Origin of the sequence: Enterobacter cloacae complex sp. ECC445 (genome assembly GCF_021892025.1) — a bacterium.
Lineage (GTDB): Bacteria > Pseudomonadota > Gammaproteobacteria > Enterobacterales > Enterobacteriaceae > Enterobacter > Enterobacter chengduensis.
In genome coordinates this window covers 1-56,537 of record NZ_JAKLRZ010000030.1, presented here as the reverse complement: position 1 = coordinate 56,537, position 56,537 = coordinate 1, and the positions used below count along the sequence as shown (strand labels likewise).

Here is a 56,537-nt window from a genome sequence, read left to right as displayed (position 1 = left end):
CGGTTATCGCCGCGCTTTGCCCAATTTCCGTGCTCGCACAAGAATTCACCCAGGAGCAAATTGACGCCATTGTGGCCAAAGCGGTGGACAAAGCGCTGGCCGAGCGTCAGGCCAAAATGGATGAGGCGGTCGCGAAAAAGGCGGACGTGGTGACCGAGCCGCAAAGCGCGGCGCAATCCCCGGATATGGCGATCCCGTTTGGGATTAAGTTTACCGGCTACGCCCGCTACGGCGCGCACTTCCAGGCCGCCGATCAGAAATACGTGGCGGTGGATGGCTCCTACAACGGCGCGTCCGCCATTGGTCGTCTGGGTAACGAGGGCAACGGCGGGGAATTCCAGCTCTCCAAGGCCTTCAAGGGTGAAAACGGCGCCATCTGGGACATCAACGTGATGATCGACCACTGGGGCGACGAAGTTAACCTGAAAAAAGCCTACGCCGGGGTGACCAACATTATGGCGTCTAACCCGAACGCCTATTTCTGGGCCGGTCGTGACTTCCACCAGCGTCCGCAGCAGGGCATCAACGATTACTTCTGGATGAACCACGACGGCCAGGGCGCGGGGGTGAAGAACTTCGACATCGGCGGCGTGCAGTTCGACGTGGCCGCCGTGGCGGCAGTGGAATCCTGTAGCCCGGAAGTGATGGAGGATGAGGCCAACCCATCGCGCATCACCTGTACCGGCGGTTCCGGCACGGGCGACAAAGGCAACTACGCCGCGACGTCAAAGATCCACGGCATGAAGCTTGGCCCGATCGACCTGGAGCTGTACGCCAACTACGGCTTTGATTCGAAAGCGGTGGAGAGCGACGAGCGTCTGAACGCCTGGCAGGGCGGCGTGGTGTTGAGCCACACCAACGACAGCGGCGTGAATAAGGTGATCGCGCGCTACTCCGATAACTCGGACAACAGCGTATTCAACAAAACCGAAGATCTGACCACGGTCTACGCCAGTTTCGAAGGGCTGTACAAATTCACCCAGGCCACGCAGGTGGAGTACATTCTCGCCTTCCACGACTACGACAACAGCCGCGATAAGACCGACAACCGCAAGAACTACAACGCCATCGTGCGTCCGATGCACTGGTGGAACGACGTTCACTCCACCTGGCTGGAAGCGGGCTGGCAGCACGTTGATTATGACAACGGCGGCGATAACAAGGGCTGGAAGCTGACCCTCTCGCAGAATATGTCTATCGCCATGGGGCCGGAGTTCCGTCCGATGCTGCGCTTCTACGTGACCGGCGGCAAGGTGGATAACGAACGCACCGCGCGCGTGAACGGCACCAAAGACGAGACGCTCGACGACTTCAACGTCGGCGCGATGTGGGAGGCGTGGTTCTAGCAAGGTAAACGCAAAACGGCAACGCAACGTTGCCGTTTTTCGTGTTTTCTCCCTCTCCCTGTGGGAGAGGGCCGGGGTGAGGGTATCAGGCCGCACGAACATGCTATGCTGTGGGCTCATTCACGACAACATCGCAGGGGAGAACATGGGTTCCACACGTAAAGGAATGCTAAACGTCCTGATCGCCGCCGTTTTATGGGGCAGTTCAGGGGTTTGCGCGCAGTACATCATGGAGAAAAGCCACATCTCTTCACCTTACCTGACCATGGTTCGCCTGCTGTTTACCGGCGTGATCCTGCTGACGCTGTCGTTCGTTCACGGCGACAAGATTTTCTCGGTCGTCAAGCATCGTAAAGATGCCCTCAGCCTGCTGTTCTTCTCGCTGGTTGGCGCGCTTACCGTGCAGCTCACCTTCCTGCTGACGATTGAAAAATCCAACGCTGCGACCGCTACCGTGCTGCAGTTCCTCTCACCGACCATTATAGTGGCCTGGTTTGCGCTGGCGCGGAAAAAGCGTCCCGGCGCGTTTGTCCTGTCAGCGATTTTTACGTCGTTGATCGGTACCTTTCTGCTGGTGACTCACGGCGACCCAACCTCGCTCTCCATCTCCCCTGCCGCGCTGTTCTTCGGCATCGCCTCGGCCTTTGCCGCCGCGTTTTATACAACGTACCCGTCAACGCTGATCGCCCGCTACGGCACGCTGCCGATTGTCGGCTGGAGTATGTTGATTGCCGGGCTAATGCTGACGCCGTTCTACGCCGGACGCGGCACCACCTTTGCGATCGACGGCGGCCTGCTGCTGGCGTTTTTCTACCTGGTGGTGATCGGTACGGCGCTGACGTTCAGCCTGTATCTGAAAGGCGCACAGATGATTGGCGGGCCGAAGGCGAGCATTTTGAGCTGCGCCGAACCCTTGAGCAGCGCGCTGCTGTCGGTGGTTTTGCTGGGCGTGGCGTTCACCCTGCCGGACTGGCTGGGGACGCTGCTGATTGTGTCGTCGGTGGTGTTGATTTCGATGGATTCGCGCAGAAGGGTTAAGGCATCGGCGTAGCGAATGTCCCCTCACCCCGGCCCTCTCCCCAAAGGGGCGAGGGGGAAAAGACAGCACCCAGCAGTCCCCTCTCCCCTATGGGGAGAGGGTTAGGGTGAGGGGAAAATTGACTATTTCGCCTTAACCTTCCCCGCCACCAGCAGCGCGGTCAGCAGCATCAGCGTGCCGGAAATCACCAGCGGTGACGTCAGCCCAAGGTGGTCGAGCGCCACGCCGCCCACCGCCGCGCCGCAGGTGTTCGCCAGCTGGATCACCGCCACCTGAATCGACCCGGCTTTTTCCGCCTGATCGGCAAGCGAGCGGGTGATCCACGTTGACCAGCCCACCGGCACCAGCGCAAAGGCAAAGCCCCAGACAATCGCAATGGCTGACGCAACCCACTTGTCGCTGCCCCACAGCACCAGTACCGTAGCGCTCGCCGCCAGCACCAGCGGTGCCCCCGCCAGCGCCACCTTCAGAGAGCGTTTCAGAAACTGTGACGAAAGTGAGGTGCCGACAAAGCTGGCGATACCGAAACTCAGCAGCACCAGCGTCAGGCCATCCACGTCAAAGCCCGCCATGGTCATATACACCGGGCGAATGTAGGTAAAGAAGGCAAACTGTCCGGCGAAGGACATGAAAATAGCGGTCATCCCTGCCAGCACGCCGGGGCGCTTCAGCAATGCGAACATGTTCTGTTTATGGTGCGCCGCTTCGCCCGGCAGCGACGGCAGCGCTTTCCACACCCAAATGATGCAGAGCAGGCCCATCACCGCCGCCGCGTTGAAGACGTTACGCCAGCCGATAATCCCCCCGAGGAAGCTGCCCAGCGGCGCGGCAATCACCAGCGCGATAGAGACCGCACCGAAGATAACTGACAGCGCTTTCGGCACCGTACGGGCGGGTACCAGACGCATGGTCAGCGAGGCGGACATCGCCCAGAAGCCGCCTAACCCTAGCCCCAGACAGGCGCGCCCGAGCAGCAGCAGGGTAAAGCTTTCCGCGAAGGAGACCAGCAGGCAGGAGAGCGTCAGCAGCGCGCTGAACAGAATGACCACTTTGCGGCGGTCGATAGTGCCAATCACCTGGGTGATAAACAGGCTGGCGAACATTGCCACAAAAGCGGTGACTGTCACAGACTGCCCCGCCACGCCTTCGGAAATACCGAGATCCTGCGCCATCGGCGTCAGCAGGCTGACCGGCAGAAACTCAACGGTAATCAGGCAAGCGACGCAGAACGCCACGGCGAAAACGGCCGACCAGTTGGGGCGTGAAACCTCGTTGGTCTGCGGTCTGGTCGTGGGCTGGATATGTTCTGTCATGGCGTCACCTGAAGATAAAAACGTGCGGAAAAGTCGCGCAGTTTATCATCAAAAGTGTGACGAATTTAACGATTTGACAACTTTTGTCGTTTTTACAGGGGATCAGTGCAGGTAAAACACGCCCTCTTCCGGCAGGAAAAGCTGGTTGTAGCGCAGCTGGAAGGCGTTAAGCTCCTGTGGGTCAGGCTCCATCTCGCGCATAAAGCCGAGTGCGAGGCGGATTTGCGCATCGGTGATCGGTGCAGCAAGGCGCGCTTTACGCAGCATGCGGTGCCAGGTATGCAGATTCTCTTCGCTGGCGTCGACGATGCAGACCTGCCAGATCAGCAGCACCTGGGCAGCGTTCTGCAGATGCGCCTCGTCGGGGCGTTCAAGGTAGCGGATAAACTCATTACCCGGCGTTTTACCGAACTGGTCAATCATCGACTCGACCGGCATCGGGGTGATCCCCAACCGCTCGCTTAAGCGTTTGATGGCGCGGCGGGAATCTGAGGTCAGGACGCGAAATCCAACCACAAACACCACGGCAAGCGTTGCCAGCATTATCCAGACCATGTGTTCTCCTTAGACTAGCCGCTCATCATAGCGGGAAACGCAGCGCGTCAACAGCGAGCAGCGCCATAATAGTAAACGGAAAAGAGGTGGAAAAACGTCATGAAAGCGGATCTGCGCACGCTGGATCTTAACCTGCTGAAAACGCTGGATGCCCTGCTGGACGAACGCAGCGTCACCCGCGCGGCGGCGCGCCTTGCGCTCACCCAGCCCGCGGTAAGCGGCATGCTCAGCCGCCTGCGGGATTACTTTGAAGACCCGCTGTTTATCCGCGCGCCGCACGGCATCGTGCCTACCACCCGGGCAGAAGAACTGGCGACACCGATAAAACGCATTCTGGCGGATATCAACGTACTGTTGCAGCCCGTCGCTTTTGATCCGCTTACGGCGAACCTGACCTTCACGATTGCCACCACCGACTACGCATTACGCGCGGTGATCGTGCCGTTTATCGCCGCGCTAAAGGTGCAGGCTCCCGGCATTCGCGTGCGCGTAGTGCCGGTCGAGCCCGATCGTCTGGTAAACCAGCTCGAACAGGGCAACATTGACCTCGCCCTGCTGACGCAGCACACCACGCCGCAGGCGCTTCACAGCCGCGCGCTTTATGATGAACGGTACGTTTGCATGATGCGCGCCAATCACCCGGAGGCCGCAAAACCGCTGACCCTCGACCGTTTCTGCGCGCTTGAGCATGTGCTGGTTTCCTACGAGGGAGAGGGTTTTCACGGCGTGACCGACGAGGCGCTGGCAAAAATTGGCCGCACGCGTCACGTAGGCCTGTCGGTGAGCAGCTTTTTGGTGCTGCTGGGGGCGAGTGGGCGGAAAGGGTAAATTACCCCCTGCCGCCACATAACGTTTCGACTACTTTGGCTCCATCCAGCGCACCGAAAAATAGCCGTCATTAATACCTTCCGTGCGCTGTACATCATGCACAAACCACGCATACAGCACGGATGCATCCACGCACCATCTTACGGGAGGTGCAGTGCCATCATGCCCCGCTGCGCCACACGCCAGGAAAGTCTCAGCGCGCAAGCGCGCCGGTTCAAGAATATTTTCCAGATATAACTGCGGGGGATAATGGAACTGTTGGGTGAGCAAAAGGTTCGCCGCATTCGCCACATCCGACAGCCAGCCCCAGTGCTTTTTCAACGCCACGATATTATCCGTTACCCTTCCCACTTCCTGATGTGCCTGCGAAGACAAGCCCAGCAGCCCTGCTACAGAAGATGTTGACGTCACAATCCCGCTACGGATCCCCTCCAGGCGGCGCAGTTCACTCTTGTATTCGTAAAACTGACGCCCCAGCCACTCAAAATACCCGTCGAGATGGCGATTCAGCGCCCGGTAGCTCAGGGCATTCGCATTTACCGCCTGCTGATACGTCTTCACCCATTGGTCAACAGTCTGGCTTTCGACGCTGTCCTGTATGTTCATATAAGACCAGACGATACGGTCAGTATTATATAGAGCATTTAAATCAGGGAAGGGAACACCGGCCTTCATGGCCTCCTGATACATTTTGCGTAGCGGAACCCGGCTGAGTTCTGCACTCGGTTTCTGCTGATCTGACTTTAATCCACCCCCAATATCATCGCTGCATCCCGGCATCAGCATCTCCTGATGCTCATATCCTTCTCGCCCCGTACGGTATACGCAGCGCCAGCGACGGCGCTCATGTGCCGCCACCAGATGTAGCGAATGTCTGACGGCCTTAGGAAGCGGCGACTGATGGCCAAGGTATTTACGCCCGAAAAGACTGACAATTTTCCCAGCCATTTCCGAATATTTTCCCGGGGTCCACTCCATCACGCTGCTGGCATAGTCCAGGCCGTTGTCGCTGCTCATCGGCGTGTCCCGAGAGCAGTCGAATAGCCCGGCAAACACAATATCAACCGGGATTCCCTTAAAAATTGTTTTTCCATCAATGCGTTGTTCACATAAATCTTCCAGCAACAGATCAATAAACTGCCGGGCCAGCGTTCCGCCCATATCGAAGCCAAACACCGACAACGAAATCAGACGAACGGGTACTTCCCCTTGCTTCTGTGCATCCTCAACGGCGCGCTCAAAACGTATCTTGACACTGTTCAACCGGGTATCAGCGCCGCTCACAGTGCTATAGGCAAAAAATTCGCTATCCCGCAGCCAAGGGGTGGCCTCAATATCTGCCTTTATAGCCCCCTTCAGGGTGGTTTCGACCATAAGCTTGCGCAGACCTTTAGGCGTCAGCAGCTTTTGCCTAAGCTCATTGAGAGCATCAGGCGTACTGGCACCGCCCGCTTTTGATTTAAAAATATCTTTAAGCACATCGGTGGGCTGGTCTTTCAGGGCGTCCTGCACCGAATTAATCGTTCCGTCCATAAACTGCTGGAGAGCTTCGCCCTCCCTTTCCAGGAACGGGGTTCCCAGCCCTGGAATATAAAATTTCGAGTATGTTGTACCTGGTAGGCTGTCTTCTGGGGTAGGAAATGCCCTAAATAGGCGTGAAATATTACTCAGCCTATTTTCTGGTGCATCCTGTTCAATATTGCGCCCCACGCCGTCAAAAAAGAACCCGATATGAAGTGTACGTGAGCAATTCCCCAACCCGTATTCACTGGCTTGGGATGCCCTGTTCGCCGCCGCAATGCAGGCATTCAGATCAAATGCCATTTTCATTTTCCTTCAAGAAGCGGTGAGGGGGTATAGTTCGGGCTACGCGGATCGTACGGAGAGAACGCGTTATCGCTCCACCCCAGCAGCACCTTGTCTCCCGGTAAGAAATAGACATGCAGGTCATTCTCACCCCGCTTACGCTCAGGTAACTGTATTACCACCCGCCGTTGCTCAGGACGCATCCCTCTTTCATACTGTGGCCCAGTGACGCTGAGCGTCCAGATCACCTCCGCTGTCCTTCCCTTAATCACGCCGCAGCAGGTTGCTGCCACCCCACCGTATGTTCCGCGTTTATTGGGGTTATGTGCCGATGAGTTTGGACCAGCCACTCCGTTCACACTGAATCCCAGAATCGGTCGGTTAATTCGGGTATGAATTATCAGCGCAACACCTCCCATCGGAGGCGCCCAGAACATCACCCAGACCATCCAGCCCAGGACAAACACCACCGGCAGCGCAACAGCGCTCCACAGCCAAACTTTTTTCCTGGCGTAAAAGCGCGTCACTGCCCCATCCACCTCTTTAAGCCGTTTAAAAAAGCCCATCCGTTAAAACTCCCTTAAGATGAGATGCCAGAAATCACCTGGCTTAAGCTGATTTGACCATTCAGGATCCGGGGTAACGCGGCGCTAAAGCGTTCGGATTCCAGCATATTTTTTGCGCCATTGAGATAGCAAATCGCATAAAGCATTCGGTCTACAGGCTTCTCCAGCCCCACCTTATCCGCTTTATTCAGCGCCTTTATCACCAGCAATCTCTGGGCGCAGGGTGATATGCCCTTGCTGGCCGGCATCGTCTGCCATTCTTTCAGAACAGAGGTTATTTCGGGCTTGTCGGAAATCCGCTGCCAGGTGGCGTTATCCAGTCGGATGACATGATCAGCAGAGTTTTCATTACAGGAGGCTGAAATACTGAGCAGCTGCCACTGCGCTTCTGCCGGTATCCACCATTGCGAAATGCCCCTAAACAGGGAAACGTGCCAATCATGCGCTGCACAGTTAGCAAGAACCTGAATGACGTGGCTGGCATAAAAGCGAACCAGCACCGCCGTACCTTCCGGGGGCACGATGGTGCATCCGCGCGATAACTGCACGGCCAGCGATGGGGGATAACGGGTTGAGATAATGACGGCAACGCAGCCCGGTATTGTTTCCAGATACGCCTTAAGCTGCTCTTTATCATCTACCTCCAGCAGCCAGGGGCCGTAGTTCTGAAGTTCCGTCAGCTGCGGGTGGATATAAAGTGAATGCAGTCTGCTTTCGTGGCTGGCCTTAAACGCGAGAAACGCCTCTTCCGGCTGCGCGCCTGCTTCAAACAGGAGGCAAATATTCTCATCCGATTTGACGGGCAAAGCGGCTAGTAACGCTGTCTTATCCATCGTTATGCTCCCTGCACAATGACGTCGTTGTCCTGAATCGCTTTTAGCAGACACGGGATACAGATTTTGTCCATCATCGCCGGGTTAATCTCCGGGAATTCCACGGGCTGCGATGCAGGCCCCGTCAGATGCGTCCGCCTAATCTTGCGCGTGTACGTCATGTCCGTCACGTACTCTATTTTCCCGCCCCCGATGAGGATCACCTTCTTCTTTCCCGCAAACAGCATGTCGACCGCCGATATCAGGCTCACCCTCTGCTCCGCGATGAGGTGCATTTCCCCGTTCTGCGCCTGTATCTGCACCGGCCCTTCGCTGGCGTTCAGCGTCAGGGCAGCGCTTCTCGCAAACAGCCCCAGGCTTTCCCCCGCAAGCACTGCCGTGTGGCTCAGCGACCCGCTGCTGATATCCCCGCCCGCGTTCACGGCGACGTTTTGCGCGGCCGTCAGCTGAATATGCTCCCCGCAGGTGAACGCCACGCCCTGCGGCCCGTGGAAGTGCAGCATCCCGTTCAGCGGCGCCAGCCGCCGGGCGAACATCGCCTGCTGGCCGTCAGCGGTGATGAACAGCCCCTTCGCCACCCGAATGACCCCGTATTCGTCGGTCCGGAGCTCAAACCCCGTCCCGCGCGGCTGGTCCTGCGCGTCCACGAGATACCCCTGGCCGAGCTGCGTGCTGCCGTAAGGCGTGGTCAGGGCGATGTGCTCCTGCCCGCGCCGGTTCTCCATCCGCAGCTCGTTGTCTGCCGCCGTGCACAGGATGTTCTGGCTGCGGTTATCCCGGGTGACGATGTCCCGGTGCGCCGAGTCGTGGAACGCGTGGGCGATGTACGGGCGGTCAATGTCGCCCCGTCGTACGCAATCCCCACCTCCGTCCCGTCGGCAAGCGGCGTGTGCCAGCCGTACGTGTCGCCGGAATACGGCTTCGCCTGGCGTATCCACAGGTAGCTGTAGCCCGGCTGAAGTCCAGCTTCACACTGTAGCGCCCCTCGCGGTCCTGGTGCACGTAGATATCGCCCTTCTCCCGGCTCTCAATACGCGCCGGCAGCGTGCCGTGCACCTGCGGGCGCGGCTGTCGTTTATCTCAAGCGAGTAACGGGTCTGCCCGTCAAAGAGCGCCTGCAAGTTATCCATAACATAACCCTACAAAAAATAGTACAAAGGGCTTATAGTGACATGCGCAGGATAAAAGTTAAACAACTGAAAAATAGAAAAATTCTGAAAAGTACTCAGCGCGCCTGAAGCCCTTTCAGCAGCGCCTCGTGGAAGCGGGCAGGATCCTGCATCTGCGGCGCGTGGCCCATGTCGTTAAATTCAACCAGCGTCGCGTGCGGGATGCGCTTCGCCGTCTCTTTGCCCAGCACCGCGTAATTGCCGAGCGTCTTGCGGATCTCCGGTGGGGCGAGATCTTTCCCGATGGCGGTGTTGTCCTTCGTGCCGATCATCAATAATACCGGCATCTTCAGTTCACTAAATTCGTAGATCACCGGCTGGGTGTAGATCATGTCGTAAAGCAGCGCCGAGTTCCACGCCACGCGCGCTTTGCCCGGCCCGTTGTTTAACCCGGCAAGCATGGTGACCCAGCGCTCGTACTCCGGCTTCCACTCCCCGGCGTAGTAGGTGTTTTTCTCGTACTGACGGATACCCTCGGCGCTGACCTTTAGCTCGCGCTGGTACCACTGGTCGACCGTAATATGCGGCACGCCGCGCGCTTTCCAGTCTTCAAGCCCTATTGGGTTCACCATCACCAGCTGCTCCACCTGCTGCGGCCACATCAGCGCGTAGCGGGTCGCCAGCATGCCGCCGGTCGAATGGCCGATAACCGTGACGCGATCGACGCCCAGCGTTTTCAGCAGCGCGTGGGTGTTATCCGCCAGCTGCTGGAAGGTGTACTGATAATGCTCCGGCTTGGTGGATTTGCAGAAGCCGATCTGGTCGGGTGCGATCACGCGATACCCGCTGGCTGAAAGCGCGCGGATCGTGCCGTCCCAGGTGCCAGCACAGAAGTTTTTGCCGTGCATCAGCACCACGGTGCGGCCGTTGGGTTTTTCCGGCTTCACGTCCAGGTAAGCCATATCCAGAGGCTGGTTCTGCGAGGTAAAGGTAAAGTGTTTTACCGGCCAGCCGTAGTCAAAACCTTCCAGCTTCTCGCCGTAGGTAGGGGCATTCGCGGCCATTGCGGGGGATGCCAGCGCCATCAGCAGCGCCAGGCAGGATAATCGTCGGGTCAACATGCAAGCTCTCCGTTAGCAAAAGGGGCTAAGGCTGCACGAAAGGCGGCAGCAAAAAAACTGTAGAGCATGGAGAGGGGCAGGTATGTAAAGCGGGGTAAAGGTAGTCCGTGCAAAATAAAAAAAGCCCGACGGTCAGCCGGGCAAAGAAGTTACCTGCACACTCAGGCTGCTTTCAATTTCTGCACTCGCCTTTCGCGGCGAATCTTACGTTCTTCCAGCACCGCAACCATCGCCATCAGGACGATACAGCCGATCGCTGCCGCATCCAGCGCCGCGAAGGTGCCTGCCCAGCCGGTGAGGCCGAAAATCGGCGTTCCGTCGGCGATCATCCCCAGACCCAGCTTGGCGAAGCTGTCGCCGATCAGGTAGGCGAAGGTGCCCTTAATCCCATCGGCGGCGCCGATCGCTTTTTTCGGGACAAAGCCAACCGCCGCCACGCCGATCAGCAGCTGCGGACCAAACACCAGGAAGCCGAGCGCGAACAGGGACGCCAGGTAAACGTACTGGTTGCTGGCGTGCTGGTAGACGCCGAGGGTGGCGATAATCAGCGCCAGCGCGACGCAGGCCACCAGCGCGCGACGGCCGTTGGCGAGATCGGAGAGCCAGCCCCACAGCAGCGTACCGACCAGCGCGCCCACTTCGAACAGGGTGAAGCCCTGAATCGCCACCTCTTTAGAGAGCTTCAGCTCCTGGAAGGCGTACACGGTGGACCACTGGTCGATGCCGATACGCACGACGTAGAGGAAGATGTTCGAGAAGCACAGCAGCCAGATCACTTTGTTTTTCAGCACGTACTCAACAAAGATCTGCCATTTGGTCATTTCGTTTTCTTCGGTCTCTTTATCCTCTTCGCTGATCTCCTCGCCGAACAGCTCTTCGGCTTTGCCGAGGCCGTAAGATTCCGGGGAGTCGCTGCCGTAGCGCAGGCCGATAAAGCCAACAATCAGGGCGATAATCGACGGGAAGATGAACATGCCGATCACGTGACCGTCGAACAGGACGTTTGCACCGAACAGCGCCACGCCTGCCGCACCCGCCCCGCCGAGGTTATGCGAGATGTTCCACATGCCGAGGTACGAACCGCGCTTGCGGCGCGGGGTCCATTTGGTGATGGTCGAGTAGCTGCACGAACCGCCGGTACTCTGGAAGAAACCGCTCAGGGCGTAGAAGGCGATCATCAGGAACAGGCTGACGGAGCCCGCGCCCATGCTGGCGCTGAAGCCGAGCATACAGATGGCGGAGAGGATCAGCATAAACGGCAGGAACTGCTTGGTGTTTTTACCGTCCGCATAGTAGGAAACAACGGTTTTCCCCACGCCGTAGGTGATGGAGAAGCCCAGGCCAATCATCCCCAGCTGCGTCATGCTCAGCCCGTAGGTTGAGATCATGTCGTTCTGCGCAATGTTAAAGTTTTTGCGGATCAGGTACATGGTCAGATAGCCGATGAAGACCACCAGATAGGACTGCATGAACGGTTTGAACCACATCTTGCGCCGCACGTCGAGCGGCAGATCCAGGGTCGGCTTGCGCACCTGGTTTAAGAAGGCCAGCATGGTTGGTTTACTCCTGAGCTGATTTTTGCAGCATTGTAAAAATCAGCCGGGAGAGATGCCTGAGACAGCGTCCAGGTAAAACCGGGAAAATTTCTTAGTTTTAGGCCACTCGGGGCGAAAAGGTGAGACGCATCACATCACGCTGGCCTCGCGCGGGGCCTGCGCATGCAGAAATGGCAGCAGCAGCAGGGCGGAGATCCCCGCCGCGATGGCGATGACCGCGAAGAAACCACTCCAGTGCCAGGCGTCGATCACCCGCGCCAGCGGCCAGCCGGAGAGCGATGCGCCAAGGTAGGCAAACAGCCCGACAAAGCCCGTCGCCGCGCCCGCCGCCTCTTTGTGCGAGCACTCCGCCGCCGCCATGCCGATCAGCATCTGCGGGCCAAACACGAAGAAGCCGGTGGTGAAGAAGCATGCCGCCTGCATCACGTAGCTGGCGAACGGCATCAGCCACAGCGAGCCGACGGAGAGCAATATTCCGGCGGCGAAGATCAGGTTCATCGGGCCGCGGTTGCCGTTAAACAGCTTGTCCGAGCCCCAGCCCGCCACCAGCGCGCCGATAAATCCGCCCAGCTCGAACATCGTCACCGCCGAGTTGGCCGTAACCAGATCCACGCCGAGCGTCTCGGACATGTACAGGTTGCCCCAGTCGTTGATGGCCGCCCGGACCACGTAGACCAGCACGTAGCAGAGCGACAGCAGCCAGATGTAGGGATTTTTCAGCACGTACTTGGTCAGGATCTCTTTGCGGGTCAGCCCCGCCCCTTCCTGCTGCTGGGCGATCTCCATCTCGTCGTGCCGCCAGTCGCCCACCGCCGGCAGGCCAACGGTTTGCGGCCTGTCGCGCAGGCGCCAGCAGAGGAACAGCCCGGCGACAATTGCGAGGCCACCGGCAATCATCATCCCGGCACGCCAGCCGTAGTGGAGCGCTGCGGCGCCCACCACGATAGGGATCAGCGCCCCGCCGACGTTATGCGCGGTGTTCCAGATTGCCCACCAGCCGCCGCGCTCGTTGCGCGAGTACCAGGCGGTGAGCAGGCGGGCGCAGACCGGCGCGCCCCAGCCCTGGAAAAAGGCGTTCAGCGCCCACAGCAGGGCAAAGGCCCACAGGGAAGTTGAAAAGCCAAATAAAATGTTCACCACGCCGGTCGCCATCAGCCCAGCGCCCATAAAATAGCGCGCGTTGGAGCGGTCGCTGACGATGCCGGAGAAGAACTTCGACAGGCCGTAGGTGATGTAAAACAGCGTCGCCAGCAGGCCGATATCGGTACGCGTCATCACGCCGCTGGCGAGGATTTCCGGGGCGGCGGCGTTGAAGCTTTTGCGGGTGAAGTAAAACAGCGCGTAGCCGAGCCAGATGGTCATCAGGATATGGCGACGCCAGTAGCGGTAGCGAGCGTCGATCTCCGCTTTATCGCCAATCGGCGCGGCGTTCGCGGGGGTTTTAAACATGGTGGCTCCTTAGCGGCAGGCTGACGCTGACGCGCGTCCCGTGGGTGCAGGAGAGGTTCAGCGTGCCACCCAGCGCCTTGACGCGCTCGCGCATCCCCGCCAGGCCAAAGCCCTGCTGGCCGGATCCCGGCGGCAGGCCGCAGCCGTCGTCTTCAATCACCAGCATCAGGCGCTCGTCCTGCTGCCAGCCCTGGATCGTCACCGCGCTGGCGCTGGCGTGCTTAACGATATTGTTCAACCCCTCCTGACAGACGCGAAACAGGGTCACGCGCTGGCCTTCGCTCAGCGCCCGTTCATCAATACGCCAGTCGAGATGGCTGACGATGCCGCGGCTTTCCAGCTCCATCTCGCGCATCAGGGAACGCACCGCCTGCTCCAGCGACAGATCGTCCAGCTGGCGCGGGCGCAGCCGTCCCAGCAACCGGCGAACGGAATCATAGACACCCAGCGAAAGCTGTTCGATATGCGCCCCGCCCTGCTTCACGCCCGCGTTTTCCGCCGCCAGGCGCTGGACAATGCCCGCCTGGGTGCGGATGGCGGTGATGGTCTGGCCGATATCGTCGTGCAGCTCGCGCGCCACCTCCTGCCGCACGCTCTCTTCGGTCTCCAGCAGACGCTCCGCCAGACGGCGGTTGCGCGCCAGCTCGGTTTGCAGAGACTGGTTCAGCTCGCGCAGGCGCTGGATCCCCGCCCCCAGCAGCAGCCCGGTCAGGCTTTGGGCCAGCAGGGAAAGCAGCAGATCGACGGGGTGATCGTGCCAGGTCTGGCTGGCAATGAGCGCGATGGCGTTCATCAGCGTGGCGATCAGCGCCCCCTGCCAGCCGTAGTGCCAGGCCAGGGCGATAATCGGCAGCGCCAGGCAAAACGGCGTGAAGCGTGAAAGCTCTGCGGGCAGGCCGAGCTGTAGCCACAGGCTCACCACAAACAGCAGCAGATACCAGATGAGATGCCGGGCGCGCCAGTTGACGGGCTGGGAGACCAGCGCAGGACCGAGCGGCTGCCAGACGGTGCTAGTGAGATAGTGCCAGATGACAAGGCAGGTCGGGGCCAGCGTCAGGCCGCCGGTGAGGGTCAGCAGCAGGGCGTTAAGCATCTCCTTCTCGCCAATCCACGGCAGGGACTGCAGCAGCGCGGCGGCGATCAGCGCCGCCCCCTGGCGCAGCAGGGTGCGCCAGTCGCGCTGGTGGCGGTAGCGCGAAATGAGGGCAACCGGGAGAAGCGTGAGCAGGCTTCCGATCATCAATAAGGGCAGATGTGCGAGAGCCACTTCCTGCGCCAGCCAGACCAGCATCAGCCACTCGGCCCCCAGCAAAACGGGCCAGTAGCCGCGCGGGCACTGGAGCATTAACCCCAGACGCAGGCCAAAGGGGAACAGCAGCACCGCCAGCTCCGGGCGCTCCACCAGATGCAGGCTAATGCTCCACAGGCAGAACCAGGCGGCGGAGAAGATAAAAAAGCTGGCAACAACGGCGATCAGCCGTGAAAACGCGGAGCTCATTGCCAGCCGTCGAACATGCGGCGCGCCAGCTCGACGTCGTTACTGACGTTGAGTTTTTCCATCAGGTTGGCGCGGTGGACGTGAACGGTTTTTGGCGACAGGTCCAGCTCTACGGCAATCTCTTTCACCGACATCCCCTGGGCGAGCTTCTCGGCGACCTGACGCTCGCGTCTGGTGAGCGGATCCTGACGCCCGGCCGCCAGCTTGATGGCGATATCCGGTGTTAAATAGCAGCCGCCGGTGGAGACGGTGCGCACGGCGGCGATCAGCTCGTCCGGGCTACAGCGTTTTGAGAGGAACCCGCGTGCGCCCGCGTTGAGCGCCTGCTCGACCAGCGCCGGGCTGTCGTGGACCGAGAGCATGATCGTGGCCATCCCTTTCGGCAGCTGGCTTAGCAGCTCCAGACCGGAGAGATCCGGCATTGAGATATCGCAGATGCAGACCTGCACCCCACGCCCCGGCAGGCCCGCCAGCGCCTCGCGACCGGAGCCAAACTCGGCCACGACCTGAAAATCGGGTTCGAGGTTGAGAAGCTGGGCAAAGCCGGAGCGGACGATAAGGTGGTCGTCGATAAGCGCGATGGTGGTCATGGTGTGATCCTGATGCGTGAACGCGCCGGATGGCGGCGTAAACGCCTTATCCGGCCTACAAACACCTTGCCCGTAGGCCGGATAAGCGCAGCGCCATCCGGCAAAAGCTGCTTACCTTAAGCGATCTACTCGAAAAACACCGCAATTTTGTTAAACATGGTGGGATCGGACTGGTTGCGCGCCACGTTGGTAACGTCTTCCAGCTTGTCGATCTGCGCCATCATCTGCTCCAGACGCTGGTCGTCGTTCACCAGGAGCCAGATGCGGCTGTGCTCGCTGCCCTGAATCGGCAGGCAGAGGATGCCTTCCACGTTAAACGCCCGTCGGGCAAACAGCCCGCAGACGTGGGTCATGACGCCAGGGTGGTTGCGGACGGTGAGTTCCAGAATGACGTTATCATGTTGTTTCTGCATGGCTTATTCTCCCACCATCTCAGTATTTGCCGCACCCGGCGGCACCATCGGATACACTTTTTGTTCAGGGTCGATACGCACGTGGATCAGCGCCGGGCCCGGGCGCGAAATCGCCGCCTGCAGCGCCGCGTGGGCATCCTCTTCGGCGTTCAGATCGCAGGTATGCAGGCCAAAACCGGCGGCAATCTGCATAAAGTTAATCATCCCCGGATAGGTCGCGGCAAATACCCCCTGCTTGTAGAACAGGCTCTGCTGCTGGTGCACCAGCCCCAGCGCCTCGTTGTTCATCAGGATGATTTTCACGTCCAGCTGGTTTTCGGCCGCGGTCGCCATCTCCTGAATGTTCATCATCAGGCTGCCGTCGCCGGAGAAGCAGATCACCTTGCGGTCCGGATTCGCCAGCGCCGCGCCCACGGCCGCAGGCAGACCAAAGCCCATGGTGCCGAGGCCGCCGGAGGTCAGCCACTGGCGCGGACGGTTCAGCGGGTAGGCCTGGGCGGTCCACATCTGATGCTGGCCAACGTCGGTGGTAATGATCGCGCTGTCGTCCACGCAGGCGGCCACGGCGTTGATCAAGCCGTAGTGGCTCAGCGGGTCGCCTTCGGTTGGGATGGCGCCCGGGAACTCGCGCTGCAGATCGGCCACCAGCTGGCGCCAGTCGGCGCGGTCGGTCGCGTCCGTCTGCGGGATCAGCTGCGCCAGCACTTCAGCCACGTCGCCCTGAATCGCCACGTGCGGCTGCTTGATTTTACCCAGCTCGGCGCGGTCGATGTCCACGTGAATGATTTTGGCGTTCGGGCAGAACTGCTCGGTTTTGCCAATCGCCCGGTCATCAAAACGCGCGCCCATCACAATCAGCAAATCCGCTTCTTGCAGGATGTAGTTGGTGCTGCGCGCGCCGTGCATGCCCAGCATGCCGAGCGAGAGCGGGTGCGCTTTGGGCAGCATGCCGAGCGCCATCAGGGTCATGGTGGTGGGCAGGCTGGCTTTTTCAGCGAACTGGCGGATTTCATCTGCGGCGTTAATCGCCCCACCGCCCAGATAGAGCACCGGACGTTTGGCGGCGTTAATCATAGCGGCCGCGTCGCGCACGCTCTCCGCGCTGAATTCCGGCGCGGGTGCACGGTCTCCGGGCTCCGGCAGCACGTCAATCTCGATCTCTGCGGTCTGGATATCCTTAGGAATGTCTATCCACACCGGGCCCGGGCGGCCGGACTGCGCAATGCGGAACGCATCGCTGATAACCTGAGGCAGCTCGGCGATGTCGCGAACTAAATAGTTATGCTTGGTGATGGGGATAGAGATGCCGTAGGTATCCACTTCCTGGAACGCATCGGTGCCGATCATCGAGGACGGCACCTGGCCGGTAATGCAGATCAGCGGAATGGAGTCGAGGCGCGCGTCGGCGATGGCGGTCACCAGGTTGGTTGCGCCCGGGCCGCTGCAGGCCATACAGACCGCCGGTTTGCCCTGGGTACGCGCCATGCCCTGCGCGATAAAGCCCGCACCCTGCTCGTGGCGCGCCAGCACGTGGCGGATTTTTGTGCTTTGGCTTAACGCGTCGTACAGCGGCAGCACCGTGCCGCCCGGGATGCCCGCGACGATGGTGATGCCCTGTCGTTCCAGCAAATGAACGATCAGCTGCGCGCCGGTAAAACGCGTCTTGGTGGATGTTGTGCCCGAACTTGCCATGCTCCAGTCCTTTTCTTCTGGGCCAGCTTTACGCGTCGTATTTCAGGTTGCAGATGCGTTGGCTGCGTTCCCTCACCCCAGTCACGTACCTATGTACGCTCCTGGGGATTCGCTCACTTGCCGCCTTCCTGCAACCCGAACTACTTAGCGTATCCGGGAGGGGTCCTAAACGAAAAACCCCGCCCGGTTTGCGCCGGCGGGGTTTTGGATTCGTGTGTTGATCCAGTCCCTACGGCGCATTGCCGACGACCACCACCACACGCACGACGACCACTGCGGCTGGTTGCGCAGTTTTTAGTAGGGTCGAAGTGAAGATGGATGAAGTCATTGGGGACCTGTGTTTGGAATCATTGATTGAATTTATACAAACACAGGTTTTCGGGCGTGACAATGGAAATATTTTCATCTGCGCAAAAATGCGTCGGAGATCACGTTTCGTTTGTTGGGTGATGAAAACAAAAAACCCCGCCGGAGCGAGGTTTTTATCAGGGTTTTGCGGTTGGTCGCCGCAGAACACACTGTGTTACGTCAACGCAAAAAGTATACGCGATCGAGGACGAACGCGCAATTCCGGCACGGATTTTGACGTTTTTGAGTATGGATCGCCTTTCGATTTTTGTCCAAAAAATACTGTTCATGCATACAGTATTTATCTATACTGAGGGTGTTCGCAGTGAGCGAGGGGGCCGCAGTTTTACCGGCGCAACGAAGTCCTGGCTGAAACGGGTGGTGCCGTCAGTGCCTTAACCCCTGAAGTGAGCACACTGTGTTACGTCAATCCAGGTGCTGGCAACAGGCGGCGGAAAGGTACGCCAGCATCGTGCTCCTTTTTACCAAAAGGAGACGCGTATGAGCATCGTGGATATGGTGATACTTATCCTCAAACTCATTGTTGCTGTACTGCAACTGCTTGATGCTGTCCTGAAATTCCTTCGGTAATTCAGGTTCAAGTCGCACCTGAGAGGGGCGGGCAACCGCCCCTCTTTAATAACGAGGGAATGCTATGTCGCGTCTGTTAATTGAGCCTGTTACGCCCGATGAACCGGGCTATATCGCCCTGAAGGCGGAAAGTATCGCATTGAATTTCAACATGCTGCGCAGGCTGGAAGAGAACTGGCAGCGGGGTGAAAACCGCTTTAACGCGCCGGGTGAAAAGCTGCTGGGGGCGTTTCTTAACGGCAAGCTGGTCGGCGTTTGCGGCCTCAACCGCGATCCGTTCAGCCAGCAGCCGCGCGCCGGGCGCATTCGCCATCTTTACGTCAGCGAGAAGTGTCGCGGGCTGGGCATCGGCAAACAGCTTTTAACCGTGGTGATGGCCGATGCCAGCATCTGGTTTGATTTCCTGAATACCCACGCGCCGGATACCGCGTATGGGTTCTACAGCCGGGCGGGTTTCACGCTGGTCTCAGACGAACCGCGGGTGACGCACCGCCTTTTTTGTGCGGTGTAACCGGCTGGCAGCATCAGGACGTGAATGTTACAGTTGAGTGACAATTCACCACCCGATACGCCATGACCATCACCGTATTCTGCATTTTGCTGTTTGCCGCGCTGCTGCATGCCGGCTGGAACGCTATCGTTAAGGCCGGAACGGACAAGCTCTATGCCGCGATAAGCGTCAGCGGCTCCGCCACGCTGATTGCGCTGGTGTTGCTCCCCTTCTCTCCGCAGCCTTCTGCCGCAAGCTGGCCGTTTTTGATCGTCTCCTGTGCCCTACAGGTGGTGTACACCGTGCTGGTGGCGAAGACCTATCAGGTTTCCGATATGAGTCAGACCTACCCGCTGATGCGCGGCACCGCGCCGCTGCTGGTGGCGCTGATCAGCGTCCTGGCGCTTGGCGATCGTCTCTCCTGGCTCGCCTGGTCAGGCATCGGGGTCATTTGCCTGTCGATTCTGGCGATGGCGATGAACGGGCGCATGCAGTCCCGAAAAGGGATCTGGCTGGCGCTGCTGAACGCCTGTTTTATCGCCGGGTATACGCTGGTGGACGGCACCGGGGTGCGGCTCTCGGACACCGCGCTGGGCTACACGCTGTGGACCTTCTTTATGAACGGTTTTTGCCTGCTCGGCTGGGCGATGGTGGCGCGTCGGCGAGAAGCATCCGGCTACCTGCGTCTGCACTGGAAAAAGGGGCTGCTCGGCGGCGTCGGTACCATGGGCTCTTACGGTCTGGCACTGTGGGCGATGACGCAGGCACCGTTGGCCGTAGTCGCGGCGCTGCGTGAAACCTCAATTCTTTTCGGGGCGCTGATTGCCTTTGTGCTTTTAAAAGAGAAGGTTGCGGGCCTGCGCATCGCTGCGGCGCTGGGGATTGCCGGCGGCGCTATTCTCCTGCGCCTCGCATAAATCACTGGCAACATTAGTTGCCGTTTTTGTTTACAAATCCTGCCTTTCGTCGTCCATCCATTCACCACCGCAATGCTTAAATTGTCATCTCACTGTGGTAGATTCCTCGCGCATTTATGGGAATGCGTAGTTACTTATTCTTCATTTCTCTCTTTTGGCAAAAGTATTCAGCGACATGAAAAAACAAAGGAACGTTAACTTATTGTTGATGCTGGTGTTACTGGTGGCCGTCGGTCAGATGGCGCAAACCATCTACATTCCGGCGATTGCCGACATGGCAAAGGAATTAAACGTCCGCGAGGGCGCAGTACAAAGCGTAATGGCCGCCTACCTGCTGACCTACGGCGTTTCACAGCTCTTCTACGGCCCGCTCTCCGACCGCGTCGGGCGTCGCCCGGTGATCCTGGTCGGCATGAGCATATTCATGGTGGCGACGGTAATTGCCATCACCACCCATAGCCTGACCGTATTGATTGCCGCCAGCGCCCTGCAGGGCGTCGGAACCGGCGTCGGCGGGGTGATGGCGCGAACCTTACCGCGCGATATGTACCAGGGCACCCAGCTTCGTCATGCCAATAGCCTGTTGAACATGGGGATTCTGGTCAGCCCGCTGCTGGCACCGCTGATTGGCGGCCTGCTGGACACCATGTGGTCCTGGCGCGCCTGTTACGCCTTCCTGCTGGTGCTGTGCATCATTGTCACCTTCAGCATGGCGCGCTGGATGCCGGAAACGCGCCCGCAGGACGCGCCGCGCACGAAGCTTATCGCCAGCTACAAAACGCTGTTCGGCAACGGCGCGTTTACCTGTTACCTGCTGATGCTGATCGGCGGCCTGGCGGGCATTGCGGTGTTTGAAGCCTGCTCCGGCGTGCTGCTGGGCGCTGGGCTTGGCCTGAGCAGCATGGTGGTGAGTATTCTGTTTATTCTGCCTATCCCGGCGGCGTTCTTCGGCGCCTGGTTTGCCGGACGTCAGAACAAGCGTTTCTCCACCCTGATGTGGCAGGCAGTGATTAGCTGCCTGCTGGCGGGGCTGATGATGTGGATCCCGGGGCTGTTTGGCGTGATGACCGTCTGGACGCTGCTCATCCCGGCTGCGCTGTTCTTTTTCGGCGCGGGAATGCTGTTCCCGCTGGCGACCAGCGGCGCGATGGAGCCGTTCCCGTTCCTCGCGGGCACGGCGGGCGCGCTGGTGGGCGGTCTGCAGAACATCGGCTCCGGCGCGCTGGCCTGGCTCTCGGCCATGATGCCGCAGACCGGGCAGGCTAGTTTGGGTTTGCTGATGACGCTGATGGGGCTGCTGATTTTGCTGTGCTGGCTGCCTCTGGCGTCGCGTGTTCCGCATCACGAGCAGCCGGTTTAACGGCATGATGGCCCGGCTTCTCGCCGGGCTTTTCGCAAACGGGCGTCATCATAGCCTGCAATAGCGGCTCCGGCGCAGGCCGCCAGGCCCCCTCTTCCCCATCGTAAAACTGGAAATCTGCGTTAAGCGCATACGGGATTTTCGCCTTTTGCAGCTCGCAGGCCATAAAGGTGGCGAAGGCTATTTGCGAGGCGGTTGGCGTGACGCGGCTTGATTCACCTACGCCCCAGCCCCCGACCCAGCTAACGTGCCCGGTTTTTTGCTGCCAGCGCAGCGCGGTATTGATGCGGTTATGGATAGCCGCTTTCTCCGCCGCCGTGCCGGACGTCCACGGGTATTTGCCGCCATTTTTCAGCGGCCCCCACGGGAAAATATGCCACTCCGCCAGCAGGTAGTTCTGGCTGTGCGCGGGCAGCTTCAGGCTGGATAAATCTTCCGGCGCGGCGCGCAGGCGTGGAGCAATGAAGATCATCCGCTGCGGGTCGATGTCGTGGATTGCCTTAATGGTTTTTTCGTACACGCGGTTTAACGACGCCAGGTTGTGGTTAAGCCTGTCGGCCGGCTCATAAATGAGATCAAAACCCAACAGCGGATAGCTCTGACCGAAATAGTGCGCAACGGCAATCCACCAGTTGATCGTCTCTTTTTCGTTGTCGGCTTTTGGGTCGTTTTTATATTCATCAGCCTGATAAGCGATTATCGGGATCACGCCATACTGCTCGCAGGCTTCCACCAGCTTGCGCAGGTGAATCAGCCGCGCTTCCGTCGGCTCATCGGCCACGCGGATGCGCACGTGAGTAATGCCTTTTGCACGAAAATCGCGAACCACCAGCGGGTCGAATTCGCGTATGCCGCGCTCGGTACGCGCCCAGTCTACATCCATCCCCACACCCAACTGCTGAGCATAGCGGGCAGCCGTCATCGGCGGCTCGGCGGCAATCGCCCAGCCGGAAGAGATCAGTAATGCAGAGACAACAAAAGGCTTTAACACGGTTTACCCTGGATAAATCGAAAGCATTACCTGTATTTAGCACGCTTTTTCACATTTGGTGTAGAGCGAAAGCGTAATAATTCTTCAACCTGCCAGCTCTCTCAGCCAGCCAATAAAGGCGTCTATTTTCGGCCACTGGCGGCCAGAAAGCGTCGAAATATAGTAGTGCTGATGGCATTTCAGGGTCTTGTCACCAAACGGGGCGATCAGCTCACCCCGCTCGAGCCGTTTCTGCACCAGCCGCTTTCTGCCCATCGCCACGCCGACGTGGTTGATGGCCGCAATTATCGCTAAATCTGAACGATCGAAGCCAATGCCCGACGATGGCGGCATATTTACCGCAAAATGCTGCGCCCAGCTCAGCCACTCATCCGTGCCGGAATCATTGCTCCAGGCCTGACGGTCATGCAGCAGGGTACAGTGGCCAAGGTTATCGGGGTTTTTCAGCAGATCGTGCTCGCGGGCATACTGCGGTGAACAGACGGGCAAAATCGCCTCGTCCATCAGGAAATGATGAGAAAGATGATTAGGCGGCGTATCGTCAAAATAGAGCGCCAGATCGACGCCCGTTCGCTGCATATTGACATAATCATTGCCGGTCAGGACGGTGAGCGAAATGGACGGGTAGCGGCGGGTAAAGTCGCCCAGCATGGGTACCAGCCAGCACTGGGCGATGGACGGCCGGGAATAAATCGTGAGCGTACCGGAGAGCGCCTGGTTTTTAATATCCAGGATCTCCTGATTCAGGGTGTCCAGCGACGATTTAAGCGTCCAGTAAACGCGCTTTCCCTCCTGCGTCAGCTCAACTTTACGGTGCGAGCGAACAAACAGCTGAATGCCGAGCTCCTCCTCCAGCAGGTTGATGCGGTGGCTCACCGCGCTGGGGCTGAGCGACAGTTCCTCCGCCGCCAGCGCGAAGGACTCATGCCGGGCGGCCACTTCAAAGGTGTACATTTTCGACAGCTGCCAGCCGTTTAACAGCCGGTTTCTGGCTTCATTTGCATCGGTCATCACAATTCTCGCACGTGGTTTCTGCGCTCAGCATACCGTTTAAGGGTGAATTTATGTGAACCTAACGCGGATTAAGTGCACTTTTTAGAGCACAGTCACTCAGTTGATCCAATCTGGCTCATCTGAACGCCAATTTATATCGTTTGTCAGCCCACGCCGTTTTTTCGTCCAATACCCACAGATGACATAAGGGTGAGGTGAGATATGGGATCTCAGGTCTGGGTTGTGGCAACGCTGCTGGTCAGCATTGTGTTAATTGTTTTAACCATCGTTAAGCTGAAGTTTCACCCGTTCCTCGCGCTGCTGCTGGCGAGCTTTTTCGTCGGCGCGATGATGGGAATGAGCCCGCTGGATATGGTGAACGCCATTGAGAGCGGGATTGGCGGCACGCTGGGCTTCCTGGCGGCGGTGATTGGTCTGGGCACCATTCTCGGCAAGATGATGGAGGTTTCCGGCGCGGCAGAGCGCATCGGGATTACGCTCCAGCGCTGCCGCTGGCTGTCAGCGGACGTGATTATGGTGCTGGTGGGCCTGATCTGCGGCATTACGCTGTTCGTGGAGGTGGGCGTTGTGCTGCTGATCCCGCTGGCGTTTTCCATTGCCAAAAAGACCCACACGTCGCTGCTCAAGCTGGCCATTCCGCTCTGTACCGCGCTGATGGCGGTGCACTGCGTGGTGCCTCCGCACCCGGCCGCGCTGTTTGTGACCAATAAGTTAGGCGCGGACGTTGGAACGGTGATCGTCTACGGTTTGATGGTAGGCCTGATGGCATCTCTGGTCGGCGGCCCGCTGTTCCTGAAACTGCTCGGCAATCGCCTGCCGTTTAAACCGGTTCCGGCGGAATTTTCGGACCTCAAGGTGCGAGAAGAGCACACCCTGCCGTCGCTGGGCGCCACGCTGTTCACGGTGCTGCTGCCGATTGCCCTGATGCTGGTGAAGACCATCGCCGAGCTGAATATGGCAAAAGAAGGGTCGCTGTATACGCTGCTGGAGTTTATCGGCAACCCGATCACCGCGATGTTTATCGCCGTGTTTGTCGCCTACTACCTGCTGGGGATCCGCCAGCATATGGGCATGGGGGCGATGCTCACGCACACCGAGCACGGCTTTGGCTCTATTGCGAACATTTTGCTGATCATCGGCGCGGGCGGGGCGTTCAACGCCATCCTCAAAACCAGCGGACTGGCGGACTCTCTGGCGCATATTCTTTCGAACCTGCACATGCACCCTATCCTGCTCGCCTGGCTGGTGGCGCTGGTGCTGCATGCCGCCGTGGGTTCGGCGACGGTCGCGATGATGGGCGCCACGGCGATAGTCGCGCCGATGCTGCCGCTCTACCCGAACGTTAGCCCGGAGATCATCACCATTGCCATCGGTTCCGGCGCCATTGGCTGCACGATCGTGACCGATTCTCTCTTCTGGCTGGTGAAGCAATACTGCGGCGCGACCCTGAATGAGACCTTCAAATACTATACGACGGCGACGTTTATCGCCTCGGTGCTTGCACTTGGCGGCACATTCCTGCTTTCTTTCATTATCTGAGCGCGAAGAGACGTACTATGGAAAACCCAACTATCACCACTTTAACCGCACGGTTTCCTCTGGTTGAGGATCTGATTGCCCTGAAAGAAACCACCTGGCGTAACCCGCGTACCACGACGCTGGCGGAAGGCTTGCCTTACGTCGGGCTGACCAAATCCGACGTGGACGACGCGCACGCGCGCCTCAACCGCTTCGCGCCGTATCTGGCGAAAGCCTTTCCGGAAACGGCAGCAAAGGGCGGGATTATTGAATCCGAACTGGTCGCCATTCCGGCCATGCAGGTGCGGCTGGAGAAAGAATCCGGCAAGGTTATTCCCGGCACCCTGCTGCTGAAAAAAGACAGCCATCTGCCGATCTCCGGCTCGATTAAGGCGCGCGGCGGCATCTACGAGGTGTTGACCCACGCGGAGAAACTGGCGCTGGAGGCCGGGTTGCTGAGCACCGAAGACGACTACAGCATTCTGCTGGAGCCGCGCTTTAAGGACTTCTTCAGCCAGTACAGCATTGCGGTAGGCTCAACCGGCAACCTGGGGATGTCCATCGGCATCATGAGCGCACGCATCGGCTTTAAGGTGACGGTGCATATGTCCGCCGACGCCCGCGAGTGGAAGAAAGCGAAGCTCCGCAGCCACGGCGTCATCGTTGTGGAGTATGAGCAGGACTACGGCGTGGCGGTGGAACAGGGGCGCAAGGCGGCAGAAAGCGATCCGAACTGCTTCTTCATTGACGATGAAGACTCCCGCACCCTGTTCCTGGGCTACGCGGTGGCAGGCGAGCGGCTGAAGGCGCAGTTTGCAGAGCAGGGCCGCGTGGTGGATGCGGAACACCCGCTGTACGTCTACCTGCCGTGCGGCGTCGGCGGCGGCCCTGGCGGCGTGGCGTTTGGCCTGAAGCTGGCCTTTGGCGATAACGTCCACTGTTTCTTCGCGGAACCCACGCACTCGCCGTGCATGCTGCTGGGCGTCTACACCGGCCTGCACGATGAGATTGCGGTGCAGGATCTGGGCATTGATAACGTGACGGCAGCGGACGGGCTGGCGGTCGGGCGCGCGTCCGGCTTCGTGGGCCGCGCGATGGAGCGCCTGCTGGACGGGTTCTATACGCTTTCCGATCGGAGCATGTACGACATGCTCGGCTGGCTGGCGCAGGAGGAAGGCATTCGGCTGGAACCGTCCGCGCTGGCGGGCATGGCCGGGCCGCTGCGTGTGGATTCAGATGCCAGCGTCACCCACCTGGTATGGGCAACCGGCGGCGGCATGGTGCCGGAAGACGAGATGGCGAAGTATCTGGCGAAAGGGAAGTAATTATGCCGGGTGGCGGCTGCGCCTTACCCGGCCTACGGTTCGCGGCAGTTGTAGGCCCGGTAAGGCGTAGCCGCCACCGGGCTTTAAAAGCTCACAATTTGCTGAATGTGGGTCATCGCAAACAGCAGTGAGAGAGACAGCACGGCCAGGGCGATCAGGAACTTATCCCGCACCGCTTTCGGCTGCACAAAATCATCCTGCGCCACGTCCATCAGGTTACGGCTGCGGGTATAGCGCCATAAAACGATCGCCACCAGCGCCAGCACAACAATCGAGATCCAGAACGGCGCCCCCGTGCGGTGCCAGTTGTGCTTAATCGCCAGGGCAATCAGCGCGCCATACCCCAGCAGCGTGCGCAGCCAGGCGAGCGACGTCCGCTCCGGCTGCAGGCCGGGGTCCGCTTCGCGTCGCGCTTTGCGGCTATCCGCCATAGAACACCAGCACCATCACCACGCCCGCCACCGCCAGCAGGATCGCGCTGATGATGAGCAACCCGCGCGTGTAGGGCAGATCCTGCTTCAGGCGCATTGCCTTCTCGTTGCGCAGCCAGCGCAGGTAGCCGTAAATCGCCAGCACGCCCGCGAACAGGCACAGCAGCAGCGCCAGCACCTCGCGAATCAGCGGCGTGGCGAAATCAGGCGCGAGCTGATCGAGCCCCACCCCGGCGGCAAGAAAGCCCAGCGCGGTGCGGATCCACGCTAAAAACGTGCGTTCATTAGCCAGAGAGAAGCGGTAGTCCGGCGCTTCGCCGAGGCGGGAAATTTTCATGGAGGTTCCTTGTCGTGCTGCAGGCAGGCTTCAGCATAGCGTAAATCGACAAGGACAAGGAGACCGGCATCGGGCGATGCCGGTCAGGAAGGTTAGTGCAGTTCCGGCCAGTAGTCCTTGTTGGCCTCGATCAGGTCATCCAGAATCGCTTTCGCGACGGACGCGCTCGGCACGGTTTTCGACAGGGTAATCGCCTGCCAGAGTTTCTGGTACGAGCGCTGCTCCCAGGCATCCACAACCAGTTTTTCCACCGCCACCTGCTGGCTCATCAGCCCTTTCTGGAAGTGCGGAATATCGCCCACCGTGAGCGGCTCCGGTCCGTTATGGCCCACCAGGCACGGAATTTCCACCATCGCATCGGCATCAAAGTTATGAATGGCCCCGTTATTTGGCACGATCAGCAGCATCCGTTCCTGGGTATTGAAGGCAATCGCGGTCGCCAGATCGACGATGTACGACGCATGTTCGTCGATTTCCAGTTCCCCGGCTGAGGATTTTCCCGCCTCGATAATCGCCCGGCAGGAACTGAACACGTTCTTCTCACGGTGATCCATGACTTCATTGGCGCGGGTGCGTTCCGGGTTGGAATGCGCGACCACGTAGTCCGGGAACAGGTAGTATTTCAGGTAGGTGTTCGGCATGGTGTCCGGATCCAGCGCCTGCACGTCTTTTGCTTTAGCGAACGTATCGTTCCAGCTCGCTTCGGTATGGGCGTCTTCCGAAGGCGGAACATAGCCTTTTTTCGCCACGTATTCGCGCAATTTCGGCATCATATCGTTGCCGTTCAGGTCTTCAATCGAGGTCCACCAGCCGAAGTGGTTCAGGCCGTAGTAGCGCACGCGCATCTCTTTGCGGCTGTTCAGGCCGACAATCTGCGCCATGCGCCCTTCAATGCCGATCGGCATATCGCAGATGTTGAGGATTTTGGCGTTCGGGCGCAGACGGCGCGTGGCTTCTGCGACAATCGCCGCCGGGTTGGAGTAGTTCAGCATCCACGCGTTCGGGGAGTACTGCTCCATGTAATCCACCAGCTCCAGCACGCCGCCGATAGAGCGCATGCCGTAGGAGATGCCGCCCGGCCCGCAGGTTTCCTGACCCAGCACGCCGTGGCGCAGCGGGATTTTTTCATCCTTTTCACGCATCGGGTATTTGCCCACGCGGATATGCGCCATCACGAAGTCGACATCGGTAAACGCCGCTTTCGGATCGGTGGTGTAGCTGAACGCAATCTCCGGGGCCTGCTCCTTAAGGATGATTTTGCACGCTTCGGCGATGGTCTCCTGACGCGCGCCGTCGTTGTCAAAGAACTTCAGGGCGCGCAGCGGGAAACGGTCACGGTTGGCTAACAGCATCAGGACGATACCAGGCGTAAAGGTGCTGCCGCCGCCGGCAATGACAACTGAGAATTTTTTCATGATATAGCCTCTGTCAGGGTGGTTTGTTCATTCGATAAAGGGGTTTTCATCAGCGATTCCAGCTGGTCGCGCACCTGAGGAACGTGCAGGCCAACTATCACCTGAATGCCGTTGCCGCGTCGCACCACGCCGTGGGCGCCGAGGGCTTTGAAGACGTCATCGCTTTGCGTTTTGGCCATATCGACCAGGGCGATACGCAGGCGGGTAGCACAGTTGTTGATGCTTTCGATGTTGGCCGCGCCGCCGAGCGCCTGCAGGAATCCGGCGGCCTGTCCGACCTGCTGGCTGGCCGCCGCCGGGGCAGTGGTTTGCCCGCGCGCCGCCTTATAGTCGGCCTTGCTGTAGAGCTTGATTTCGCTCTCCTCCCGGCCCGGCGTTTTGAGGTTCAGACGCACGATCAGCGTTTTGAAGACCACGAAGTAGATGCCGGTAAAGCAGATGCCGATGCCGATTTGGGTAAAGACCGTCGCGGCGTGGTTGTGGAACATCGGGATCCAGTTTTGCGGCAGGAACTGGTCCAGCAGGCCGCCGCCCATGTTCCCGACCACGCCGAAGGCGTACATCACCGTTGCCATGGTGGCCGCCAGCACGGCGTGAACGGCAAACAGCAGCGGTGAGATAAACAGGAAGGTGAATTCAAGCGGTTCAGTAATGCCCACCAGCACCGCGGTGAGCGTGGCCGGTATCAGCAGGCCCGCCACCTTGACGCGGTTTTCCGCTGAGGCGGTGTACCAGATCGCCAGCGCAATCCCGACCGAGCCAAACACTTTGGAGTTGCCGTGCAGGGCGAAGCCGCCTTCCGGGAAGAGCGTTTTCAGCGGCAGGGTGCTCTGGCTGAATTCCTGCAGATGCTGCGCCCAGTAGACCTGAATTCCGCCCTCAACCGCCGCCGGGCCGAAGATGAACGGGCCGTAGACGAAGTGGTGCAATCCGGTTGGGATCAGAATGCGTTCCAGGAAGGTATACACCCACACGCCCAGCGCCCCGGCGGAGCGCAGGAACGCCTGCAGGGACTCAATGCCCATCTGCACTTTCGGCCAGCCCAGCAGCGTCAGCCAGGCGCAGGGGATCATGACGAAAAACGCGAGGATAACAACGAAGGAGCTTCCCTGGAAAATCCCCAGGAAAACCGGCAGCGGCTTGTCGAAATAGCGGTTGTGGATGGCGGTCACGATGCCCGAAATCACGATGGCGCCGATGATGCTGGTATCAAGCGTTTTGATGCCGGCAATCATCGCCAGCCCGCTTCCCGCCGTCGGTTCGGCGGAGAAGTCGACGCCAAAGAAGTGGCCCCAGGTCATCCCCATCGCGTTGATGAAGTAGTTCCAGGTCAGAAAGCTAATCAGCACCGCCAGACAGGCGCGGCCCTGCGCCTGCTTCGCCAGGCCAATCGGCAGGCCCACGGCAAAAATCAGCGGCATATTGCGAAACACCGCCCAGCCGCCCTCTTCAATGATGTGAACGATCTGCGCGAAAAGATGATCGGGGGCCGTTAAGGCTTCGCCGACAAACAGCGGATTGCGAAGCATGATGGCGATTCCCACCACGATCCCGGCGAAGGGGAACAGCAACACCGGGGTAAACATGGCACCGCCGAAACGTTGTATTTGACTGAGCATTTTTAAATCCTCATGAAACAACCTGTAGGGGTAGAGGCCTTTATGGTTTTTTGCTGGCCTGAGGTGAGCATAAGAACTTACTGATGCGCGAACATGGCGTGCCGCTGCGATTCGTGATCGCATTCATGGTTTTATTTTGACCAATCAGGTCTACTTTTCGTTGTAAATATGGACATGTGAAGACGTAACCGACGCCATAATGGGGGCAGAGAGGTCTACTGGTGATCTACAAATCTATCGCCGACAGATTGCGGCTGCGGCTGAATTCGTCGGACTACAACATCGGCAGCCCGCTGCCCGGTGAGAAGGCTTTGGCACAGGAGTTCGGCGTGGCGCGCATGACCATTCGCAAGGCGCTGGATCTCCTCGTGGGCTGGGGGCTGGTTGAACGGCGGCACGGGAGCGGAACGTTTGTGTCACGCAAAGACGTTCACCACGAAACCACCAACCTGACCGGGCTGGTGGAGGTGCTGCGCCAGCAGGGAAAAGAGGTGCAGAGCAAGGTGCTGCAGTTCGAAGTGATGCCCGCCCCGCCCGCCATCGCCAGCCAGCTGCGGATTCAGGTGGATGAGCGGATCTACTTTTCCCGACGGGTGCGCTACGTGGACGGAAAGCCGCTGATGCTGGAGGACAGCTTTATGCCCGTGAAGCTGTTTCGCAATCTGTCGCTGGCGCATCTGGAAGGGTCGAAGTTTGATTACATCGAGAAGGAGTGCGAGATCACCATCAGCGGCAACTATGAGAGCCTGACGCCCGTGCTGGCCGATAAACAGCTGGCGGGTTATATGAACCTGCCGGAACAGACGCCGCTGCTGCGTATCACCTCCCTTTCCTACAGCGACAGCGGCGAGTTCCTCAATTATTCCGTGATGTTCCGAAATACCAGCGATTATCAGGTGGACTACCATCTGCGGCGCATCCACCCGGACGACCTGCTAGCCCATCCCCCAGAACAGCACCGCCAGTAGCTGCGGCGTAATGATGCGCAGGAACATCACCAGCGGGTAGACGGTAGCATAGGAGAGCGCCGCCGCGCCGCTGGTGGCGTGCAGATTGTTGGCAAAGGCCAGCGCGGGCGGATCGGTCATGGAGCCCGCCAGCATCCCGCACAGCGTCAGGTAGTTCATTTTGGCGAACATCCGCGCCAGAATGCCCACCGTCAGCAGAGGAATCGCCGTGATAAAGATGCCGTAGCCGACCCAGCTCAACCCTTCGCCTTTGACCAGCGTATCGACAAAATCCCCGCCGGATTTCAGCCCGACCACTGCCAGGAACAGCACGATGCCCAGCTCGCGCAGCGCCAGGTTGGCGCTCGGCGGCATAAACCAGTAGAGCTTACCGATGCAGCCGATGCGCCCGAGGATCAGCGCCATAATCAGCGGCCCGCCCGCCAGGCCCAGCTTGAGCGCCACCGGGAAGCCCGGCACGTACAGCGGAATAGAGCCGAGCAGCACGCCGAGCCCGATGCCGATAAACACGGGCAGCATCTGCACCTGCTGCAGTTTTTGCTGGGCGTTACCCACCATATCCGCCACGGCGTCGATGGACGACGGGCGGCCAACCAGGTTGAGGATATCCCCGAACTGCAGGCTGGCCTCCGGGCTGGCGACCAGCTCGACACCCGCACGGTTGAGGCGGGAGATCACCACGTCATAGCGCTCTTTTACCTGCAAATCGCGTATTTTCTTGCCCAGCACGTGCTCGTTCGTCACCACAACGCGCTCAACGCGCATATCGGTGCCGCGGGTTGAGAGCGAAGTATCCACTTCCTGGCCAATCACCAGCCGCGCGTTGTTTAAGTCCCCGGGCTGGCCGACCAGGTGCAGCAGATCGCCCTGCTGAATAACGGTGCCGGGCGCGGGCACCATCAGCATATCGTCACGCTTGAGGCGGGAGCAGATGATATTGGCGCTGTTCAGGATCGGCACGTCCTGAATCGCCATATTGTTCAGGTTAGGGTTATCGACCCGAATGTTGATGGTTTTGATCGGCATATGGCCGTTGGTAAGCGTGGTTTCATGGTCCTTCGCCTCTTTATCGACGCTGATGCGAAACAGGACGCGTACCAGCCACATGGAGAGGAGAATGCCGCAAATCCCAAACGGATAGGCCATGGCGTAGCTCATCCCCATCTGGTCGACAATGCCGGGTTCGATGCCCAAATCGCGCAGGATTTGCTGCCCGGCACCGAGCGCGGGCGTGTTGGTGACCGCCCCGGAGAAAATGCCCAGCACCACGGGCAGCGGGATATCGAAGATTTTATGCAAAATGGCGGTGACCAGCCCGCCCATCACCACGATGCCGAGAGCAAACAGGTTAAGCCGTAATCCGGAGACACGAAGAGAGGCGAAAAACCCCGGGCCAACCTGAATACCGATGGTATAAACGAAGAGGATCAGGCCGAACTCCTGCGTAAAGTGCAGCATTTCGGCGCTGAGGACCAGCCCGAGCTTGTCGGCAAAGTGCCCGACAAAAATGCCGCCAAACAGCACCCCGCCTATCCCAAACCCGACGCCGCGGATTTTGATATTTCCTATCCACAGGCCAACAACAGCGACCAGGGCCAACACGCTGACGGTTAACGCGATATCACTCATGATCCACTTCCTTGGCATAACCTTAGTTATGCTAAGGATTCTCTCAGAGCCGTGGGCGGTTGTATGGGCGATGGCGCACAAAAAAGCCCTGCCGGGGCAGGGCCTTGTGCGGTCTGTGAGCGGTGTCGGGTGGCGGCTACGCCTTACCCGACCTACAGGTTCGGCGGACTTGTTAACTGTTTAATGCCGGCCGGTCGCTAATGGCGATACGCTGCGGCGCGATGGCTTCCGGCACGTTACGGGTCAGGTCAATATGCAGCAGCCCGTTGGTAAAGGTTGCGCCGGAGACGTCCATATGGTCTGCCAGGGTAAAGCTCAGGCTAAACGGCTGGTTAACCAGCCCCTGGTGCAGCCATTTGGTTTCGGTCTCTTGTTTTTCCGGCGTACCTTTCACGGTCAGACGCGTGCCTTCAAGCTGGATATCCAGATCCTCCTGGCGGAAGCCGGCCAGCGCGAGGGTGATGCAATAGTGGTTATCGTCGCTTTTTTCGATGTTGTACGGCGGAAACGTCTGTTGCTCGGTGGTGCTTTGCAGGGCGTTAGCCAGTTTGTCAAAACCAATCCACTGACGCAGCAGGGGGGATAAATCGTAGTTACGCATACTAAATCTCCTTCTGAGAAGCGAGTTCGGCACAGTTTAATTTTGTGCGCAGTTGTTCCTGCAAATCCGGATGGATTCGCATATGCTCCCGTTACGGCAAGCAAGTCTGTGTGGGCCGCGTTTGCGACCCGCATAATTAGTTAATTTCGATACGGCGCGGTTTTTTCTCTTCCGGAATCACGCGTTCCAGTTCGATAAACAGCAGGCCGTTAACCAGGTTCGCGCCCTTGACGTGAATGTTCTCGGCTAACTGGAACTTGCGTTCAAAGTTGCGCTCGGCGATGCCCTGGTAGAGGTAGGTACGTTCTTTCTGCTCGGCCGTATGGGAACCTTTCACCACCAGCAGGTTGTCCTGCGCGGTGATCTCCAGTTCGTTTTCTGCAAAACCGGCGACGGCAATGGCGATGCGGTAGTGGTTTTCGTCAACCAGCTCAACATTGTATGGAGGGTAGCCGTTGCTCTGGCTTTGGTTATTTTCTAAATGGTTAAACAGGCGGTCAAAACCAATTGCAGAACGGTATAGCGGAGAAAGATCGAAGTTACGCATAAATAAAACTCCTGAAATCAGCGAGAAATTGCAGCCTTCCACCATGGACAGGCCTTGCGACCCCGAAAACCCATCAGGCGAGTTCGTTATCGGGTCGTATTCTTAAAATGGGTCTGCAACCGCGCTTTTCAAGGCCATTTATGTGAGATTTTTTTGCACTTTGCTGGTTGTCGCATAGACTCTGGGACAACAGCACAAAGGGTTAAATTGCGATGGCTGCCACAGTGCGGGGTTATCGGGCTATCCATTTGGGATAAGGCTCGCTATAACCCTGAGTTGCAGGTCTATGCAGTGCCATTAACGATGACTGAGTGATGATGAAAAATGTTCTGATAAAGCTGACGACGTTCAGCGGGGTAGTTTTACTTTGCGGGTGTTCGAGCGTGATGTCTCACACCGGCGGTAAAGAAGGAACATATCCGGGGACGCGCGCCAGCGCGGCGATGATCTCCGATGACGATACAAACTGGGGCACCAAATCCCTGGTTATCCTGGATATGCCCTTTACGGCCGTGGCGGATACGGTTCTGCTGCCGTGGGATATGTTTCGTAAGGACAGCTCCGTGCGCTCACGGGTAGAGAAAAGCGAGCAGGAAAATCTGGCGACAAACGCCGTCATCCCGCCCGCAAACCTGCCTCCACGCTAGTTCTGTGCGGTTTCCGTTACCCAAAGCTGACGGAAACCGCTCGTCTCTTCCATCCACGCAATAAAGCGCCCGTCCGGGGAAAACACGACCGCATCCGCAGACGGCGGATTGCCGCGATCGGACGTCAAAAACGTCACCTCTCCGCTCTGCGCATCACAGCAGGCGATCCGGTTTTCAAGCACAAACCCCAGACGGTCGCCGGATGGGTGCCAGTTAAACGCTGACTGGATGTCGCGTTCAGCATGGGTGAGCTGGCGCGGCTCGCCGCCATCAGGCGAGATCAGCCACAGCTGCACAATGCCGTTATCATCACGCATGAGAAACGCGATCTGCGTGCCCTGCGGATTGCTGCGAACCCAGTGACGCGGCACGTTCACCAGGCCCGGATAGCGATTGTGATGCGTGAAGGTTAACCGACGCTGCATCACGCCCGCTGGCGGCGCAGGCAGCGTTTCTGGCGTGCCCTGTAGCGGCGCATCGCCCGCACGCTTCCAGCCCTGTTCGTCTTCAGGCAGGTCCACGATAAACAGTTCCGGTATTTTTTCGCCCTTCGCAGAGAGAGTATCCCCGATAAACGCCAGCCTGCTGTTGCCCACCCAGCCCTCTTCGTAGGCGCGGTTAATCTCGTCGCTGCCCGGCTCTGGCGTTGGCGTTGTGCGGCTGACCAGCACGCTCCAGTAAGCCCCCGGATATTCGCGGGGATGGCTCCCCTGCGGGTTCACCGGGCCGAAAGGCGCCGCCACGCCAACGTTGCGTAAATCGAGCTTTGGATCGCGCGCGTGCAGCACATGGTCGTTATAGGTAAAGCTGACGAGCTGCCCGTTCGGGCTGAAGACATGGACGTGGCTGCCGCCGCGCAGCGCGCCTGCGGTGTAAGGTGCGGTAATATCCATCGCGTCCAGGTTGCTCACCTGGCCTTGATGCACAATTACCCCCTGGCGATGGTGAAAATCGTAGCGCCAGTCCGCATCCGGATTTTTGGGGCCGTGGATAAAAACGTATTTCTCTTGTGCAGGATGAACGGTCACCACGCCAACGTGCGCACCGTCGGTGGCGCGATAAATCACCTCAACCTCCCCCGTACCGACGTTCACCCGTTCGATGGTTTCTCCGGTGAACGACGCCCCTGACGGACGCACGTCGTAGACCAGCCAACGGCTGTCCGGCGTCCAGGTGTTGATGTTGGTTAGCTGGTGGTTGCGGGAAGCGAAGGTGATTTGTTTCATGAGGATACCCTGATGCGCAGTTATCGCATCAGGGTAAAACATCAGCGGGATTTAACCTACTCGTTTCACGTCGCCCACCAGCAGAATGTAGGAGAGCGCACCGATCAGTGCAACCGCCGAGATATAGACCAGTGCCGGGCCGAAGCCGTAGTCCTGCGCAAGGTAACCGATGACCAGCGGCACGGTGATGCCGCCCAGCCCGCCAACGAAGTTAAATACGCCGCCGGTCAGGCCAATCAGCCGCATCGGTGCAAGAGACGACACCAGCGACCAGGTAATCGAGGCGAAACCATTACCAAAGAACGCAACTGCCATCAGGGTCATTATCCACACCGGATCGTTGGTATAGTTGGCGCCCATGATGCAGGTGGAGATCAGCAATCCACAGATAATCGGCGTTTTACGCGCCACACCCAGGGAGTAGCCTTTTTTCACCAGCTTATCGGCCAGCCAGCCGGAAAGCAGTACGCCAAAGAAGGCCGCCAGGAACGGTACGGTCGTCATAAAGCCCGCCTTCAGGGCGGTGATTCCCTTCTCCTGAGTCAGGTAGTTCGGGAACCAGGTCAGGAAGAACCACAGCGTCGAGGTAACCGCAAACTGGCCCAGATACACGCCCACCAGCTTACGGTGGAAGACCAGCTTCCAGTCCGCTTTGCTCAGCGGCTGACGCGCCTCTTTTTTCACCGGCGCATCGCCATCCACCAGGCCACCGCCGTCGCGGATGTAGTCCAGCTCGGCTTTGCTGATGCTTTTGGTCAGCCGTGGCGGCTGATAGACCTTAAACCAAATTAGCGACCAGATAATGCCAATCCCGCCGGTGACGATGAACACCCAGTGCCAGCTGAGCAGTTCCTGGATCCAGATCAGCAGTGGCGTCAGGAACGCCAGGCCGACAAACTGCCCGGAGGTGTAAAAGCCGACCGCCGAGGCGCGCTCGTGTTCCGGAAACCAGCTGGTCACCATGCGGTTGTTGGTTGGAAAAGCGGGCGCTTCGAAAACCCCGGTGATGGCGCGCAGGCCAATCAGCGACATCAGCCCGGTCGCGAAGCCCTGGAACAGGGTCGCCACGGACCAGCCGAAAATAGCGATAAAGTAGGTCAGACGTGAACCCACGCGGTCAAGGAACCAGCCGCCGGGGATCTGGCAGAGCGTATACAGCCAGGCAAACGCCGAGAAGACATAACCCATTTCCGCTTTAGTGATACCAAACTCTTCCTGAATATGGGCCGATGCCACGGCAAGATTGGCGCGGTCGACATAGCAAATGACCACGGTAATAAAGATCATTAACAGCGTCAGGTAGCGGCGACGCCCGGTTTTTGCAGCAGTAACTGGAATATCCATCGCAATCTGTCTCCAGATTTTGGGCATAGCGAAGCCGCTCACCATGCCCTGTAGTTTCAGAGGGTGTAATTATTTTTTATTTAAAAACGTAGCCAGAATGCGCTAAATAATTCGTGCTGGGGGAAGGCGGCAAGTTTTCGCATCCCCGGGATGCATACAAAAGTATGTGACCGGAGTAAGAAAGCGCAGCCAACGCATCACCAGCGCGAAGTATGACGCGCATTTACCACTCGGCGACGGAACCGTCTTCATGCCGCCATAACGGGTTACGCCAGTCCGGCGCATGTTTACTCAGCTCAATAACTTTGGCTTCGTCAATTTCAACGCCCAGACCCGGTTTCGTTAACGGTTTAAAGAAGCCGCCTTCCATGCTGAAGTCTTCTTTGTTTTTCACAAAATCGAGCAGTTCCGCGCCTTTGTTATAGTGAATCCCCATGCTTTGTTCCTGGAACACTGCATTACGGGAGACAAAATCGACATGCAGACAAGCCGCCAGCGCGATTGGCCCGAGCGGACAGTGCGGAGCCAGCGCCACGTCGTAGGCTTCTGCCATGCCGGCAATTTTGTAGCATTCGGTGATGCCCCCCGCGTGGGAGAGATCCGGCTGCAGAATCGCAATGCCGCCCGCTTCCAGCACGCGCTTGAACTCGAAGCGCGAGAACATCCGTTCGCCCGCCGCGATAGGAATATGGGTCTGTTCTGCCAGCTTCGGATAGTACTCCGCCTGTTCGGCCAGCACCGGCTCTTCGATAAACAGCGGGCGATACGGCTCCAGCTCTTTAATGAGCACTTTCGCCATCGGCGCGCTGACGCGTCCGTGAAAATCCAGGCCGAACTCAATCTCGTTGCCGAAGGCTTCACGGATTTGCGCCACGGTATTTACCGCCCGGTCTACCGCGCGCGAGTTGTCGATGAGGCCCATCTCTTCGCAGCCGTTGAGCTTGAAGGTGTCAAAACCAATGTTGCGCAGCTGCGTGATGCCGTCGATCACTTCCGCAGGACGGTCGCCGCCCACCCAGCTGTAGGCTTTGATTTTGTCGCGCACCAGGCCGCCCATTAGCTGCCAGACCGGGGCGTTCAGCACTTTGCCTTTGATATCCCACAGCGCCTGGTCGATACCGGCGATTGCGCTCATGAGAATCGGGCCACCGCGGTAGAAACCCGCGCGATACATCACCTGCCAAAGGTCGTTAATGCGCGCCGGATCCTGACCAATCAGGTACTCGCCCAGCTCATGCACCGCGGCTTCAACGGTGCGGGCTCGCCCTTCAATCACCGGCTCGCCCCAGCCCACAACACCTTCATCGGTTTCGATTTTCAGGAACATCCAGCGCGGGGGTAAACGGTACGTGGTGAGTTTGGTTATTTTCATTTCACTGCCTCTCGATACGCTTTCACAAATGCTGCCGCCTGCTGCGCGGTGCGTTCCACGGGCTGTCCGGCGCGATAGAGATCGCTGCCCAGCCCCGCGCCCACGCAGCCAGCGCTTATCCACTGGCCCAGGTTTTCTGGCGTAACGCCACCCACGGCAAAGACCGGCACGCTGGCGGGTAAGACCGCCTTCAGCGCTTTGATGTAATCCGGACCAAAAGCCGAGGACGGGAAAATTTTCAGCGACTGCGCGCCCGCGTCGAGGGCAGTAAACGCTTCTGTGGCCGTCGCGCATCCCGGGCAAACGGTCATGTCGTAACCCACCGCACGGCGGATCACCTCAGGATGGATGTTCGGGGTGACGATGAGCTTGCAGCCCATCTTTGCCAACTGGTCCACCTGCTCCGGTTGTAAGACGGTTCCCGCGCCAATCAGCGCTTTATCACCAAACGCATCCACCACGGCCGGAATGCTCTCCTCCCATTGTGGGGAGTTGAGCGGAATCTCCACCGCGTCGAACCCGGCGTCTATAACTGCGCCGACGTGCGCTAACGCCTCATCGGGCGTGATACCGCGCAAAATCGCGATAAGGGGAAGGTCAGTTTGCCACTGCATGAGCGATGCTCCTTATTCCTGCCTGAAATGCCGTGTCGCCGGGTACCGTTGAAACGGTAAGCCCAACAGCGCGAAACGCCTGTTCGTAGCGTGACGTTAGCGATGCGCCAGCGACAATCGTGATAGCCTGCTCGTGCGCGATGAAGTCACGCATGCTGGCGACCTCAGCGCCAATCAGCAGGCCCGAGAGAAATTCACTGACCTGCTCGCGCGGGAGATTTCCCAGCACGTGCGAGGCGCGAACCTCAAAAAGCTGCGGCAAAACGGCAGGGGAAGCGATCCCACGTTCAAGCCCGGCAGCAAACGCCTCTGACGAGGCTTTTTGCTCCGGCAAACCGGCTCCCACCAGTGAATGGTTGAGCAGCAAATGGTGCAGCTCGCCGGTCATCACGGTGCGAAAGTCGTGGATTTGCTCAGCATCAGCCTGGACCCACTTGCAGTGCGTTCCGGGCATGACGTAGACAGAAGAAGGAGATAGCGTGCGCGCGCCAAGCAGCTGCGTCTCTTCACCGCGCATCACGTTGTGGTTATCGTCGCGAGAAACGCACAAACCGGGAATAATCCAGATATTGTCGCCTACGGACGTTAACCGATCGCCAATAGCGGAGAAATGAGCGGGAACAGGCAGATAAGGCGCGGTTTTCCAGCCTACGTTACTGCCTACCATACCCGCCATGACTACCGGCGTGGCGCTATCGCGCCACTTTTGTGTGACCTCTGCTAACACCGCCTCAGGGGGTTTACCGTTCAGGCGCGTTACGCCTGCTTCTGATTGCCTGCTCTCCAGGCACTGCTCGTCCTGATAAAGCCAGGCGCGCAGATTGGTCGAACCCCAGTCAATTGCGATGTAGCGAGATGTCATGTGATTTCCTTCAACCTTCGTGTCGAGCTGGCAATCATGGTAAGCGCCGCCTGCTCTGCCGCATCGCCATCCTGATGCCGTATCGCATCGAACAGCGCTTTATGTTCCTGGAGCGTTTTTGGCATGTTGGCCTCATCGCCCATCCAGGTACGTTCAAATACTGCTCGCTGTAGCGAGCTGATCGCCACGCTAAGCTGCTGTAATACCGGGTTATGTACCGACTGCAACACCGCTTCGTGATAGCGAATGTCCGCCTCATTGAACGCTTCCCGGTTCTGGTTATTGGCAATCATGTCGTTTAAAGCCGACTCGATTTGTGCCAGGTCGCCGGACGTTGCGCGTTCCGCCGCCCAACGTGCGATTGCCGGTTCCACCAGATTTCGTACTTCACTCATCGCGCCGATCAGCCGAGGGTCGTAGTCGTTTTCCAGTAACCACTGCAATACGTCGGTATCGAGGTAGTTCCACTGGTTGCGCGGGGCAACAAACGCACCGCGATACCGTTTCATTTCAATCAGCCGCTTCGCCATCAGCGAGCGGAACACTTCCCGGATGATGTTGCGCGAGGTTTCAAACTCCTCACACAGTTCAGCCTCTGCTGGCAGTGGCGAACCGGGAACGTATTTCCCGCCCACAATCTGAGTGCCCAGCGTAATGACGATGCGATCGGTTTTATTGAGAGTCATAGAGAGTCCTTGTGCTCTTTGTGTGCATGACTACTTTACCGCGACCGCTGAATTTCGCCTCACTTTTGCAGTACAAACGTGAGGGATTTCGTCTTTGCCGTGGCGACAATGTAGTACAATCAAACAATGTTGTACTACAATCGAGATCACAAAAAGAACAATTCAATAAATTAAACCCAAAAAAAAGCCCCGGTTGATAACCGAGGCCAATGATTGAAAATCATCGTTACTGCAGCACAAACTTCTCGATGGCGTACGCCACGCCGTCTTCCAGATTGGATTTGGTGACGAAGTTTGCCACGTCTTTCACCGATGGGATCGCGTTATCCATCGCCACGCCCATGCCGGCGAATTCTATCATCGCGATGTCGTTCTCCTGGTCGCCCAGCGCCATGATCTCCTCAGGTTTAATACCCAGCGCGTCGGCCAGCGATTTCACGCCCGTGCCTTTATTGACGCGTTTATCGAGGATTTCGAGGAAGTACGGCGCGCTTTTCAGCACGGTGTACTTCTCTTTGACCTCTGCCGGAATGCGCGCGATGGCTTTATCCAGGATCTCCGGCTCGTCGATCATCATCACTTTCAGGAACTGCGTCGCCGGGTCCATTTTCTCCGCTTCACAGAACACCAGCGGAATGGTCGCCACGTAGGATTCATGTACCGTGTAGTAGCTGATATCGCGGTTGGCGGTGTAGAGCGTATTGCGATCGAGCGCGTGGAAGTGGGAACCCACTTCACGGGACAGCTTTTCCAGGAACAGATAGTCATCGTAGCTCAGCGCGGTTTGCGCAACCGTACTGCCATCCGCGGCTTTCTGCACCAGCGCGCCGTTATAGGTGATGCAGTAGTCGCCAGGCTGGTTCATGTGCAGCTCTTTCAGGTAGCTGTGCACGCCCGCATACGGACGTCCGGTGGTCAGCACCACATTCACGCCCTTAGCGCGTGCCGCGGCGATCGCGTTCTTTACGGCTGGAGAGATAGTGTGGTCTGGCAGCAGCAGCGTGCCGTCCATGTCGATTGCAATGAGTTTGATAGCCATGAGTTCCCCGGGATAAATGAGTGCTGTCTCATGCTAACGCGATTAAGCACACAAAAATAGAGCTACATTGCGCAACAGAAGTGCCCCTTTTACTCGCATCCCGGGGAATAATGACTTAGGCGCGGGTGAGAACGATTTTACCGAACGCGCCGCGATCCAGATGTTCGAGCGCCTGCTTAAGTTCATCAAAGCGGTAGCGACGATCGATCACCGGCTTCAGCCCCGTCACGTCCACGGCGCGGACGAAATCTTCCAGTGCCCGGCGGTGCCCCACACCAATCCCCTGAATGACCGGCGATTTCAGCAACAGTTCGCCAGCAGGCAGCGAAATGTCCGTCCCGGCCAGCACGCCAATGACCGAGATACGTCCGTGAACGGCAACGGCGCGCAGAGAATGCTTCAGGTTATCGCCCCCCACGGTTTCGATTATATGGTCGATGCCGCGATCCTGCGTGAGTGCCAGCGTATTTTCAGCCCAGTCGCCTTTCAGGCGGTTGATGCCCCGGCTGGCGCCCAGCTTTTTGGCCAGCGCCAGTTTTTCATCGCTCCCCGAGGTGACAAACACCTCTGCGCCGTGCGCTTTTGCGATTTGCAGGGCGAATATCGCCACGCCGCCCGTGCCCTGCACCAGCACCGATTGCCCGGCGCGCAGCTGGCCGCGTTCCACCAGAGCAAACCAGGCGGTAAGCCCCGCGCAGGGTAAGGTGCTGGCCTCGGCGTCATCCAGGGTTTCCGGAGAGGCCACCAGCGCGTCCTCCTTCACAACCACATACTCGGCCAGCATTCCCTGGAAATAGCCGCCGGACGTTCTATAGGGCAAATTGCGCGCGTCCGCCTGCGGCCTGCCGTCGATCCACTCCGGAAAGAAGGTTGAGATAACGCGCGCGCCGGGCTGGAAACGCGTGACGCCTTCACCAATGCTGTCCACCACGCCCGCCATGTCGGACGCCGGGGTAAACGGGAAGGAGAGCGGGATCGGCATCGTGCCTTCAATCACCATTTTATCGCTATAGTTGAGCGCAACGGCATTCACCCTTACGCGCACTTCACCCGGGCCGGGCACGGGAACAGGCTCCTGAACGAGCCTGAGACTCTCGCGCCCGAGAGCGTCCATGGACCAGCGCTGCATTGTTTCTGTCATTTTATTTCTCCTGACATCAGATGAGCTTTAGTCCTGACAGTCTACCGTTGACTCAACGTCACCAGTGGCGATAGTTTTTCTCTATATTGACGCCCTAATAGATACAATCCATGACCGATACGCTGAAGGATATTCCTGTTTTCGTCGCCGCCGTTGAGGCGGGAAGTTTTGCTCAGGCCGCCATTCGCCTGCATTTATCACGCTCGGCGGTGGGTAAAAATATCGCTCGCCTTGAACAACGGCTAGGGGTCCGTCTGTTTCAGCGCACCACCCGCAGCCAGAGGCTGACCGATAGCGGCGCCCTTTTTTATGAACGCTGCCTGCGCGCGCTGGAGGAGATTCGGGGCGCAGAGTCGCTGCTTGAAACGGGGAAACAGCAGGTCAGCGGCCGCCTGCGCGTTGCCATGCCGGTGCTGTTTGGTCGCCAGTGCGTCGCCCCGCTGTTGATTGAACTGGCGCAGGAACACCCCGGACTTGATCTGGAAATGTCATTCAGCGACCGCGTGGTGGATCTCGTCGAGGAGGGATTTGATATGGCGGTGCGTAACGGCACGCTGCAGGACAGCAGCGTGCTGGTCGCCAGAAGGCTGGGAGAACACCGCATGGTGCTTTGCGCCGCGCCGGAGTATTTGCTCAAGAAAGGTCAGCCGCAAAGCGTGGCTGACCTAACCCAGCATACGGCCATTAACTATCTCCGTGCAGGCAGAGTGTTATCCTGGCAGCTGATGGATAACGCCGGGACGTCGCACACTTTTACTCCCCGTTCATCGCTCAATATGGATGACTTACAGGCGATCTGCGACGCCGCGCTGGCCGGACACGGCATTGCATGGCTGCCCTGCTGGATGGTCAGCAAAGAGATTCATCAGGGAAAGCTCGTCCCGCTGTTAAAGCAGGCGCCGGAAGTGCGTTTCGACGTTCATGCTGTCTGGCAGCAGACGCCGCATCTGCCGCTGAGGGTAAGAATGGCGATAGATACGCTCGCCAGCCGTTTACCGTCCGTGATGTCGCTGGATATGCCTGCGCCCATAAAAAAGCCGCGCTAAACGCGCGGCCGGTTTTCGTGCGGCATAACGACAATTAAATGTCGATATTCGCCGCTTTCAGGGCGTTCTCTTCGATGAAGGCACGACGTGGTTCAACCGCATCGCCCATCAGGGTGGTGAACAGCTGGTCCGCAGCAATCGCATCCTTAACGGTGACGCGCAGCATGCGGCGGCTTTCCGGATCCATGGTGGTTTCCCACAGCTGATCCGGGTTCATTTCGCCCAGACCTTTATAGCGCTGGATCGCGAGGCCGCGACGGGACTCTTTCACCAGCCAGTCAAGCGCCTGCTCAAAGCTGGCTACCGGCTGACGACGTTCGCCACGTTCGATGAACGCATCGTCTTCGATCAGGCCGCGCAGCTTCTCGCCGAGGGTACAGATACGGCGGTATTCCGGACCGGTGACAAACTCGTGCTCCAGCGGGTAGTCAGTGTCGACGCCGTGGGTACGCACGCGAACGATCGGTTCGAACTGCTGGTCGGCGTTCTGCTGAACGTCGCATTTCCACTGGCTGCCGTGCTGCTCTTTCTCGTTCAGATCGGTCACCAGGGCGTTCACCCAGCGGGTGACGGTCTGCTCGTTGCTCAGATCGGCTTCGGTCAGGGTTGGCTGATAAACCAGCTCCTTCAGCAGCGTTTTCGGATAACGGCGTTCCATACGCGTAATCATTTTCTGCGTGGCGTTGAACTCGGACACCAGACGCTCCAGCGGCTCGCCGGCCAGGGCTGGGGCGTGAGAGTTCGCGTGCAGGGTGGCACCATCGAGAGCGATCGCGATTTGGTACTGATCCATCGCCTCGTCATCTTTGATGTACTGTTCCTGCTTGCCTTTCTTCACCTTGTACAGCGGCGGCTGTGCAATGTAGACGTGGCCGCGCTCAACGATTTCAGGCATCTGACGATAGAAGAAGGTCAACAGCAGCGTACGGATGTGCGAGCCGTCGACGTCCGCATCGGTCATGATGATGATGCTGTGGTAGCGCAGTTTGTCCGGGTTGTACTCGTCACGGCCGATGCCGCAGCCCAGCGCGGTGATGAGCGTCGCCACTTCCTGGGAAGAGAGCATCTTGTCGAAACGGGCTTTCTCAACGTTGAGGATTTTACCCTTCAGCGGCAGAATCGCCTGGTTCTTACGGTTACGGCCCTGCTTCGCAGAACCGCCCGCGGAGTCCCCTTCCACGAGGTACAGTTCGGACAGCGCCGGGTCGCGTTCCTGGCAGTCAGCCAGCTTGCCCGGCAGGCCGGCTAAGTCCAGCGCACCTTTACGACGGGTCATTTCACGGGCTTTACGCGCCGCTTCACGGGCACGCGCCGCATCAATAATTTTGCCCACCACGATTTTCGCGTCGGACGGGTTTTCCAGCAGGTATTCGCTCAGCAGTTCGTTCATCTGCTGTTCAACCGCCGATTTCACCTCGGAGGAGACCAGCTTGTCCTTGGTCTGCGAGGAGAACTTCGGATCCGGCACCTTCACGGAGACAACGGCAATCAGGCCTTCACGGGCATCGTCGCCGGTGGCGCTGACCTTCGCTTTTTTGCTATAGCCTTCTTTGTCCATGTAGGCGTTCAGGGTACGGGTCATCGCCGCGCGGAAGCCCGCAAGGTGCGTACCGCCGTCACGCTGTGGAATGTTGTTGGTGAAGCAGTAGATGTTTTCCTGGAAACCGTCGTTCCACTGCAGCGCCACTTCCACGCCGATACCGTCTTTTTCGGTGGAGAAGTAGAAGATATTCGGGTGAATTGGCGTTTTGTTCTTGTTCAGATACTCAACGAACGCCTTGATACCGCCTTCGTAGTGGAAGTGGTCTTCTTTGCCGTCACGCTTGTCGCGCAGGCGAATCGAGACGCCGGAGTTCAGGAACGACAGTTCACGCAGGCGTTTCGCCAGGATGTCGTATTCGAATTCGGTGACGTTGGTGAAGGTTTCGAGGCTCGGCCAGAAACGCACCATGGTACCGGTTTTGTCGGTGTCGCCCGTGACGGCCAGCGGTGCCTGCGGCACGCCGTGCGTATAGAGCTGACGGTGGATTTTGCCTTCGCGCTGGATAACCAGCTCCAGCCTCTGCGACAGGGCGTTAACCACGGAGACGCCTACGCCGTGCAGGCCGCCGGAAACTTTATAGGAGTTATCGTCGAACTTACCGCCTGCGTGCAGCACGGTCATGATCACTTCCGCCGCGGAGACGCCTTCTTCCGGGTGAATACCGGTTGGGATGCCGCGACCGTCATCGGTGACGGAGACGGAGTTGTCCGCATGGATGGTGACCACGATGTCTTTACAGTGACCCGCGAGCGCTTCGTCGATAGCGTTATCTACCACCTCGAATACCATGTGGTGCAGACCGGTGCCGTCATCCGTGTCGCCGATATACATACCCGGGCGCTTACGCACCGCATCCAGCCCTTTCAGGACTTTGATACTGGAGGAGTCATAAGAATTCGACATCAACGTTTCTCGCTCATTTCAACTTGGGTTAATCCGTTATTTTACCCTTTTCCACGGTAAACATCTTCGAATTTTCGTCCGACATGTCCATAACGTGTTCAGCGCTAATCGCGCTGACGAAAACCTGCGACTGCGTGGCTTTTAAGCGGCTGGCAAGCAGCCCGCGCCGCGCGTCGTCAAGTTCCGAGGCAAAATCATCTATCAGGTACAGGCAGCGTCGCCCGCTCTCGCGAGTGAGGAACTCCCCCTGTGCCAGGCGCAGCGCGCACATCAGTAGCTTGAGCTGCCCGCGCGACAGCGTGTCTTCCACCGGCGCACCGTCGGCACGAATGCGGAAATCCGCCTTGTGCGGGCCGTGCGCGGTGTAGGTCAACATGCGGTCGCGCTCGAAGTTTCTCTCTAACACCTCGGCATAATCCGTCTCTTTCTCCCAGCCGCGCTGGAAGGAGAAGGTGAGAGAGAATTCGGGTAAAAACTGTTTGCAGGTGTCGGCCATGTCTTCGGCGATACCTGCGCTGTATTCGGCACGCCAGCGGCTGATCTGTTCCGCGAGAGGGATTAACTCCATGTCCCACGGACGCAGCTGGGCGTAACGGGTCACCTGGCGCAGCGCGGCGTTGCGCTGCTTGAGCAGGCGCTTCAGGTTGCTCCAGGCGTTAAAGAAACCGGCTTCGTTGTGAAAGCATCCCCAGTCGAGGAACGCTCTTCTGTATTTGGGGCCGCCGTTGAGTAAAGTAAACCCCTCGGGCGTGATCAGCTGCATCGGCATCAACAGCGCCAGCTCCGCCACCTTGTGGCCGTCGGTGCCGTCGATGCGCACCTTGCTGTCGCCCTGCTTGTCTTTAGTCAGGCCGATGGCGGTTTCCCGCTCCGCTCCCTGCAAACGCCCGTGCAGAACAAAGGATTCCTGCTCGTGGCGAATGACGCGACCAATCTGCAAACTGCGAAACGCCCGACCGTGGCCGAGCGTATAGATGGCTTCCAGCACGCTGGTTTTGCCGCTGCCGTTTGCGCCAACCAGGAAATTAAAGCCGGGGGATAAAGCGAGATCCGCGCTTTCGATGTTGCGAAAGTCGCGGATCAACAGACGGGTGAGCGACATTACAGTCTCATTGGCATGACAACATAAGCCGCGCTTTGGCTGGCCGCATCTTCAATCTGTACGCTCGAAACGGAGTCGGTCAGCAGAATGCGCACGTTTTCGCATTTCAGCGCATTCAGCACGTCCAGCACGTAGCTGACGTTGAAGCCGATTTCCATCTCAGCCCCGGCGTAGGTGACGTCCAGAATCTCTTCTGCCTCTTCCTGCTCCGGGTTGTTGGCGGTGATTTTGATCTGGTTTTCATGAACAAACAGGCGCACGCCGCGGAATTTCTCGTTAGAGAGAATGGCGGCACGGGCAAACGCCTGCTTGAGGCTATCGCAGCCCGCTTCCAGCGTCTTGTCCGGGTTCTTCGGCAATACGCGGCGATAATCCGGGAAACGGCCGTCAACCAGCTTCGAAGTGAAGACAAAGTCGCCCACGTGGGCGCGGATGTTATTGCTGCCGATCTGCACGCGCAGCGGCGTATCGCCACCGTCGAGCATACGCATCAGCTCAATCACCCCTTTACGCGGCACGATCACCGAATGGTTCGGCAGCGAATCGCCAATCGGCATGGAACAGACCGCCAGACGGTGGCCGTCGGTGGCCACGGTACGCAGCTCTTCACCTTCGGTTTCGAACAGCATGCCGTTTAAGTAGTAACGAACGTCCTGATGCGCCATGGAGAACTGCGTGGCTTCAATCAGACGCTTCATCGTTGCCTGCGGCAGGGTGAATTCAACTTCACTCTGCCAGTCGTCCAGGTTCGGGAAGTCCGCGGCAGGCAGCGTAGAGAGCGAGAAACGGCTGCGGCCAGAGCGCACCAGCATACGGTCGCCTTCCAGCTGCACGGCGATTTCAGCGCCTTCCGGCAGCCCGCGGCAGATATCAAAGAATTTACGTGCCGGAACCGTGGTCGCGCCCGCGTCGTGCGGCTGCGTCAGCGTAACGCGCGCGATCATTTCCATTTCCAGATCTGTACCGGTCAGCGACAGCGTACCGTCCGCGACCTGAAGCAGCAGGTTTCCGAGAATAGGCAGCGTTGGGCGGCCGCCTAATGGGCCACTCACCTGTTGCAGCGGTTTTAATAAATGTTCACGTTCAACGGTAAATTTCATAGCGTCACGATGATAGTGTTCTGATTAAATTGGAGAAATCTTCTTTTATGTCGTGGCTTTCTTCGCGTAACTGCTCAATCTTGCGGCACGCGTGCAGCACGGTCGTATGGTCACGGCCACCAAACGCATCGCCGATTTCCGGCAGGCTGTGGTTGGTTAACTCTTTTGCCAGCGCCATCGCCATCTGACGCGGACGCGCCACCGAGCGGGAACGACGTTTAGACAGTAAATCTGCCACTTTGATCTTGTAGTACTCGGCCACCGTCTTTTGAATATTATCGATAGTGACCAGTTTTTCCTGCAATGCCAGCAAATCTCGCAGCGCTTCACGCACAAAATCGATGGTGATCGCACGACCGGTGAAGTTGGCATTGGCGATAACGCGGTTCAGCGCCCCCTCCAGCTCACGCACGTTGGAGCGCAGACGCTTGGCAATGAAGAACGCCACTTCACCCGGCAGGCGAATGTCGTTTTCATCGGCTTTCTTCATCAGGATCGCAACGCGGGTTTCCAGCTCCGGTGGCTCGATCGCCACGGTCAGACCCCAGCCGAAGCGGGATTTCAGACGATCTTCAACGCCGTTGATCTCTTTTGGGTAACGATCCGAGGTCAAAATGATCTGCTGATTACCTTCCAGCAGGGCATTGAAGGTGTGGAAAAACTCTTCCTGCGATCGTTCTTTATTGGCAAAGAACTGGATGTCATCGATCAGCAGCGCGTCAACGGAACGATAGTAGCGTTTAAACTCTTCGATCGCATTGTTTTGCAGGGCTTTTACCATGTCCTGAACGAAGCGCTCGGAGTGCATATACACCACTTTGGCATTGGGCTTGCGCGCCATAATGCCGTTACCCACCGCATGCAGCAGGTGCGTTTTACCCAGACCCGTGCCGCCATAGAGGAACAGCGGGTTGTAGGCCCCACCGGGGTTATCAGCCACCTGGCGAGCCGCCGCGCGCGCCAGCTGGTTCGATTTACCTTCAACGAAGTTATCGAACGTGTGCTTGACGTTGACGTTGGAGCGGTAGGTTGGCTCTGCCGGTGCAGGCACGTTATCCCAGCCCTGACGAGCGGGTGCGACGCGAGGCGCTGGCGCAGGAGCGGCCTGCGCTGGCGCGGCGACATTTACGGTTTCACGAACGGTGTGGGTGACCGGCTTTGTGCCCACTTCAAAGCGCAGCTGTGGGGCATCTGACCCGCAGAAATCGTTCAGCAGTCCATTGATGTTGTTAAGGTACTTGTCCCTTACCCAATCGAGCACAAAACGGTTTGGCGCATACAAAGCCAGCGTGTTATCGCTCAGTTCCGCCTGCAACGGGCGGATCCACATACTGAATTCTGTGGCTGGTAACTCATCCTGCAATCGGGCAAGACACTGCTGCCAAAGCGAAAGTGACACGGCGGACTCCACTCGAACAATAAAAGAAAACTATTGAATATTCATGATTGTTGGCGCACATCGACATGACCCTGTGCAAAGGGTGACGTGCGAATTGCTATCTGCAATTTAACCTGACCAGGATCCTGGGATCCCGATCGGGACCGCGGATCATAGCCTAAACTGAGCCAGAGATCTTCTGTTTCTCACAGATTCTTCCCGATTTATCCACAGGAAGATCCGAAACCGGGTAAGTGTAAACGATCCTGGCGCGAGTGCCCCGCGATTTAGCCCGCATATTGGAAAAATTAATGAGCACAGACAATTTATTGCTTAAATGATCTAACGAAGATCCAGGACGATCCTTGCGCTTTGTTGGTGAGCCCGTATAATCCTCGACCCGGCGCGTGATGCTCATCTTCCTGCGTCGTCCGTTGCTCATTTTCCACGCGAAAACGTGCGGAAATACGCGGGAAATAAGGAAAGAGAATTGACTCCGGAGTGTACAATTATTACAATCCGGCCTCTTTAATCACCCACGCTGAGGCGTTAGTCGTTCGAAACTCGTTCGGGTATACGCAAAAGTCAGTGAATTTATTCAAGTTTAGGTAGAAATCGCCATGAAACGCACTTTTCAACCGTCTGTACTGAAGCGCAACCGTTCTCACGGCTTCCGTGCTCGTATGGCTACTAAAAATGGTCGTCAGGTTCTGGCACGTCGTCGTGCTAAAGGCCGCGCTCGTCTGACCGTTTCCAAGTAATAAAGCTAACCCCTGAGTGGTTAAGCTCGCATTTCCCAGGGAGTTACGTTTGTTAACTCCCGCTCATTTCACTTTCGTCTTCCAGCAGCCACTACGGGCTGGCACGCCGCAAATCACCATCCTCGGCCGCCAAAATTCGCTGGGGCATCCCCGCATCGGTCTCACAGTCGCCAAGAAAAATGTTAAGCGTGCGCATGAACGCAATCGGATTAAACGTCTGACGCGTGAAAGCTTCCGTTTACGTCAGCACGAACTGCCTTCAATGGATTTCGTGGTGGTGGCGAAGAAAGGGGTTGCCGACCTCGATAACCGTGCTCTCTCGGAAGCGTTGGAAAAATTATGGCGCCGCCACTGTCGCCTGGCTCCCGGGTCCTGATAGCCCTCATTCGGGTCTATCAACGCCTGATTAGTCCGCTACTCGGGCCGCACTGCCGTTTCACACCCACATGCTCAAGCTACGGAATTGAGGCATTGCGCAGGTTTGGAGTGATAAAAGGCAGTTGGTTGACGGTGAAACGCGTATTAAAATGCCACCCTTTACACCCAGGTGGAGACGACCCCGTCCCTCCAGGACCCTTTGATACCAGAGAACACTAACGATGGATTCGCAACGCAATCTTCTTATCATCGCTTTGTTGTTCGTGTCTTTCATGATCTGGCAGGCGTGGGAGCAGGATAAAAATCCTCAACCACAACAGCAGGTCACGCAGACAACGACCACCGCAGCGGGTAGCGCCGCCGACCAGGGCGTACCGGCCAGTGGCCAGGGGAAACAGATTACGGTTAAAACCGACGTGCTTGAGCTGACTATCAACACCCGTGGTGGTGATGTTGAGCAGGCGCTGCTGTTGACCTACCCGAAAGAGCTGAAGTCTACCGAACCGTTCCAGTTGCTGGAAACCACGCCTGAGTTTATCTACCAGGCGCAGAGCGGCCTGACCGGTCGTGACGGCCCGGATAACCCGGCTAACGGCGCGCGTCCGCTGTATAACGTCGAGAACGACACCTTTGTGCTGGCTGATGGTCAGAACGAACTCGTTATCCCGATGACCTACACCGACGCCGCAGGCAACACCTTCACCAAAACCTTCACCCTGAAGCGCGGTGAATATGCGGTGAACGTGGGCTACAGCGTACAGAACACCGGTGCGAAACCGCTGGAACTGTCTACCTTTGGCCAGCTGAAGCAGTCCATCAATCTGCCGTCTCACCGTGACACCGGAAGCAGCAACTTTGCGCTGCATACCTTCCGTGGCGCGGCGTACTCCACGCCTGACGCGAAGTACGAGAAATACAAATTCGACACCATTGCCGATAACGAAAACCTGAACGTCAGCGCTAAAGGCGGCTGGGTGGCAATGCTGCAGCAGTATTTCGCGACTGCATGGGTGCCAAATAACGACGGTACCAATAACTTCTACACCGCGAACCTGGGCAACGGTATTGCAGCCATCGGCTACAAGTCTCAGCCGGTTCTGGTGCAGCCGGGTCAAACCGGTAAGCTGGCAAGCACCCTGTGGGTCGGCCCGGAAATTCAGGACAAAATGGCCGCCGTTGCGCCGCACCTGGATCTGACCGTGGATTACGGCTGGTTGTGGTTCATCTCTCAGCCGCTGTTTAAGCTGCTGAAGTTCATCCACAGCTTCCTGGGTAACTGGGGCTTCTCCATCATCGTTATCACCTTCATCGTTCGTGGCATCATGTACCCGCTGACCAAAGCGCAGTACACCTCCATGGCGAAGATGCGCATGCTGCAGCCGAAGATTCAGGCAATGCGTGAGCGTCTGGGCGATGACAAACAGCGTCAGAGCCAGGAAATGATGGCCCTGTATAAAGCAGAGAAAGTGAACCCGCTGGGTGGTTGCTTCCCGCTGCTGATTCAGATGCCAATCTTCCTTGCGCTGTACTACATGCTGATGGGTTCCGTTGAGCTGCGCCACGCGCCGTTCGCCCTGTGGATCCATGACCTGTCCGCACAGGACCCGTACTACATCCTGCCGATCCTGATGGGCGTGACGATGTTCTTCATCCAGAAGATGTCGCCGACCACCGTGACCGACCCGATGCAGCAGAAGATCATGACCTTTATGCCGGTCATCTTCACCGTGTTCTTCCTGTGGTTCCCGTCAGGTCTGGTGCTGTACTATATCGTCAGCAACCTGGTGACCATCATCCAGCAGCAGCTGATTTACCGTGGTCTGGAAAAACGTGGCCTGCATAGCCGCGAAAAGAAAAAGTCCTGATCCGATAAGTTAACGCTAAAATAAGGGCGGTCGATTGACCGCCTTTTTTATTTGTATTGAACGAGAGCAACCATGAGCCATAACGACACTATCGTCGCCCAGGCAACCCCACCGGGACGCGGTGGTGTAGGCATTCTGCGCATCTCCGGCCTGAAGGCGCGCGAGGTGGCCGAAGCGGTGCTGGGTAAACTGCCAAAGCCGCGCTACGCTGATTACCTGCCGTTTAAGGACACCGACGGCACGCCGCTGGACCAGGGCATTGCGCTGTGGTTCCCCGGCCCGAACTCCTTTACCGGTGAAGACGTGCTGGAGCTGCAGGGCCACGGCGGCCCGGTTATCCTCGACCTGCTGTTAAAACGTATTCTGACCCTGCCGGGCCTGCGTATTGCCAAGCCGGGCGAGTTCTCCGAGCGTGCTTTCCTCAACGACAAGCTCGATCTGGCGCAGGCGGAGGCGATTGCTGACCTGATCGACGCCAGTTCCGAACAGGCGGCGCGCTCCGCCCTGAACTCGCTGCAGGGGGCATTCTCCGCGCGCGTGAATCACCTTGTGGAAGCACTTACTCACCTGCGCATCTACGTGGAAGCGGCTATCGACTTCCCTGACGAGGAGATCGACTTCCTCTCTGACGGTAAAATCGAAGCCCAGCTCAACCAGGTGATGAGCGATCTCGACGCCGTTCGCGCCGAAGCGCGTCAGGGAAGCCTGCTGCGTGAAGGGATGAAGGTGGTTATTGCCGGACGCCCGAACGCCGGGAAATCGAGCCTGCTGAACGCCCTGGCGGGCCGTGAAGCGGCGATTGTGACCGACATTGCCGGCACCACCCGCGACGTGCTGCGCGAGCATATCCACATCGACGGGATGCCGCTGCATATTATCGACACCGCCGGTCTGCGCGATGCCAGCGACGAGGTTGAGCGTATCGGTATCGAGCGCGCCTGGCAGGAGATCGAGCAGGCTGACCGCGTGCTGTTTATGGTGGATGGCACCACCACCGATGCCGTGGACCCGGCTGAGATTTGGCCAGACTTTATCGCCCGACTGCCGGCTAAGCTGCCGATCACCGTGGTGCGCAACAAGGCGGACGTGACCGGCGAAACGCTGGGCATCAGCGATGTGAATGGTCACTCACTGATTCGCCTGTCGGCCCGCACCGGCGAAGGCGTGGACGACCTGCGTAACCATCTCAAGCAGAGCATGGGCTTTGACACCAGCATGGAAGGCGGCTTCCTGGCGCGCCGTCGTCACCTGCAGGCGCTGGAAGAGGCGGCAAACCACCTCGTTCAGGGCAAAGCGCAGCTGATCGGCGCGTGGGCGGGTGAACTGCTGGCGGAAGAGCTGCGTCTGGCGCAGCAGAACCTGAGCGAGATCACCGGGGAGTTTACGTCGGACGATCTGCTGGGACGGATCTTCTCGAGCTTCTGTATTGGCAAATAAGTTTTAGTCCATCCTCGTCCGTGAACGTCCACTAACCCGCATTAACTGCATGTTAATGCGAGTTTTTACTTTCCATACTCGTCCATAATCGTGCGGGTTCATCCGCGATTTTTGTGTCCTGAATTGTGCCCATCTTTAAATTCCCCGTGTGCCATTGTTCATTTTTTGCGCTAAAAATCACATCAAATGGACACAAAAAACGTTATAAAAAACGCTCAAATCAGCCTTCTCATGGACACAGTAAAAAAGAAGACGTTAATAACCCAATATTAAACAATCAATTAGAAAGGATGCTCATGGACACACTGTAGAGGTGAGATATGGCACTTTCAGATACCAAACTACGCACGCTTACTCCCAGAAACCGTCCCTGGCAACTTGCCGATCATGACGGGCTGGTGATTGAAGTTCTTCCCACCGGACGGAAAATCTGGCGTTTCCGCTACCGCTTTGACAACAAATCGCAAAAGATCACGCTGGGCGAATACCCGGCTTTCTCACTTGCAGAAGCGCGGCTTTGGCGTGAAAAGTGCCGCTCAATGGTGGCCCATGGCATCAATCCCGCGCAGAAAAAACAGGAAGAAAAGCTTAAACAGAAAGACCCGACAACAGTAAAAGCGTTCGCCAAACGCTGGCTGACCGATATCGTTGAAAAAAATAACCGCGATCCGCGCAACGTCACTCGCGTTATCGAGAAGGACATCATTCCCATCATCGGGAAGCTGGAACTCGAAGAACTCACAACTGCTCACATTCAGGTCGTGCTCGATCGCATCAAGCAACGAGGTTCCGATCACGTCGCGCTGCTGACGCGAAACGTGCTTAAACGCATGCTGGCCTATGCGATTTCCAGGGGAGTCATCTTCAACAACCCGGCAGCCGCTATCGAGGCCCGTTATATTGCACAAGCAACAAGCCGTGACGTGGCGCTAACCGCAGAAGAGATCGGCATCCTGTTACGGGGGATCTACACCTCTAACATGAACCGACGCCACAAGCTGGCTTTGCACCTGCTGATCATCTGCATGGTGCGTAAATCGGAGATGATTGAAGCGACATGGAGTGAAGTTAACTTCAACGCGCTGGAATGGCGTATCCCCGGCGAAAGAATGAAGATGGATAACCCGCATATTGTTCCGCTGTCAAAGCAGGCGCTGGCGATGTTCGAAGAGCTAAAATTTCTGGCCGGAGATTCTCCATACGTCTTCCCCAGCCGAAACGACCACCGACGCCCGATCTCCAAAACAACGCTTAACTGCGCGGTGCGTACGCTGGATCTGAACGTCAGGGATTTTGTTATTCATGACTTCCGGCGTACTGCCAGCACATTGCTCCATGAGCAAGGCTACAACTCAGACTGGGTGGAGAAATGCCTGGCGCATAAGATCGGCGGCGTTCGCGGTGTCTACAACCGTGCGGAGTACCTGAATCAGCGCCGGGAGATGCTTCAGTCCTGGGCGGACTTTGTTGATGCGCAGATTGAGGAGGGGAGGAAGGTGGTTATCGGGAAGTTTGGGAAGGCTTATGAGAGCTCATAAGGCTGCCAATAAAATTAAACCAGTGAGAAAATACTGGTTATATAGGTTTAAGCACTAGAAGCTTACAAATGAAGGGGTTTTATGTGGACAACCTGAACTATATGTACTTAAATCGTTGTTATTATTGCAAATATAGTTGTATGCATACACAGCACTGTTTTTATATACATAAAAAAGGAACTCTACATGACCATGGGCTTGGATAACATGGACCATAGTAATTCTGGCGGCGTTGGGGCAAAAAAAGGTTTTTTATTTCAGGATTATGTCGCTGCCTTATATGTAACCGAAATGCTTCGCGATAAACGAATTAAAGGTGTATGTTGTGAAGTTAAAGACGATGTAGATATAATTTATGAAAATCATGTGCGTTTTATTCAAATAAAAACAACTGATGGTGATAAAAAATGGAGCACTAAAGAACTCTGCCAGCGTACCAAAAAGAAAGATTCCAATCGTTATAATCAAGATTCAATTGTTCACAAATCATTAAATTGTGATTCGTCAGATAAATTTAAGGCAATGTTTGGAATAATCAGCACTAGAGATGTTGATTCGACACTGCTTTATTTAAAGATTGAACATGATAAAAGATTTGATAAAACATCCCAGAGAGATAAATTAATTAACTCAATTACAAGACAAATAAAAGAATTTAGATCAAATAATAATAACGACATTGCATATTGGGTGGATAATTGTGAATGGAATACATTTCATAACAGTGACCACATTAAATT

The 56,537-nt window shown here is 57.8% G+C and carries 52 protein-coding genes, 3 pseudogenes and 1 other annotated feature (1 of these 56 running past the window's edge); of the genes and pseudogenes, 20 read left to right on the top strand and 35 right to left on the bottom strand.

From position 1 onward, the window contains the following. Nucleotides 1–1,346 carry the 3' portion of a carbohydrate porin gene (locus L6R44_RS20785; RefSeq protein ID WP_237425293.1) on the top strand. It extends 34 nt beyond the left edge of the window, so 1,346 of the gene's 1,380 nt are visible here — the last part of the coding sequence; its start codon lies beyond the left edge, outside the window; its stop codon occupies nt 1,344–1,346. 145 nt (nt 1,347–1,491) lie between these two features. Beyond that, nucleotides 1,492–2,397 (top strand): EamA family transporter, encoded by a 906-nt coding sequence (locus tag L6R44_RS20780; RefSeq protein ID WP_237425292.1) that lies wholly within the window; start codon nt 1,492–1,494, stop codon nt 2,395–2,397. A 110-nt stretch (nt 2,398–2,507) separates the two neighbouring features. Here the strand turns inward: L6R44_RS20780 and nepI are convergent, their stop codons facing one another. Further along, on the bottom strand, nt 2,508–3,698 hold the full coding sequence (nepI, locus tag L6R44_RS20775; protein WP_237425291.1) for a purine ribonucleoside efflux pump NepI: 1,191 nt from the start codon (nt 3,696–3,698) through the stop codon (nt 2,508–2,510). Between the two features lie 102 nt (nt 3,699–3,800). Then, on the bottom strand, nt 3,801–4,253 hold the full coding sequence (locus L6R44_RS20770; protein ID WP_237425290.1) for a DUF1198 domain-containing protein: 453 nt from the start codon (nt 4,251–4,253) through the stop codon (nt 3,801–3,803). Between the two features lie 99 nt (nt 4,254–4,352). On the opposite strand from L6R44_RS20770, the pseudogene L6R44_RS20765 reads away from it, so the two are divergent. Further along, nucleotides 4,353–5,054: pseudogene (locus L6R44_RS20765) on the top strand (LysR family transcriptional regulator); the annotation flags it as partial. A 57-nt stretch (nt 5,055–5,111) separates the two neighbouring features. Here the strand turns inward: L6R44_RS20765 and L6R44_RS20760 are convergent. From L6R44_RS20760 to ivbL, 12 genes and pseudogenes are all read right to left on the bottom strand, one after another. After that, nucleotides 5,112–6,905 (bottom strand): phospholipase effector Tle1 domain-containing protein, encoded by a 1,794-nt coding sequence (locus L6R44_RS20760; RefSeq protein ID WP_237425289.1) that lies wholly within the window; start codon nt 6,903–6,905, stop codon nt 5,112–5,114. Between the two features lie 2 nt (nt 6,906–6,907). Further along, complete coding sequence (locus tag L6R44_RS20755) at nt 6,908–7,453, bottom strand: DUF3304 domain-containing protein (protein ID WP_237425288.1); 546 nt, start codon at nt 7,451–7,453, stop codon at nt 6,908–6,910. A 14-nt stretch (nt 7,454–7,467) separates the two neighbouring features. Continuing rightward, the gene (locus L6R44_RS20750) at nt 7,468–8,286 is read right to left on the bottom strand and encodes a DUF4123 domain-containing protein (protein WP_237425287.1); all 819 of its coding nucleotides are present in this window, start codon (nt 8,284–8,286) and stop codon (nt 7,468–7,470) included. Nucleotides 8,287–8,288: 2 nt separating this feature from the next. After that, a pseudogene (locus tag L6R44_RS20745) lies at nt 8,289–9,354 on the bottom strand (DUF2345 domain-containing protein); the annotation flags it as partial. A 157-nt stretch (nt 9,355–9,511) separates the two neighbouring features. Further along, nucleotides 9,512–10,516 carry an alpha/beta fold hydrolase gene (locus tag L6R44_RS20740; RefSeq protein WP_237425286.1) on the bottom strand — a complete coding sequence of 335 codons (1,005 nt, stop codon included), beginning with the start codon at nt 10,514–10,516 and terminating at the stop codon, nt 9,512–9,514. 161 nt (nt 10,517–10,677) lie between these two features. Further along, nucleotides 10,678–12,069 carry a hexose-6-phosphate:phosphate antiporter gene (gene uhpT / locus L6R44_RS20735; RefSeq protein ID WP_237425285.1) on the bottom strand — a complete coding sequence of 464 codons (1,392 nt, stop codon included), beginning with the start codon at nt 12,067–12,069 and terminating at the stop codon, nt 10,678–10,680. A gap of 132 nt (nt 12,070–12,201) precedes the next feature. Continuing rightward, on the bottom strand, nt 12,202–13,521 hold the full coding sequence (locus L6R44_RS20730) for an MFS transporter (protein ID WP_237425284.1): 1,320 nt from the start codon (nt 13,519–13,521) through the stop codon (nt 12,202–12,204). Then, entirely contained in the window at nt 13,514–15,019 is a 1,506-nt protein-coding gene (gene uhpB / locus L6R44_RS20725) for a signal transduction histidine-protein kinase/phosphatase UhpB (protein ID WP_237425283.1), read from the bottom strand. The genes L6R44_RS20730 and uhpB overlap by 8 nt, the downstream gene beginning before the upstream one ends. Beyond that, a complete protein-coding gene (gene uhpA, locus L6R44_RS20720; RefSeq protein WP_032644221.1) occupies nt 15,016–15,609 on the bottom strand; it encodes a transcriptional regulator UhpA in 594 nt (197 codons plus the stop codon). Before uhpA ends, uhpB begins: the two co-directional genes overlap by 4 nt. 125 nt (nt 15,610–15,734) lie before the next feature. Then, nucleotides 15,735–16,022: an acetolactate synthase small subunit gene (gene ilvN / locus L6R44_RS20715; RefSeq protein ID WP_008500144.1), complete on the bottom strand. Its 288-nt coding sequence runs from the start codon at nt 16,020–16,022 to the stop codon at nt 15,735–15,737. A 3-nt stretch (nt 16,023–16,025) separates the two neighbouring features. Further along, nucleotides 16,026–17,714, bottom strand: coding sequence for an acetolactate synthase large subunit (gene ilvB, locus L6R44_RS20710; protein WP_237425282.1), 1,689 nt, complete (start codon nt 17,712–17,714; stop codon nt 16,026–16,028). 229 nt (nt 17,715–17,943) lie between these two features. Then, the gene (gene ivbL, locus L6R44_RS20705) at nt 17,944–18,042 is read right to left on the bottom strand and encodes an ilvB operon leader peptide IvbL (RefSeq protein ID WP_057979964.1); all 99 of its coding nucleotides are present in this window, start codon (nt 18,040–18,042) and stop codon (nt 17,944–17,946) included. 521 nt (nt 18,043–18,563) lie between these two features. Here ivbL and tisB point away from each other — a divergent pair. From tisB to emrD, 4 genes are all read left to right on the top strand, one after another. Next, nucleotides 18,564–18,653 (top strand): type I toxin-antitoxin system toxin TisB, encoded by a 90-nt coding sequence (gene tisB / locus L6R44_RS25065; protein WP_072049957.1) that lies wholly within the window; start codon nt 18,564–18,566, stop codon nt 18,651–18,653. A 64-nt stretch (nt 18,654–18,717) separates the two neighbouring features. Then, on the top strand, nt 18,718–19,164 hold the full coding sequence (locus tag L6R44_RS20700) for a GNAT family N-acetyltransferase (RefSeq protein ID WP_237425281.1): 447 nt from the start codon (nt 18,718–18,720) through the stop codon (nt 19,162–19,164). Nucleotides 19,165–19,226: 62 nt separating this feature from the next. Beyond that, entirely contained in the window at nt 19,227–20,060 is an 834-nt protein-coding gene (locus L6R44_RS20695; RefSeq protein ID WP_237425280.1) for an EamA family transporter, read from the top strand. Between the two features lie 175 nt (nt 20,061–20,235). Continuing rightward, nucleotides 20,236–21,420 carry a multidrug efflux MFS transporter EmrD gene (gene emrD / locus L6R44_RS20690; protein ID WP_032644514.1) on the top strand — a complete coding sequence of 395 codons (1,185 nt, stop codon included), beginning with the start codon at nt 20,236–20,238 and terminating at the stop codon, nt 21,418–21,420. Here emrD and L6R44_RS20685 read toward each other — a convergent pair. Further along, nucleotides 21,323–22,411 (bottom strand): cellulase family glycosylhydrolase, encoded by a 1,089-nt coding sequence (locus L6R44_RS20685; RefSeq protein WP_237425279.1) that lies wholly within the window; start codon nt 22,409–22,411, stop codon nt 21,323–21,325. The two genes, emrD and L6R44_RS20685, sit on opposite strands and share 98 nt — an antisense overlap. An 84-nt stretch (nt 22,412–22,495) precedes the next feature. Then, complete coding sequence (gene dsdC / locus L6R44_RS20680; protein WP_032644227.1) at nt 22,496–23,422, bottom strand: DNA-binding transcriptional regulator DsdC; 927 nt, start codon at nt 23,420–23,422, stop codon at nt 22,496–22,498. Nucleotides 23,423–23,626: 204 nt separating this feature from the next. Here dsdC and dsdX point away from each other — a divergent pair, with 204 nt between their 5' ends. Both dsdX and dsdA read left to right on the top strand, forming a co-directional pair. Continuing rightward, a complete protein-coding gene (gene dsdX, locus L6R44_RS20675) occupies nt 23,627–24,964 on the top strand; it encodes a D-serine transporter DsdX (RefSeq protein WP_032644228.1) in 1,338 nt (445 codons plus the stop codon). A gap of 17 nt (nt 24,965–24,981) precedes the next feature. Beyond that, nucleotides 24,982–26,268, top strand: coding sequence for a D-serine ammonia-lyase (dsdA, locus tag L6R44_RS20670; protein ID WP_237425278.1), 1,287 nt, complete (start codon nt 24,982–24,984; stop codon nt 26,266–26,268). Nucleotides 26,269–26,351: 83 nt separating this feature from the next. Here the strand turns inward: dsdA and L6R44_RS20665 are convergent, their stop codons facing one another. From L6R44_RS20665 to L6R44_RS20650, 4 genes are all read right to left on the bottom strand, one after another. Continuing rightward, nucleotides 26,352–26,699: a DUF202 domain-containing protein gene (locus L6R44_RS20665; RefSeq protein ID WP_237425277.1), complete on the bottom strand. Its 348-nt coding sequence runs from the start codon at nt 26,697–26,699 to the stop codon at nt 26,352–26,354. Then, entirely contained in the window at nt 26,689–27,036 is a 348-nt protein-coding gene (locus L6R44_RS20660; RefSeq protein ID WP_024907384.1) for a YidH family protein, read from the bottom strand. The genes L6R44_RS20665 and L6R44_RS20660 overlap by 11 nt, the downstream gene beginning before the upstream one ends. 92 nt (nt 27,037–27,128) lie before the next feature. After that, nucleotides 27,129–28,451, bottom strand: a complete 1,323-nt coding sequence (locus L6R44_RS20655; protein ID WP_237425276.1) for a 6-phospho-alpha-glucosidase — start codon at nt 28,449–28,451, stop codon at nt 27,129–27,131. Beyond that, nucleotides 28,448–30,070, bottom strand: a complete 1,623-nt coding sequence (locus L6R44_RS20650) for an alpha-glucoside-specific PTS transporter subunit IIBC (RefSeq protein WP_237425275.1) — start codon at nt 30,068–30,070, stop codon at nt 28,448–28,450. The genes L6R44_RS20655 and L6R44_RS20650 overlap by 4 nt, the downstream gene beginning before the upstream one ends. Before the next feature lie 221 nt (nt 30,071–30,291). Between L6R44_RS20650 and L6R44_RS20645 the strand changes: the two genes are divergently transcribed. Continuing rightward, the gene (locus L6R44_RS20645; protein ID WP_237425274.1) at nt 30,292–31,038 is read left to right on the top strand and encodes a GntR family transcriptional regulator; all 747 of its coding nucleotides are present in this window, start codon (nt 30,292–30,294) and stop codon (nt 31,036–31,038) included. Here the strand turns inward: L6R44_RS20645 and L6R44_RS20640 are convergent. The 3 genes from L6R44_RS20640 to ibpA form a co-directional block, all read right to left on the bottom strand. After that, nucleotides 31,006–32,667, bottom strand: coding sequence for a putative transporter (locus tag L6R44_RS20640; protein ID WP_237425273.1), 1,662 nt, complete (start codon nt 32,665–32,667; stop codon nt 31,006–31,008). The genes L6R44_RS20645 and L6R44_RS20640 overlap by 33 nt on opposite strands. 172 nt (nt 32,668–32,839) lie before the next feature. Further along, nucleotides 32,840–33,268: a small heat shock chaperone IbpB gene (gene ibpB, locus L6R44_RS20635; RefSeq protein ID WP_237425272.1), complete on the bottom strand. Its 429-nt coding sequence runs from the start codon at nt 33,266–33,268 to the stop codon at nt 32,840–32,842. A 136-nt stretch (nt 33,269–33,404) separates the two neighbouring features. Next, nucleotides 33,405–33,815: a small heat shock chaperone IbpA gene (gene ibpA, locus L6R44_RS20630; protein WP_008500162.1), complete on the bottom strand. Its 411-nt coding sequence runs from the start codon at nt 33,813–33,815 to the stop codon at nt 33,405–33,407. Continuing rightward, nucleotides 33,809–33,880, bottom strand: a sequence feature (ROSE (Repression Of Heat Shock gene Expression) occurs in the 5'-region of heat shock genes and acts as an RNA thermometer to modulate expression.). Its footprint overlaps the gene before it by 7 nt. A gap of 249 nt (nt 33,881–34,129) precedes the next feature. Between ibpA and L6R44_RS20625 the strand changes: the two genes are divergently transcribed. After that, nucleotides 34,130–34,462 (top strand): YceK/YidQ family lipoprotein, encoded by a 333-nt coding sequence (locus L6R44_RS20625; protein WP_032644237.1) that lies wholly within the window; start codon nt 34,130–34,132, stop codon nt 34,460–34,462. On the opposite strand, the gene L6R44_RS20620 is transcribed toward L6R44_RS20625, so the two are convergent. From L6R44_RS20620 to L6R44_RS20585, 8 genes are all read right to left on the bottom strand, one after another. Next, nucleotides 34,459–35,688: a DUF3748 domain-containing protein gene (locus L6R44_RS20620; protein WP_237425271.1), complete on the bottom strand. Its 1,230-nt coding sequence runs from the start codon at nt 35,686–35,688 to the stop codon at nt 34,459–34,461. The two genes, L6R44_RS20625 and L6R44_RS20620, sit on opposite strands and share 4 nt — an antisense overlap. Nucleotides 35,689–35,739: 51 nt before the next feature. Then, nucleotides 35,740–37,077, bottom strand: coding sequence for an MFS transporter (locus tag L6R44_RS20615; RefSeq protein WP_237425270.1), 1,338 nt, complete (start codon nt 37,075–37,077; stop codon nt 35,740–35,742). A 178-nt stretch (nt 37,078–37,255) separates the two neighbouring features. Next, complete coding sequence (dgoD, locus tag L6R44_RS20610) at nt 37,256–38,404, bottom strand: galactonate dehydratase (RefSeq protein ID WP_237425269.1); 1,149 nt, start codon at nt 38,402–38,404, stop codon at nt 37,256–37,258. Then, the gene (locus tag L6R44_RS20605; RefSeq protein WP_237425268.1) at nt 38,401–39,018 is read right to left on the bottom strand and encodes a 2-dehydro-3-deoxy-6-phosphogalactonate aldolase; all 618 of its coding nucleotides are present in this window, start codon (nt 39,016–39,018) and stop codon (nt 38,401–38,403) included. Before L6R44_RS20605 ends, dgoD begins: the two co-directional genes overlap by 4 nt. Next, nucleotides 39,002–39,880 (bottom strand): 2-dehydro-3-deoxygalactonokinase, encoded by an 879-nt coding sequence (locus tag L6R44_RS20600; protein ID WP_237425267.1) that lies wholly within the window; start codon nt 39,878–39,880, stop codon nt 39,002–39,004. Before L6R44_RS20600 ends, L6R44_RS20605 begins: the two co-directional genes overlap by 17 nt. Beyond that, on the bottom strand, nt 39,877–40,566 hold the full coding sequence (gene dgoR / locus L6R44_RS20595) for a D-galactonate utilization transcriptional regulator DgoR (protein ID WP_237425266.1): 690 nt from the start codon (nt 40,564–40,566) through the stop codon (nt 39,877–39,879). Before dgoR ends, L6R44_RS20600 begins: the two co-directional genes overlap by 4 nt. Nucleotides 40,567–40,792: 226 nt before the next feature. Then, nucleotides 40,793–41,605 carry a sugar-phosphatase gene (gene yidA, locus L6R44_RS20590; RefSeq protein WP_014881907.1) on the bottom strand — a complete coding sequence of 271 codons (813 nt, stop codon included), beginning with the start codon at nt 41,603–41,605 and terminating at the stop codon, nt 40,793–40,795. A gap of 115 nt (nt 41,606–41,720) precedes the next feature. Continuing rightward, the gene (locus tag L6R44_RS20585) at nt 41,721–42,746 is read right to left on the bottom strand and encodes a zinc-dependent alcohol dehydrogenase family protein (RefSeq protein ID WP_237425265.1); all 1,026 of its coding nucleotides are present in this window, start codon (nt 42,744–42,746) and stop codon (nt 41,721–41,723) included. 110 nt (nt 42,747–42,856) lie between these two features. Here L6R44_RS20585 and L6R44_RS20580 point away from each other — a divergent pair, with 110 nt between their 5' ends. Continuing rightward, the gene (locus L6R44_RS20580; RefSeq protein ID WP_237425264.1) at nt 42,857–43,792 is read left to right on the top strand and encodes a LysR family transcriptional regulator; all 936 of its coding nucleotides are present in this window, start codon (nt 42,857–42,859) and stop codon (nt 43,790–43,792) included. Nucleotides 43,793–43,826: 34 nt separating this feature from the next. On the opposite strand, the gene gyrB is transcribed toward L6R44_RS20580, so the two are convergent. The 4 genes from gyrB to dnaA are packed head-to-tail and all read right to left on the bottom strand — an operon-like array spanning nt 43,827 to nt 49,839. After that, the gene (gyrB, locus tag L6R44_RS20575; protein ID WP_237425263.1) at nt 43,827–46,238 is read right to left on the bottom strand and encodes a DNA topoisomerase (ATP-hydrolyzing) subunit B; all 2,412 of its coding nucleotides are present in this window, start codon (nt 46,236–46,238) and stop codon (nt 43,827–43,829) included. Nucleotides 46,239–46,266: 28 nt separating this feature from the next. Next, the gene (gene recF / locus L6R44_RS20570; protein ID WP_063431029.1) at nt 46,267–47,340 is read right to left on the bottom strand and encodes a DNA replication/repair protein RecF; all 1,074 of its coding nucleotides are present in this window, start codon (nt 47,338–47,340) and stop codon (nt 46,267–46,269) included. After that, a complete protein-coding gene (gene dnaN / locus L6R44_RS20565; protein ID WP_032644248.1) occupies nt 47,340–48,440 on the bottom strand; it encodes a DNA polymerase III subunit beta in 1,101 nt (366 codons plus the stop codon). Before dnaN ends, recF begins: the two co-directional genes overlap by 1 nt. A 4-nt stretch (nt 48,441–48,444) precedes the next feature. Beyond that, nucleotides 48,445–49,839 (bottom strand): chromosomal replication initiator protein DnaA, encoded by a 1,395-nt coding sequence (gene dnaA, locus L6R44_RS20560; protein ID WP_032644250.1) that lies wholly within the window; start codon nt 49,837–49,839, stop codon nt 48,445–48,447. 320 nt (nt 49,840–50,159) lie between these two features. On the opposite strand from dnaA, the pseudogene L6R44_RS25060 reads away from it, so the two are divergent. The 8 genes and pseudogenes from L6R44_RS25060 to L6R44_RS20525 all read left to right on the top strand — a co-directional run. Continuing rightward, a pseudogene (locus L6R44_RS25060) lies at nt 50,160–50,210 on the top strand (hypothetical protein); the annotation flags it as partial. Nucleotides 50,211–50,438: 228 nt separating this feature from the next. Then, complete coding sequence (gene rpmH, locus L6R44_RS20555; RefSeq protein WP_000831330.1) at nt 50,439–50,579, top strand: 50S ribosomal protein L34; 141 nt, start codon at nt 50,439–50,441, stop codon at nt 50,577–50,579. 16 nt (nt 50,580–50,595) lie between these two features. Then, nucleotides 50,596–50,955, top strand: a complete 360-nt coding sequence (rnpA, locus tag L6R44_RS20550; RefSeq protein WP_237425262.1) for a ribonuclease P protein component — start codon at nt 50,596–50,598, stop codon at nt 50,953–50,955. Then, nucleotides 50,919–51,176, top strand: coding sequence for a membrane protein insertion efficiency factor YidD (gene yidD, locus L6R44_RS20545; RefSeq protein WP_001307474.1), 258 nt, complete (start codon nt 50,919–50,921; stop codon nt 51,174–51,176). The genes rnpA and yidD overlap by 37 nt, the downstream gene beginning before the upstream one ends. A gap of 2 nt (nt 51,177–51,178) precedes the next feature. Further along, nucleotides 51,179–52,822, top strand: coding sequence for a membrane protein insertase YidC (gene yidC / locus L6R44_RS20540; RefSeq protein WP_032644251.1), 1,644 nt, complete (start codon nt 51,179–51,181; stop codon nt 52,820–52,822). 72 nt (nt 52,823–52,894) lie between these two features. Further along, nucleotides 52,895–54,259: a tRNA uridine-5-carboxymethylaminomethyl(34) synthesis GTPase MnmE gene (gene mnmE, locus L6R44_RS20535; protein WP_032644252.1), complete on the top strand. Its 1,365-nt coding sequence runs from the start codon at nt 52,895–52,897 to the stop codon at nt 54,257–54,259. Between the two features lie 320 nt (nt 54,260–54,579). Further along, nucleotides 54,580–55,797 (top strand): tyrosine-type recombinase/integrase, encoded by a 1,218-nt coding sequence (locus L6R44_RS20530; protein WP_237425261.1) that lies wholly within the window; start codon nt 54,580–54,582, stop codon nt 55,795–55,797. Nucleotides 55,798–55,983: 186 nt separating this feature from the next. Then, nucleotides 55,984–56,537: dsDNA nuclease domain-containing protein (locus L6R44_RS20525; RefSeq protein WP_237425260.1), on the top strand; the 554-nt coding region annotated here is incomplete at its 3' end.

Excerpts from the sequence above, each read along its gene's own strand:
- L6R44_RS20530 (WP_237425261.1), top strand. The coding sequence starts at position 54,580 with ATGGCACTTTCAGATACCAAACTACGCACGCTTACTCCCAGAAACCGT.
- uhpB (WP_237425283.1), bottom strand. The coding sequence starts at position 15,019 with ATGAGCTCCGCGTTTTCACGGCTGATCGCCGTTGTTGCCAGCTTTTTT.
- dsdC (WP_032644227.1), bottom strand. The coding sequence starts at position 23,422 with ATGACCGATGCAAATGAAGCCAGAAACCGGCTGTTAAACGGCTGGCAG.
- L6R44_RS20730 (WP_237425284.1), bottom strand. The coding sequence starts at position 13,521 with ATGTTTAAAACCCCCGCGAACGCCGCGCCGATTGGCGATAAAGCGGAG.
- ilvN (WP_008500144.1), bottom strand. The coding sequence starts at position 16,022 with ATGCAGAAACAACATGATAACGTCATTCTGGAACTCACCGTCCGCAAC.
- ivbL (WP_057979964.1), bottom strand. The coding sequence starts at position 18,042 with ATGACTTCATCCATCTTCACTTCGACCCTACTAAAAACTGCGCAACCA.
- L6R44_RS20700 (WP_237425281.1), top strand. The coding sequence starts at position 18,718 with ATGTCGCGTCTGTTAATTGAGCCTGTTACGCCCGATGAACCGGGCTAT.
- L6R44_RS20655 (WP_237425276.1), bottom strand. The coding sequence starts at position 28,451 with ATGAAAAAATTCTCAGTTGTCATTGCCGGCGGCGGCAGCACCTTTACG.
- L6R44_RS20585 (WP_237425265.1), bottom strand. The coding sequence starts at position 42,746 with ATGACAGAAACAATGCAGCGCTGGTCCATGGACGCTCTCGGGCGCGAG.
- L6R44_RS20695 (WP_237425280.1), top strand. The coding sequence starts at position 19,227 with ATGACCATCACCGTATTCTGCATTTTGCTGTTTGCCGCGCTGCTGCAT.
- L6R44_RS20640 (WP_237425273.1), bottom strand. The coding sequence starts at position 32,667 with ATGAGTGATATCGCGTTAACCGTCAGCGTGTTGGCCCTGGTCGCTGTT.
- gyrB (WP_237425263.1), bottom strand. The coding sequence starts at position 46,238 with ATGTCGAATTCTTATGACTCCTCCAGTATCAAAGTCCTGAAAGGGCTG.
- L6R44_RS20760 (WP_237425289.1), bottom strand. The coding sequence starts at position 6,905 with ATGGCATTTGATCTGAATGCCTGCATTGCGGCGGCGAACAGGGCATCC.
- dsdX (WP_032644228.1), top strand. The coding sequence starts at position 23,627 with ATGGGATCTCAGGTCTGGGTTGTGGCAACGCTGCTGGTCAGCATTGTG.
- dgoD (WP_237425269.1), bottom strand. The coding sequence starts at position 38,404 with ATGAAAATAACCAAACTCACCACGTACCGTTTACCCCCGCGCTGGATG.
- yidD (WP_001307474.1), top strand. The coding sequence starts at position 50,919 with ATGGCGCCGCCACTGTCGCCTGGCTCCCGGGTCCTGATAGCCCTCATT.
- emrD (WP_032644514.1), top strand. The coding sequence starts at position 20,236 with ATGAAAAAACAAAGGAACGTTAACTTATTGTTGATGCTGGTGTTACTG.
- L6R44_RS20580 (WP_237425264.1), top strand. The coding sequence starts at position 42,857 with ATGACCGATACGCTGAAGGATATTCCTGTTTTCGTCGCCGCCGTTGAG.
- ibpA (WP_008500162.1), bottom strand. The coding sequence starts at position 33,815 with ATGCGTAACTTCGATCTTTCTCCGCTATACCGTTCTGCAATTGGTTTT.
- ilvB (WP_237425282.1), bottom strand. The coding sequence starts at position 17,714 with ATGGCAAGTTCGGGCACAACATCCACCAAGACGCGTTTTACCGGCGCG.
- uhpA (WP_032644221.1), bottom strand. The coding sequence starts at position 15,609 with ATGACCACCATCGCGCTTATCGACGACCACCTTATCGTCCGCTCCGGC.
- dnaN (WP_032644248.1), bottom strand. The coding sequence starts at position 48,440 with ATGAAATTTACCGTTGAACGTGAACATTTATTAAAACCGCTGCAACAG.
- L6R44_RS20615 (WP_237425270.1), bottom strand. The coding sequence starts at position 37,077 with ATGGTGAGCGGCTTCGCTATGCCCAAAATCTGGAGACAGATTGCGATG.
- L6R44_RS20660 (WP_024907384.1), bottom strand. The coding sequence starts at position 27,036 with ATGAAAATTTCCCGCCTCGGCGAAGCGCCGGACTACCGCTTCTCTCTG.
- L6R44_RS20650 (WP_237425275.1), bottom strand. The coding sequence starts at position 30,070 with ATGCTCAGTCAAATACAACGTTTCGGCGGTGCCATGTTTACCCCGGTG.
- yidC (WP_032644251.1), top strand. The coding sequence starts at position 51,179 with ATGGATTCGCAACGCAATCTTCTTATCATCGCTTTGTTGTTCGTGTCT.
- L6R44_RS20755 (WP_237425288.1), bottom strand. The coding sequence starts at position 7,453 with ATGGGCTTTTTTAAACGGCTTAAAGAGGTGGATGGGGCAGTGACGCGC.
- L6R44_RS20600 (WP_237425267.1), bottom strand. The coding sequence starts at position 39,880 with ATGACATCTCGCTACATCGCAATTGACTGGGGTTCGACCAATCTGCGC.
- ibpB (WP_237425272.1), bottom strand. The coding sequence starts at position 33,268 with ATGCGTAACTACGATTTATCCCCCCTGCTGCGTCAGTGGATTGGTTTT.
- L6R44_RS20740 (WP_237425286.1), bottom strand. The coding sequence starts at position 10,516 with ATGTTGACCCGACGATTATCCTGCCTGGCGCTGCTGATGGCGCTGGCA.
- L6R44_RS20605 (WP_237425268.1), bottom strand. The coding sequence starts at position 39,018 with ATGCAGTGGCAAACTGACCTTCCCCTTATCGCGATTTTGCGCGGTATC.
- uhpT (WP_237425285.1), bottom strand. The coding sequence starts at position 12,069 with ATGCTGGCCTTCTTAAACCAGGTGCGCAAGCCGACCCTGGATCTGCCG.
- L6R44_RS20770 (WP_237425290.1), bottom strand. The coding sequence starts at position 4,253 with ATGGTCTGGATAATGCTGGCAACGCTTGCCGTGGTGTTTGTGGTTGGA.
- L6R44_RS20620 (WP_237425271.1), bottom strand. The coding sequence starts at position 35,688 with ATGAAACAAATCACCTTCGCTTCCCGCAACCACCAGCTAACCAACATC.
- L6R44_RS20750 (WP_237425287.1), bottom strand. The coding sequence starts at position 8,286 with ATGGATAAGACAGCGTTACTAGCCGCTTTGCCCGTCAAATCGGATGAG.
- recF (WP_063431029.1), bottom strand. The coding sequence starts at position 47,340 with ATGTCGCTCACCCGTCTGTTGATCCGCGACTTTCGCAACATCGAAAGC.
- L6R44_RS20625 (WP_032644237.1), top strand. The coding sequence starts at position 34,130 with ATGATGAAAAATGTTCTGATAAAGCTGACGACGTTCAGCGGGGTAGTT.
- nepI (WP_237425291.1), bottom strand. The coding sequence starts at position 3,698 with ATGACAGAACATATCCAGCCCACGACCAGACCGCAGACCAACGAGGTT.
- L6R44_RS20665 (WP_237425277.1), bottom strand. The coding sequence starts at position 26,699 with ATGGCGGATAGCCGCAAAGCGCGACGCGAAGCGGACCCCGGCCTGCAG.
- mnmE (WP_032644252.1), top strand. The coding sequence starts at position 52,895 with ATGAGCCATAACGACACTATCGTCGCCCAGGCAACCCCACCGGGACGC.
- L6R44_RS20780 (WP_237425292.1), top strand. The coding sequence starts at position 1,492 with ATGGGTTCCACACGTAAAGGAATGCTAAACGTCCTGATCGCCGCCGTT.
- dsdA (WP_237425278.1), top strand. The coding sequence starts at position 24,982 with ATGGAAAACCCAACTATCACCACTTTAACCGCACGGTTTCCTCTGGTT.
- yidA (WP_014881907.1), bottom strand. The coding sequence starts at position 41,605 with ATGGCTATCAAACTCATTGCAATCGACATGGACGGCACGCTGCTGCTG.
- dgoR (WP_237425266.1), bottom strand. The coding sequence starts at position 40,566 with ATGACTCTCAATAAAACCGATCGCATCGTCATTACGCTGGGCACTCAG.
- rpmH (WP_000831330.1), top strand. The coding sequence starts at position 50,439 with ATGAAACGCACTTTTCAACCGTCTGTACTGAAGCGCAACCGTTCTCAC.
- tisB (WP_072049957.1), top strand. The coding sequence starts at position 18,564 with ATGAGCATCGTGGATATGGTGATACTTATCCTCAAACTCATTGTTGCT.